Source organism: Bacteriovorax sp. Seq25_V (genome assembly GCF_000447795.1).
In the GTDB taxonomy this organism is placed as follows: domain Bacteria; phylum Bdellovibrionota; class Bacteriovoracia; order Bacteriovoracales; family Bacteriovoracaceae; genus Halobacteriovorax_A.
Genome location: NZ_AUNI01000020.1, coordinates 173015 through 230685, shown reverse-complemented (window position 1 = coordinate 230685; position 57671 = coordinate 173015). Strand labels below are relative to the sequence as shown.

Annotated in this window: 56 protein-coding genes (2 of these 56 running past the window's edge); 28 read left to right on the top strand and 28 right to left on the bottom strand. The window is 35.7% G+C overall.

Annotated features, from left to right (window positions below; all coding sequences use genetic code 11):
• Positions 1–313 carry the end of a lytic transglycosylase domain-containing protein gene (locus M900_RS13810; protein WP_034732800.1) on the top strand. Its footprint begins 818 nt before the window's first position, so 313 of the gene's 1131 nt are visible here — the last part of the coding sequence; the start codon falls outside the window, past its left edge; it ends in the stop codon at positions 311–313.
• A complete protein-coding gene (locus tag M900_RS13805) occupies positions 288–1013 on the top strand; it encodes a PilZ domain-containing protein (protein ID WP_034732798.1) in 726 nt (241 codons plus the stop codon). Before M900_RS13810 ends, M900_RS13805 begins: the two co-directional genes overlap by 26 nt.
• On the opposite strand, the gene M900_RS13800 is transcribed toward M900_RS13805, so the two are convergent.
• Entirely contained in the window at positions 988–1935 is a 948-nt protein-coding gene (locus tag M900_RS13800) for a DUF523 and DUF1722 domain-containing protein (RefSeq protein ID WP_021275403.1), read from the bottom strand. The genes M900_RS13805 and M900_RS13800 overlap by 26 nt on opposite strands.
• Positions 1936–2059: 124 nt before the next feature.
• Here M900_RS13800 and M900_RS17360 point away from each other — a divergent pair, with 124 nt between their 5' ends.
• Positions 2060–2968 (top strand): endonuclease I family protein, encoded by a 909-nt coding sequence (locus tag M900_RS17360; RefSeq protein WP_021275557.1) that lies wholly within the window; start codon positions 2060–2062, stop codon positions 2966–2968.
• Here M900_RS17360 and M900_RS13790 read toward each other — a convergent pair.
• Entirely contained in the window at positions 2965–4158 is a 1194-nt protein-coding gene (locus M900_RS13790) for a carbohydrate porin (protein ID WP_021275632.1), read from the bottom strand. The genes M900_RS17360 and M900_RS13790 overlap by 4 nt on opposite strands.
• Positions 4159–4255: 97 nt before the next feature.
• On the opposite strand from M900_RS13790, the gene M900_RS13785 reads away from it, so the two are divergent.
• The 7 genes from M900_RS13785 to M900_RS13755 are packed head-to-tail and all read left to right on the top strand — an operon-like array spanning position 4256 to position 15304.
• On the top strand, positions 4256–6232 hold the full coding sequence (locus M900_RS13785) for a 4-alpha-glucanotransferase (RefSeq protein ID WP_021275456.1): 1977 nt from the start codon (positions 4256–4258) through the stop codon (positions 6230–6232).
• 1 nt (position 6233) lies between these two features.
• Positions 6234–8873, top strand: a complete 2640-nt coding sequence (gene pulA, locus M900_RS13780) for a pullulanase-type alpha-1,6-glucosidase (protein ID WP_021275627.1) — start codon at positions 6234–6236, stop codon at positions 8871–8873.
• A complete protein-coding gene (locus M900_RS13775) occupies positions 8863–11079 on the top strand; it encodes an extracellular solute-binding protein (protein WP_021275618.1) in 2217 nt (738 codons plus the stop codon). Before pulA ends, M900_RS13775 begins: the two co-directional genes overlap by 11 nt.
• Positions 11079–11897, top strand: a complete 819-nt coding sequence (locus M900_RS13770) for a sugar ABC transporter permease (RefSeq protein WP_021275289.1) — start codon at positions 11079–11081, stop codon at positions 11895–11897. The genes M900_RS13775 and M900_RS13770 overlap by 1 nt, the downstream gene beginning before the upstream one ends.
• Positions 11898–11899: 2 nt before the next feature.
• Positions 11900–12946: an ABC transporter ATP-binding protein gene (locus M900_RS13765; protein ID WP_021275294.1), complete on the top strand. Its 1047-nt coding sequence runs from the start codon at positions 11900–11902 to the stop codon at positions 12944–12946.
• Positions 12939–14333: an alpha-amylase family protein gene (locus M900_RS13760; protein ID WP_021275600.1), complete on the top strand. Its 1395-nt coding sequence runs from the start codon at positions 12939–12941 to the stop codon at positions 14331–14333. Before M900_RS13765 ends, M900_RS13760 begins: the two co-directional genes overlap by 8 nt.
• A complete protein-coding gene (locus M900_RS13755) occupies positions 14333–15304 on the top strand; it encodes an ROK family protein (protein ID WP_021275431.1) in 972 nt (323 codons plus the stop codon). Before M900_RS13760 ends, M900_RS13755 begins: the two co-directional genes overlap by 1 nt.
• Positions 15305–15380: 76 nt before the next feature.
• Here M900_RS13755 and M900_RS13750 read toward each other — a convergent pair whose 3' ends face one another.
• The 3 genes from M900_RS13750 to M900_RS13740 all read right to left on the bottom strand — a co-directional run bounded on the left by M900_RS13750 (position 15381) and on the right by M900_RS13740 (position 18522).
• On the bottom strand, positions 15381–16169 hold the full coding sequence (locus tag M900_RS13750) for a thioredoxin domain-containing protein (RefSeq protein WP_021275318.1): 789 nt from the start codon (positions 16167–16169) through the stop codon (positions 15381–15383).
• Positions 16170–16268: 99 nt separating this feature from the next.
• Entirely contained in the window at positions 16269–16943 is a 675-nt protein-coding gene (locus tag M900_RS13745; protein ID WP_021275589.1) for a response regulator transcription factor, read from the bottom strand.
• Positions 16944–16950: 7 nt separating this feature from the next.
• Positions 16951–18522 carry an ATP-binding protein gene (locus M900_RS13740; RefSeq protein ID WP_021275488.1) on the bottom strand — a complete coding sequence of 524 codons (1572 nt, stop codon included), beginning with the start codon at positions 18520–18522 and terminating at the stop codon, positions 16951–16953.
• A gap of 175 nt (positions 18523–18697) precedes the next feature.
• Here M900_RS13740 and M900_RS13735 point away from each other — a divergent pair, with 175 nt between their 5' ends.
• The gene (locus M900_RS13735; RefSeq protein WP_021275594.1) at positions 18698–19471 is read left to right on the top strand and encodes a 3'-5' exonuclease; all 774 of its coding nucleotides are present in this window, start codon (positions 18698–18700) and stop codon (positions 19469–19471) included.
• Complete coding sequence (locus tag M900_RS17355) at positions 19471–19953, top strand: DUF309 domain-containing protein (protein WP_052600826.1); 483 nt, start codon at positions 19471–19473, stop codon at positions 19951–19953. Before M900_RS13735 ends, M900_RS17355 begins: the two co-directional genes overlap by 1 nt.
• Here the strand turns inward: M900_RS17355 and M900_RS13720 are convergent.
• The 6 genes from M900_RS13720 to M900_RS13695 are packed head-to-tail and all read right to left on the bottom strand — an operon-like array spanning position 19870 to position 26834.
• Positions 19870–20298, bottom strand: coding sequence for a group II truncated hemoglobin (locus M900_RS13720; RefSeq protein WP_021275301.1), 429 nt, complete (start codon positions 20296–20298; stop codon positions 19870–19872). The genes M900_RS17355 and M900_RS13720 overlap by 84 nt on opposite strands.
• Positions 20286–21170, bottom strand: coding sequence for a lysylphosphatidylglycerol synthase domain-containing protein (locus tag M900_RS13715; RefSeq protein WP_021275655.1), 885 nt, complete (start codon positions 21168–21170; stop codon positions 20286–20288). The genes M900_RS13720 and M900_RS13715 overlap by 13 nt, the downstream gene beginning before the upstream one ends.
• Complete coding sequence (locus tag M900_RS13710; RefSeq protein ID WP_021275442.1) at positions 21170–24208, bottom strand: efflux RND transporter permease subunit; 3039 nt, start codon at positions 24206–24208, stop codon at positions 21170–21172. The genes M900_RS13715 and M900_RS13710 overlap by 1 nt, the downstream gene beginning before the upstream one ends.
• A complete protein-coding gene (locus M900_RS13705; RefSeq protein WP_021275496.1) occupies positions 24205–25209 on the bottom strand; it encodes an NAD(P)-binding domain-containing protein in 1005 nt (334 codons plus the stop codon). Before M900_RS13705 ends, M900_RS13710 begins: the two co-directional genes overlap by 4 nt.
• Positions 25209–25874, bottom strand: coding sequence for a hypothetical protein (locus M900_RS13700; protein ID WP_021275641.1), 666 nt, complete (start codon positions 25872–25874; stop codon positions 25209–25211). The genes M900_RS13705 and M900_RS13700 overlap by 1 nt, the downstream gene beginning before the upstream one ends.
• A 3-nt stretch (positions 25875–25877) precedes the next feature.
• Positions 25878–26834 carry a hypothetical protein gene (locus M900_RS13695; RefSeq protein ID WP_021275319.1) on the bottom strand — a complete coding sequence of 319 codons (957 nt, stop codon included), beginning with the start codon at positions 26832–26834 and terminating at the stop codon, positions 25878–25880.
• A gap of 216 nt (positions 26835–27050) precedes the next feature.
• On the opposite strand from M900_RS13695, the gene M900_RS13690 reads away from it, so the two are divergent.
• Positions 27051–28484, top strand: coding sequence for a putative zinc-binding metallopeptidase (locus M900_RS13690; protein WP_021275287.1), 1434 nt, complete (start codon positions 27051–27053; stop codon positions 28482–28484).
• Positions 28485–28549: 65 nt separating this feature from the next.
• Positions 28550–28933 carry a hypothetical protein gene (locus M900_RS13685; protein ID WP_021275402.1) on the top strand — a complete coding sequence of 128 codons (384 nt, stop codon included), beginning with the start codon at positions 28550–28552 and terminating at the stop codon, positions 28931–28933.
• A 96-nt stretch (positions 28934–29029) separates the two neighbouring features.
• On the opposite strand, the gene M900_RS13680 is transcribed toward M900_RS13685, so the two are convergent.
• The gene (locus M900_RS13680; protein WP_021275320.1) at positions 29030–30307 is read right to left on the bottom strand and encodes a S8 family peptidase; all 1278 of its coding nucleotides are present in this window, start codon (positions 30305–30307) and stop codon (positions 29030–29032) included.
• Between the two features lie 165 nt (positions 30308–30472).
• Here M900_RS13680 and M900_RS13675 point away from each other — a divergent pair, with 165 nt between their 5' ends.
• From M900_RS13675 to M900_RS17350, 4 genes are all read left to right on the top strand, one after another.
• A complete protein-coding gene (locus M900_RS13675) occupies positions 30473–31162 on the top strand; it encodes a VC0807 family protein (protein ID WP_021275441.1) in 690 nt (229 codons plus the stop codon).
• Between the two features lie 12 nt (positions 31163–31174).
• The gene (locus M900_RS13670; RefSeq protein WP_021275383.1) at positions 31175–32215 is read left to right on the top strand and encodes an NADP(H)-dependent aldo-keto reductase; all 1041 of its coding nucleotides are present in this window, start codon (positions 31175–31177) and stop codon (positions 32213–32215) included.
• A 103-nt stretch (positions 32216–32318) separates the two neighbouring features.
• The gene (locus M900_RS13665) at positions 32319–32927 is read left to right on the top strand and encodes a hypothetical protein (RefSeq protein ID WP_021275493.1); all 609 of its coding nucleotides are present in this window, start codon (positions 32319–32321) and stop codon (positions 32925–32927) included.
• A 95-nt stretch (positions 32928–33022) separates the two neighbouring features.
• Complete coding sequence (locus M900_RS17350) at positions 33023–33571, top strand: hypothetical protein (RefSeq protein WP_021275313.1); 549 nt, start codon at positions 33023–33025, stop codon at positions 33569–33571.
• A 27-nt stretch (positions 33572–33598) separates the two neighbouring features.
• Here the strand turns inward: M900_RS17350 and M900_RS13655 are convergent, their stop codons facing one another.
• Positions 33599–35251 (bottom strand): hypothetical protein, encoded by a 1653-nt coding sequence (locus M900_RS13655; RefSeq protein WP_021275386.1) that lies wholly within the window; start codon positions 35249–35251, stop codon positions 33599–33601.
• Positions 35252–35301: 50 nt separating this feature from the next.
• The gene (locus M900_RS13650; RefSeq protein ID WP_021275416.1) at positions 35302–36318 is read right to left on the bottom strand and encodes a 3-oxoacyl-ACP synthase III family protein; all 1017 of its coding nucleotides are present in this window, start codon (positions 36316–36318) and stop codon (positions 35302–35304) included.
• 197 nt (positions 36319–36515) lie between these two features.
• Between M900_RS13650 and M900_RS17345 the strand changes: the two genes are divergently transcribed.
• The gene (locus tag M900_RS17345; RefSeq protein ID WP_021275603.1) at positions 36516–37304 is read left to right on the top strand and encodes an endonuclease I family protein; all 789 of its coding nucleotides are present in this window, start codon (positions 36516–36518) and stop codon (positions 37302–37304) included.
• Positions 37305–37307: 3 nt separating this feature from the next.
• On the top strand, positions 37308–37754 hold the full coding sequence (locus tag M900_RS13640) for a hypothetical protein (RefSeq protein WP_021275443.1): 447 nt from the start codon (positions 37308–37310) through the stop codon (positions 37752–37754).
• Here M900_RS13640 and M900_RS13635 read toward each other — a convergent pair whose 3' ends face one another.
• On the bottom strand, positions 37755–37937 hold the full coding sequence (locus M900_RS13635; RefSeq protein WP_021275573.1) for a hypothetical protein: 183 nt from the start codon (positions 37935–37937) through the stop codon (positions 37755–37757).
• Positions 37938–38103: 166 nt separating this feature from the next.
• Between M900_RS13635 and M900_RS13630 the strand changes: the two genes are divergently transcribed.
• Complete coding sequence (locus M900_RS13630) at positions 38104–38556, top strand: hypothetical protein (protein WP_034732793.1); 453 nt, start codon at positions 38104–38106, stop codon at positions 38554–38556.
• Entirely contained in the window at positions 38549–39139 is a 591-nt protein-coding gene (locus M900_RS13625) for a DTW domain-containing protein (protein ID WP_084703608.1), read from the top strand. The genes M900_RS13630 and M900_RS13625 overlap by 8 nt, the downstream gene beginning before the upstream one ends.
• Here M900_RS13625 and M900_RS13620 read toward each other — a convergent pair whose 3' ends face one another.
• Positions 39140–39460: a high-potential iron-sulfur protein gene (locus M900_RS13620; protein WP_021275356.1), complete on the bottom strand. Its 321-nt coding sequence runs from the start codon at positions 39458–39460 to the stop codon at positions 39140–39142.
• A 152-nt stretch (positions 39461–39612) separates the two neighbouring features.
• Here M900_RS13620 and M900_RS13615 point away from each other — a divergent pair, with 152 nt between their 5' ends.
• Positions 39613–40329 carry an arginyltransferase gene (locus M900_RS13615; protein WP_021275617.1) on the top strand — a complete coding sequence of 239 codons (717 nt, stop codon included), beginning with the start codon at positions 39613–39615 and terminating at the stop codon, positions 40327–40329.
• On the opposite strand, the gene M900_RS13610 is transcribed toward M900_RS13615, so the two are convergent.
• From M900_RS13610 to M900_RS13590, 5 genes are read right to left on the bottom strand one after another with little or no spacing between them, the layout of a single operon-like run.
• A complete protein-coding gene (locus tag M900_RS13610; protein WP_021275661.1) occupies positions 40306–40905 on the bottom strand; it encodes an alpha-ketoglutarate-dependent dioxygenase AlkB in 600 nt (199 codons plus the stop codon). The genes M900_RS13615 and M900_RS13610 overlap by 24 nt on opposite strands.
• Before the next feature lies 1 nt (position 40906).
• Positions 40907–41653 (bottom strand): amino acid ABC transporter ATP-binding protein, encoded by a 747-nt coding sequence (locus M900_RS13605; RefSeq protein WP_021275536.1) that lies wholly within the window; start codon positions 41651–41653, stop codon positions 40907–40909.
• Positions 41653–42714: an amino acid ABC transporter permease gene (locus M900_RS13600; RefSeq protein ID WP_021275291.1), complete on the bottom strand. Its 1062-nt coding sequence runs from the start codon at positions 42712–42714 to the stop codon at positions 41653–41655. Before M900_RS13600 ends, M900_RS13605 begins: the two co-directional genes overlap by 1 nt.
• On the bottom strand, positions 42715–43872 hold the full coding sequence (locus M900_RS13595) for an amino acid ABC transporter permease (protein WP_021275558.1): 1158 nt from the start codon (positions 43870–43872) through the stop codon (positions 42715–42717).
• A gap of 9 nt (positions 43873–43881) precedes the next feature.
• The gene (locus M900_RS13590) at positions 43882–44892 is read right to left on the bottom strand and encodes an amino acid ABC transporter substrate-binding protein (RefSeq protein ID WP_021275646.1); all 1011 of its coding nucleotides are present in this window, start codon (positions 44890–44892) and stop codon (positions 43882–43884) included.
• 199 nt (positions 44893–45091) lie between these two features.
• Here M900_RS13590 and M900_RS13585 point away from each other — a divergent pair, with 199 nt between their 5' ends.
• Positions 45092–46921, top strand: coding sequence for a hypothetical protein (locus tag M900_RS13585; RefSeq protein ID WP_021275412.1), 1830 nt, complete (start codon positions 45092–45094; stop codon positions 46919–46921).
• Here M900_RS13585 and M900_RS13580 read toward each other — a convergent pair.
• Genes M900_RS13580 through trmFO form a run of 4 tightly spaced genes read right to left on the bottom strand, consistent with a single transcriptional unit; the run spans position 46918 to position 51204 of the window.
• Complete coding sequence (locus M900_RS13580) at positions 46918–47958, bottom strand: hypothetical protein (protein WP_021275323.1); 1041 nt, start codon at positions 47956–47958, stop codon at positions 46918–46920. The genes M900_RS13585 and M900_RS13580 overlap by 4 nt on opposite strands.
• 15 nt (positions 47959–47973) lie before the next feature.
• Complete coding sequence (locus M900_RS13575; RefSeq protein ID WP_021275649.1) at positions 47974–48936, bottom strand: NAD-dependent epimerase/dehydratase family protein; 963 nt, start codon at positions 48934–48936, stop codon at positions 47974–47976.
• 10 nt (positions 48937–48946) lie between these two features.
• Positions 48947–49846, bottom strand: coding sequence for a DMT family transporter (locus M900_RS13570; protein ID WP_021275401.1), 900 nt, complete (start codon positions 49844–49846; stop codon positions 48947–48949).
• A complete protein-coding gene (trmFO, locus tag M900_RS13565) occupies positions 49846–51204 on the bottom strand; it encodes a methylenetetrahydrofolate--tRNA-(uracil(54)-C(5))-methyltransferase (FADH(2)-oxidizing) TrmFO (RefSeq protein WP_021275311.1) in 1359 nt (452 codons plus the stop codon). Before trmFO ends, M900_RS13570 begins: the two co-directional genes overlap by 1 nt.
• Positions 51205–51263: 59 nt before the next feature.
• On the opposite strand from trmFO, the gene nadE reads away from it, so the two are divergent.
• The 3 genes from nadE (at position 51264) to M900_RS13550 (ending at position 54190) form a co-directional block, all read left to right on the top strand.
• Positions 51264–53000 carry an NAD(+) synthase gene (gene nadE / locus M900_RS17340; RefSeq protein WP_021275484.1) on the top strand — a complete coding sequence of 579 codons (1737 nt, stop codon included), beginning with the start codon at positions 51264–51266 and terminating at the stop codon, positions 52998–53000.
• Between the two features lie 18 nt (positions 53001–53018).
• Entirely contained in the window at positions 53019–53579 is a 561-nt protein-coding gene (locus M900_RS17830) for a hypothetical protein (protein WP_021275343.1), read from the top strand.
• 221 nt (positions 53580–53800) lie between these two features.
• Positions 53801–54190 (top strand): response regulator, encoded by a 390-nt coding sequence (locus tag M900_RS13550; protein WP_021275423.1) that lies wholly within the window; start codon positions 53801–53803, stop codon positions 54188–54190.
• Here M900_RS13550 and M900_RS17335 read toward each other — a convergent pair.
• From M900_RS17335 to M900_RS13535, 3 genes are read right to left on the bottom strand one after another with little or no spacing between them, the layout of a single operon-like run.
• Complete coding sequence (locus tag M900_RS17335) at positions 54183–55355, bottom strand: response regulator (protein ID WP_021275639.1); 1173 nt, start codon at positions 55353–55355, stop codon at positions 54183–54185. The two genes, M900_RS13550 and M900_RS17335, sit on opposite strands and share 8 nt — an antisense overlap.
• An 8-nt stretch (positions 55356–55363) precedes the next feature.
• Entirely contained in the window at positions 55364–55720 is a 357-nt protein-coding gene (locus tag M900_RS13540; RefSeq protein WP_021275511.1) for a response regulator, read from the bottom strand.
• The gene (locus M900_RS13535; protein ID WP_021275613.1) at positions 55720–57204 is read right to left on the bottom strand and encodes a response regulator; all 1485 of its coding nucleotides are present in this window, start codon (positions 57202–57204) and stop codon (positions 55720–55722) included. Before M900_RS13535 ends, M900_RS13540 begins: the two co-directional genes overlap by 1 nt.
• A 130-nt stretch (positions 57205–57334) precedes the next feature.
• On the opposite strand from M900_RS13535, the gene M900_RS13530 reads away from it, so the two are divergent.
• Positions 57335–57671, top strand: partial view of a response regulator gene (locus M900_RS13530; RefSeq protein ID WP_021275427.1) — the 5' portion only. It continues 992 nt past the right edge of the window; the window shows 337 of its 1329 coding nt (coding positions 1–337); the start codon lies at positions 57335–57337; its stop codon lies beyond the right edge, outside the window.

Here is a 57671-nt window from a genome sequence, read left to right as displayed (position 1 = left end):
GAAGTCAGTCATCGGTGGAATTGAATATATTAAGTATCTTGAAAATTACTGGAAAGGAAATATCACTCTTATTGAAAGGGTTTATGGAACAAACTTTAATCAGGAACAAGTGTTAACGGATCTTATTCTTGCAAGTTACAACTCAGGTCCGTTCCGTATCAAGACACGACTTATAAAAGATGGTCGTGCTTGGAAACAATCAAAATCAATTTTAGAAGCTAGAAAATATGTTGGTAAGATTAAGAGTTACTGTAATCATTTTGCAAGTAATATCCAGGAGGATAAGTATGAAAATCAAGCCGCTAATCTTTAATATATATGCTGCACTATTCTTAATCATAGCGTGCAGTATTCCAGTACAAATTGGGATGTTATATAATCACGGGATCACGGAGTTAAATGCAATTTTTAACAAGATGACAATTTTCAATATTCTTGTCATTGCAACATGTGCTTATAACTTCTACTACTGTATGAAGGCTTCAGATAATGTAAAATGGTCTTTTCCTCTATCAATTGGTGTTGTATGTCTCAACAATTCAATTGTTCTTGTGTATGGAAATGACTTTGAAAGTTATAGTGTTATCTTAAGTACAATTATGTTCATTTCGACAACGGCATACTTTCTTCTAAGTCACGAAACAGATGTAATGAACCATCCAGAAAATCACTGGTGGCGAGTTCCTGAAAGAAAGAATATTCACCAACACATCGCTACGAAGATTAATGATGAAGTTCAGGATCTAGGTATGACTCATGACCTTTCAGTCGGAGGAGCGTTCATCCCAGTAAAACTTGAAGACCAGTATCATATGTTTAAAAGTGGTGAAATTATCGAAATTTTAATCGGTGATGAAAATCCTATTCAGTGTAAGGCTAAAATTGTAAGAAAAGTATCAGCAAGAGGTCAGTACCCAGATGGTATCGGAGTACAATTTATGGACCTCTCATTAACTGACAAAATTAAATTAAGACAAATTCTTTTTGCTAATCGATTAGCTTTAGCAGCTTAAGCTCTTTTGGATACAGTCCCAGGAGTACCTGTTCTTTAAGGTACTCCTTATTTTTCGATGAAACCAGAAAACTAAATAATTCGAGCAATGAGAGATAACTTGTCTCTCCTCTTGTATAGTCTTCAATTTTATTCAGCACATGATCTTTTTCATCCTTGTTTAAGTCTGTTTTGAAGTAGCCATAAATATGATAAAAAACATTCGCTCTTTTTTTAAGAGTTGGCTTTGAGCTCATAATTGTATTCATAAATTCGATTGCGTAATCATTTTTCACATCTTTAGACTTTAGACTATTGGCCGCTATTGTTCCAAGTTTAGCAACGCTTTTTGGGTCATGCTCCATCAGCATATATTTAAAGCGCTGATGAAACTTTTGAACCTCAGCAGTTGAAACACCAATTTTCTTCAGTTCAAAGTGACAATAAATATTTCGAACAAAGAGTTCTTTTAAAAGTGGATCATGTAAAAGTCCACTATCTATAATGGGAAAATTAGCAAACGAGTCCATTACAGATTGAGCAAAGAACCCATGGGCCTTTCGCAATTGTCTTCCCGATTTCTCATCATAAATTTTTGTTGTTCGATACCCACAGCTTGGGGACTTTTTCGCCAGAATTATTCCATCCGCTTCAGGAAAGGCCGCAATTATTTTTCTTGAGCTCTCCTCAATTTCCATCGTAAGATCTCGGCCAGATTTATTCTCTAGAAGTTTGAGCTGGCCATCACCACCTTCAACAACTCGCAAAGTCTCCCTTGGCGTACCAAGGCCCATTGTCATTTCAGGGCAAACTGGGTGAAAGTCCACGAACTTAGAGAGGATATCAGTAATCCAGACATCTCGTTGATGTCCTCCATCATGACGAATATTCTGTCCAAGTAAGCATCCACTAATAACAATTTTCGGTCTATTTTTAGTATTCATAGACTCATTATAGCTCATTTATAAACAAATAAATCCTAGGCAGATCTTAGACAAGATTATCTAAATTCCTATAAATATTACCCCCTCAAAGGATCATGGGACAAAGTATGGTAACTATTAAATCGTGAAAATATCAAAGAGAAATAAACTAAATCTGTCCCTTACGCTCTTAATTAGCTTCAATTGCTTCGGTTTTTACAGAAGTCAGCTACCTGTTGTTGATATCAGTTACTATGAGAAGGATCCGTCTCTCTATTACGGACAAGAACTTCTTGAAAAAAAATCCGGCGACATAAAAAGTATCCTTAGAACTATTTTAAATAGTGCCCATATTATTATTGAGAATGCTCCAGATCGTCTTTCTAATGAATGTGACGAAGGAACTTGCTACTCACACACGACATTAGGATATAAGAGGGCGCGCCAAATTCTTTTTGGACAGGTTTACCAACCAACAGAAGAACATACTGTGACTGAAATTTACTGTGGTAAGACCTATACTGATGGACAAATTGTTGATGGAGCGCAAATAAGACTTCAAGAAAATCAAATTCCAAATGGTAATATTTTAAATACAGAACACACTTGGCCTCGCTCAAGATTTGAAGTTGATGAGGATGAAAATCCAGATCAATACGAGCAAATGCTTTCAGATATACATCACCTCTACCCTACCGATACAATCGTTAATCGCGATCGCTATAATCATCAGTTTGGTGACGTTGATGAGGTTGTCACAAAACTTACCTGTGACGGTCCGAAGCTTGGACATAATAATGCTGAATCGATGACTATGTTTTTCGAACCACCAACTGAAGTAAAAGGAGATATTGCAAGATCTCTAATGTACTTCTCTGTTAAATATAATCTTCCATTAGGAGAAGTTGAAGAAACTTCACTTAGAAGATGGCACAAGTTAGATCCAGTTAGTGAATTTGAAGTAAGGAAAAATAATATCGTTCACGCCTACCAGGGAACTCGAAATCCTTTTATCGATTTCCCTGAGCTTGAAAGTAAAATTGCTGACTTTTAAAAATTTATAACTGCTATGGCTCCAAGATTCACACCGTGGCCCATGTCAGAATAATTAGGCTTACTCGCCGGATTCCACTGCGTATTACTTAAATAATAATGAAGGTAGCTTCCTGAAAAGATCGAATTATTATACGCAATCTCATATGCAATTGTTGTTCTCGCAAGATAATAATTAGAATGATTATAATTTACCAGAGAATAACCTAACTCAGTAAGAATCGCACGATCTTCACTAAGCGCATAACGAGGCCTAACTCCAGCACTATACCAATTAATATGCTTCTGCCCATCATTTTTATTTTCGTAAACAAGCGCAACGGCCATGCTGATTTTATCAGTAATTCCTGTCACTAAATGCTCAACAAATCTCAGGTTATACTTATCTGAATTATTTGTTCCAGACTGAAGCTTATTACTACCGTAGATATTTAAGTCGCCCATTAACTTCTCACCATAGATTATAGTGAAATCGTTAAAACCTTTTGGAAGATTACTTCTAAGTCTAAATCCAAAAAGACCACCAGTCAGATTCTCATATTCACTAGTTCCAAACTTTTCATCCGGTGCACGTGAATATACTGCCCATAAATTTATCGAATGATTTTTAGTCAGAGCAATATCAAATAGTCTTAAATCGAAATAAGATTTTACTTTCTTTGTATCATTGCCTTGATCTAAGGTTTGTTGAAGATAAGCTAGAGAAAGTTTACCAGAGAACATCGGAATATCTTTAACTCCAGCACCAACACCGTTCATTTGAGCAAAGTAATAGAAGTCATTGATCATAACATCAGCATCGCGATAAAATCTCTTTCCGACCCAGTAGGACCATGCTGTATTTTCATCCTTAACACTTAAGTAAGTTTCGATAGTATCAATGTCATTGTTTTCATCACCGTATTGCGCATCACCTTTTGGAGAAATTGCAAAAGTAAGAACGCCTGTAAACTCTGTGTTTGCAGAATTCTTTCCTGTCACTTCCATACGTGGTTCGATGTAATATCCACACTCATTACCAAGACGAAACTCATTCCCTGAAGAATATCGATTATTAAAGCATTGTTGCTTCTCTCCTGAGAGTGAATTACCTACTCCTCCGCGAATATAAGCATGCGGAGCAACAGAAAAATCCGCATAAACAGTTAATGACGCTGCCTGTAACAATAAAAATGATAAGAAAGTCTTCATATGCATCCAAGTTAATTGATTTGTTGTTATATGTTCATTAATATATTTCTAATACAAAACTAATTTAATCAACTAAAAACTGACCAAAAAAAATTTTATGGAATTAAAATCAAATTTATTAAGAAAAGCAGCCTTGGCCCTCAACATTCAAACAGGATATATTGACGTCAATGGTGATTATATTCGTGCAGCAATGAAGTCACTTCATCGTATTATTGAGGATCTTTGTGGATTAAAAATTTCCAAAGATCAAGATTTGATCGATTTATTTGAAAATCTAAAAAAGAAAAAATACCAAGACAAAGTTGATAGTCATATTGTGCTTTGGGAAAATGAAGAATCAAAACTTCTAATCTATACTGAATCTCCCCTGACAAACGAACTCTCAGGAATTTTAAAATTAGAAGATGGAACTTCAAAAAATATTACTCTTTCAATTAAAGACAAGTATAAAACAGAACTTGGAACTAAAAGTGTAGCAATTATTCCAAAAAATATTGCACCTATTGGCTATCACCGCCTCCAATTAAATCTTGAAGGAGAAAACCAGGCCGTAAATATTATTTTTGCTCCTAAACATATTGAGATTAAAGATCAAAAACAATGGGGACCATTTGTTCCAATTTACGCTTTAAAATCTGAGTCCGATATTGGAATTGGAAGCTTCAAAGAACTTAGAGATCTTGCTCCCCTTCTAAAAGAGAATGGGGCATCGTGGATTTCACTTCTACCTATTTTAGCTGCAAACTTTGATACTCCAGACTGTGATCCAAGCCCTTACTCATCTTTAACAAGACTATTTTGGAATGAACTCTATCTTGATTTAGACAGACTTGTAGCAAAGTACGAAAGCAAGGAAGCAAAATCGCTAATGGATTCAGATGTTTTTAAAGCAGAAAAAGAGAAACTAAGAGCAAATAAGTTTGTACAATACTATGAATGCTATCAGCTCAAAAAGAAGGTACTTTCAATTCTAAGTGAAGAGTTCTTTTCATCTAAAAAAGATCAGTCGCCGGAATACCAACAATTTAAATCAGAAAATCCAAAGATAGATGAATATGCAAGATTTAGAAGTTCAGATGTCAAAGAACAAAACTTTCATCGTTTTTGCCAGTTTGAAATGTGCAATGAATTAAAAGAATTCAAAAAGGATACTGGTCTTGGCCTCTACATGGATTACCCTGTTGGTGTTAATGACTCAGGTTTCGATTTTCAAAATAATGGTGATGTCTTCTTTAAAGCCGTCTCTGTAGGTGCGCCTCCTGAACCAATTTTCTCACTTGGTCAAGATTGGGGCTTCCCCTCATTCCACCCATTTGGGATTAGAAAAGACAATTATACATATTTCAAGAAGTCACTACAAAGCCACCTACGCTACTCAAATATTTTAAGACTTGATCATATTATGGGACTCTATCGCATTTACTGTGTGCCTAAAGGATACACAGGAAAAGAAGGCGTCTACTTAAAATTCCCCAAAGATGAGTTAATGGCCATTACAGTGCTTGAATCATCTCGCATGGGAGTAAGTCTCATCGGTGAAAACCTTGGAACTGTACCAAAGCAAGTTGATAAACTGATGAAAGAAAGAAACGTTAAAGGCATGTGGGTATGGCAATTTGAAGCACACCAAGACCAGGCCCCAGCTCTTAAATCAATTCAACAGAACCAACTTCTATGTTTTGATACACATGATATGCCAATGCTTGAAAGCTACCTTGATGGCTCAGACTTATCTCTCGTTTCTTCACTAGGTATTCTTTCTGAAAGTAATGCTCATCGAATAAAAGATGAAAGAATAAATTTCTTAAAAAGGTGGGAAGTTGATTCGAAAGAGTTTCAATTTGAGCTAACAAAGAAGCTTGCAAACTCACAAGCAGAACAAATGGTTATCAACCTCGAAAATATCTGGGGAGAAAGAGAACCACAAAATATTCCAGGAACATGGAAAGAATATCCAAACTGGAGGAGAAAGTTTGCACTTGATCTAAATGAGATTACACACTCAGAGAAAGTGAAAAAGACACTTGCGATTTTAAAAGAAGCAAGAAACTCAAGCACAACGGGGAATTAAAATGAAAAGGATACTTGTCACTATTTCACTACTTCTTTACGCAGTAACGACGCTTGCCAAAGCTAATCTCATTATTACATCAAGAGGTATTTGGCAGGAGAATACAATAACAGTTACGCTTGAAAATGGAACAAGTATCCACGAAATCACGAGTGCAAAAATTGTAAACCCTTTGAAAAAACTAAGTTATCCGATTACAACAAATCTTTCTTTCAACAATAAAATTAGCTTCAATACTCCAAATTTAACAAAGGACCAGGCACTCGAATTGGTTAAAGGTCCCTTAAAAATCGAACTCTTAAACTTTGCAGGACAGCAAGTTGATATTACCTCTGTGCAAATTGCAAAACTTCTCGACAAGTATTTTTTCTATGCTGGAAATGATCTTGGTGTCAAATACTCAAGAAATAACATCCAACTAAAACTCTGGGCCCCAACAGCTCTCGATGTAACAGTTAAGATATATAAAGAAGCAAATAACCTTAACTCACTTATAGAATCAGTTAAACTTCAAGAAGATGGAGGAGTTTGGAAAACAAATCTTTCAACTGAATATAATAAGTATTTCTACTTATACGAAATTACTGTATTTGACCCAGCTCAAGACTCAATCGTTAAGAATATAGTAACTGATCCATACAGCACCAACCTGACAACAAACTCTGTAATGTCTCAACTAGTAGACATCAATGACCAAGAAACAATACCGGCGAATTGGACAGATAAAAAGCAAGACCCTAACAAAGACATAGTTATATACGAAACTCACATTAGAGATCTTACAGCTAATGACAAGGGCGTTCCAAAAGAACTAAGAGGAACATTTAAGGCCTTAACGCTTGAGACATCAGAAGCAAGGAAGCATCTAGCAGCACTTGCTCAAAGTGGAATTACACATATTCACTTTCTTCCTCTAAATGATTTTGCAAGCGTCGAAGAGGATAAGTCAAAAATCCAAAACCTAGACGTGAGTGATGAAATTGTTGGGGCTTCAAAAGACCCACAAGAAAAAATTAATGAAACACGTTTTAACGATAGTTATAACTGGGGTTACGATCCATTTCATTACCTTGTACCAGAAGGAAGTTATTCAACTGCGCCAACTGGCACATCAAGAATGCTTGAACTTCGAGAGATGGTTCTATCCCTTAAAAAGATTGGCCTGAAAGTTATTATCGATGTTGTTTTTAATCATACATTCTCTGGTGGGAATGATCGTTTCTCTGTACTTAATAAAGTTGTGCCTAACTACTACTATCGCTTAAATGAGTATGGATATATCTACAATTCATCATGCTGTTCGGATACTGCGAGTGAGAACAAAATGATGGAAAAGCTGATGATTGATACTTCCATTTACTGGATTAAAAATTATAAAGTCGACGGTCTTCGTTTTGATCTTATGTCTTTCCACACAAGAGAGAATATGGAAAAGGTTAAATCTGAGATTGAAAAACTAACATTAGAAAACGATGGAGTAGACGGAAAAAATATTTATCTCTATGGAGAAGGATGGACTTACGGCTCACTAGTATCGACTAACTATCAAAAGTCTTTTGTTCAACTAAACTCATACGGTGCAGGCATAGGTCAATTCAATGATAGAATTAGAGATGCAATCCGCGGGGGAACAACTAGTCCAACAGAGAAGTCAGATCAAGGTTTTGCGACAGGACTCTTCTACGACTTTAATAGTGAGATCGCCAACAGAAATACTTCTCCAGATCTATGGCAACAAAGAGGAAAACTCCTCCATCTAGGTGATGTTATCAAGATCGCTCTTGCTGGAAACTTAAGAGATTATAAAATTAAAGATCATAATGGATATATTATGCCGGCAAAAGATCTGCATTTTAGAGGAACACCAACAGCATACTCGAAAACAACGATTGAAACTGTAAACTATGTTTCAGCTCATGACGGATATTCTTTATTTGATGCTATTAATGCAAAAGTTCCTTTTCATACACCAAATAGACACCCATCTGTAACAACGGCCCAGACGAAACAAAGAATAGCGGCCTTAAGTCTTGGACTCGTAATATTCTCACAAGGAGTACCATTTATCGAAGGTGGAAGTGAGCTACTTAGATCAAAATCTGGAGATGCAGACAGCTACGATTCAGGAGACTGGTTCAATGTAATTGATTGGTCACTTGAGTGGAATAACTGGGCAAAGGGTCTTCCAGTTAGCTTTAAAAACTACGATGACTGGAGCTTTTGGCTTCCACGCTTGAATGACCCCGCGACCTATGTCGAAAAAGTTAATATTCAAGACAATTTGAAAATGGTGAAAGCATACTTAAAAATCAGAAAGCACTCTTCTCTTTTCGATATAAAAGATCTAAAGCGAGCACAGGACGAAGTAACTTTTCTATCAAATAAAGACGGTGAAATCCCTGGCTTCATCTCGATGTATCTCAACAATAAAAAAGAAGAAATGATTATTCTTTTTAATGCAAGCAACAAAGAAACTACTCTACACAATGAGATAATTAATCCTCAGTGGACACTGCATAAGTATCTTACTCCAGGAGTAGATGAAGTTTTGAGCAACACTTCAATCGAAGACGGAAAGACTACAGTTCCACCGCGCTCAATTGTTGTCTTAGTTAGAAAGGATAGCCATTTTGCAAACTAATAAATTTTTAAAACTCATACTTTCAATCATCATTAGTACTTGTGCCATTGCTTCGAATAAAACACAAATTCAGCTATGGCACCAGATGATCTACTCTCATCGTTCAGTTTTAGCTGAGGTAATAAAAGACTTTGAACGAGAAAACCCGGATATTGAAGTCGTATCAATCTACCGCGAAACAGAAGAACTCCGATCTGCATTTCAATCAGCGGCCATGGGAGGAAGTGGTCCAGAAATTATTTTTGGACCAAGTGATCAAGTCGGGCCATTCGTAACCATGGGTCTTCTCCAAAACCTTGATGATGTCTACAAACAAGATGAGCTTGAGGACTTTGATCCGCTAGCGCGAGTTAAGTTCAATGACGAACTATATATGCTAGGAAACTCAGTTGGAAATTTCCTAATGTTAATCTATAACAAGGCCCTTATAAAAACTCCTCCAAAAACTCTTGAGGAGTTCATTCAAGTCGCTAAAGAAAATACCTCTCCTGCTAATGGTAAGGATTCTAGTGCCAGATATGGCCTGGCCTTTAACTATACTGAGCCATTCTTCTTTGTCCCATGGGTGACTGGTTTTGGAGAGCACTTCATCAAAGATGACAATATTCCAAATCTTGCAACAACATCAATGATTGATGCTTTTAAACTGATGCACGACTTTAAAGAAGTCTACAAAATTGTGCCACTTGAGTGTGACTACGAAGCGGCCAATGCCCTATTTAAAGAAGGTCGTGCGGCCATGATCATCAACGGAGACTGGTCATGGGGAGACTACAAGGCTGCAGGTGTAGACTTTGGAGTTGCAAGCTTTCCATTAATTGAAAAATCTGGTAAACATCCAGCTCCTCTTGTTGGGACAACAGGATATTCTCTCAATAAGAATATTCACTCACAGGCTAAGAAAGACGCTTCCATCAAACTTCTTCGCTACCTCACAAGTGAAGAAATTCAGATGTATTTTACAAAGGAAATTTCGACATTTCCATCTCGCTATAAAATTAGAGAAACAGAACTGGTTACAGGGAATCCTATTTTAAACGAAGCTTCAAAGATTATGAAAACAGGACAACCAATGCCGATTGTGCCTGAAGTCCGTGCTATCTGGGACTCTCTAAGAGGACTTTATCAATCTGTATTAGCAGGAAATATGGCGCCTGAAGAGGCTGCTTCACTTGCCCAAGAAAAAGCAGAAAAACAAATCTCTCAAATGAATGAGATCTTAAAACCTGATGCTTCACTTAACGTTATCTATGCGCTTTTTGCTGTTGTTATTATTATCATTCTTTTCTATTTCGCGAAAAGTCTAAAGAAAATAGTAACTGACATTATGGAAAGAAATCACTTTCCTTATGTCATGATTCTTCCTGCATACCTTGGGATTTTATCTGTAGTTCTTTTTCCATTTGTGTATAATATTCTACTCTCTTTCTCTAACTTCAGCCTTCATACTTTTGAAAGTTGGAGCTTAATAGGTATACATCACTACATTGAAGTTTTAACAGACCCAAAGTTCTATGAAATACTTCTAAAGACTATCATCTGGACTTTAACGAATGTGTTCTTTCACGTTTCTATCGGTGTAATTCTTGCCGTCATTATTGAGCAAGTGATGCCAAAGAAAAATATCTGGAGGACAATTTTAATTATTCCTTGGGCCATTCCTCAATACATTACAGCTCTTACTTGGAGAGGAATGTTTAATCAAGAGTACGGACCAATTAACTTATTTCTACAAGAATATCTCCAACTCTCTCCTATTCAATGGTTATCTCAACCGATGACAACTTTTGCGGCATGCTTACTCACAAATGTGTGGCTAGGTTTTCCATTTATGATGATCGTCGCACTAGGTGGGCTTCAATCTATTCCAAAAAGTATTTATGAGTCAGCAGAGCTTGATGGTGCTAACCCATTACAAAAGTTCTTCCATATTACATGGCCAATGATTACACCAGTAATTAAGCCTGCAGCACTTCTTGGCTGTATTTGGACATTTAATACATTAAACGTTATCTGGCTTGTCAGTAACTCAGGGGAACCAGCTGACCAGACACATATTCTAGTAAGTTATGTTTACAAGGCAGCATTTAACCTTTATCGCTATGGCTACTCGGCAGCATTATCTGTGATTATTTTTGTTATCCTCGTACTTGCAAGTCTGGGCGCTAACTACATCAACAAAAAATCAGCAAAGGCAGAATTATAATGGTTAAAAAAATTACATCATATATTGTTATTCTACTCGGATGTTTATTCTCAATTGTTCCAGTACTATACGTACTTTCCGTTTCGCTACGTGGGGATAATGCTTTTGGCGCAAAAACATTAAAAATCATTTCTTCGACATCAAACTTCGACAATTATGTGAAGCTTTTCACAGAGACAGCGTTTTTGACGTGGCTGTACAACTCACTACTAGTTAGCTTTGTTGTAACACTGCTTGGAGTAACTTTAGCGGCGACTTCCGGTTACTCACTATCAAGACATAAATTTAAAGGGAAACAATTTTTACTTTTCTCTATCTTAACAACACAAATGTTTCCAGCAACAATGCTGATGCTGCCATTTTTTATTATTCTTTCAAAGCTTCATCTTATTAATAACTTCCTAGGACTTGTGATCATCTATTCTTCAACGGCCCTCCCTTTCTGTATTTGGCAGATGAAGGGCTACTTCGACACAATCCCGAAAGAACTTGAAGAGGCCGCGAAGGTTGATGGCTGTTCCAACTTTCAAACATTCTACAAAATCATTCTTCCAATGTCGCTACCGGCCCTAGTTATCACTGGCCTATTTAGTTTTATGAGTAGTTGGAGTGAATATCTTGTTGCTGCCATCACGTTACAAGACCCGGCGCTTTACACATTACCATTGGGCCTCAAATCATTTCAATCATCTCTTTCAACACAATGGGGTTTATATGCTGCAGGAGCATTAATCGTTAGTATTCCAGTTGTGGTTTTATTTATTATTATTTCCAAATTCTTAGTATCCGGACTTACTGTCGGAAGCGTAAAAGGTTAAAAATGAAAAATTTAGAATTAAAAAATATTGTTAAATCTTATGACAAGCACAACGTTTTAAATGGTATTTCATTAAATATTAACGCTGGTGAATTTCTTGTTCTGGTTGGACCATCTGGCTGTGGAAAATCAACATTACTAAGATCAATAGCGGGTCTTGATATGCCGACTTCTGGTGATATCATCATTGATGAAAAAAATGTAACGAAGACTCCTGTCGCAGACAGAGATATTGCTATGGTTTTCCAAAACTATGCCCTTTATCCCCATATGACAGTTTATGAAAACATGGCCTTCTCTTTAAAAATCAAATCAAAACCAAAATCAGAAATCGATGAGAGAATTAAAGAAATTGCAAGTCTTCTACAAATAAATGAGTTACTGGATCGTAAGCCAAAAGAACTCTCTGGTGGTCAAAGACAAAGAGTCTCGCTTGGCCGTGCTCTCGCAAAGAGATCACCGATTATTCTATTTGATGAACCACTTTCAAACCTTGATGCTCATTTAAGACAACAAATGAGAATCGAAATCAAAAAGATTCATGAAATATACAAAAGTACCATTGTCTATGTAACACACGATCAAACTGAAGCAATGACAATGGGTGATAGAATTGCAATATTGAACAAAGGTAATATCATTCAAATTGATACACCTAGTGAAATTTACCGCTCTCCAAAAAGTGAGTTTGTTGCGCGCTTTATTGGAAGTCCAGAAATCAATCTAATCGAAGGCCACTTTAGTGATAATATTTTTAATGCGAAAAACACGAAGTTTAGCTTTCCTATGGGAGCTTACACGGACAAAATTTCAACGATAGGAATAAGACCAGAAGATATTAGTATTGATGATAATGGATCAGAAGCAACGATCCGCTTTATTGAAAACTTAGGTTCGACTCTGCTACTGTATATTGATTATCAAGATGTACAAATTAGATTAATCACAGGAACTGCAAATTATAAAATTGGTCAAAAAATAAAATTCACATTAAATTTTAAAAATATCATTTTCTTTGATAAGTCAGGACAAAGGATAGTAAATGACTAAGTTTCTTACCCTCCTACTTCTCACAGTTAATGTTTTTGCAATCAAAACAGTTCCACGCACTGTAATGGTTCAATTATTTGAATGGAAGTGGTCAGATATAGAAACCGAATGCCGAGAGAACCTTGGCCCAAATGGGTTTTCAGCAGTTCAAATTTCACCACCACATGAACACCTCAACTGGCCAAAGAATCCATGGTGGGAACGATACCAAGTTGTAAGCTATGACTTAACATCACGATCTGGAACAGAAGCTGAATTTGTAGAAATGATAAAGACCTGCCAGGAGCATGGGGTTGATATTTATGCTGATGTTATTCTAAATCACATGACAGGGATGCTGTCAGGCACTGGTTATAATGGCACTAAGTTTGATCATTACAACTATGAAGGTATCTATGAATACAAAGATTTCCATCACTGTGGTAAAAATGACAATGATGACATCTTAAACTTCAACGACCTCTATGAGCTACAAAATTGTGAGCTATTAAACTTAGCAGACCTCAATACAGGCTCTCCTACAGTTCAAGATAAACTTGCTAGCTATCTCAATAAATTAATCTCGCTCGGTGTAAAAGGTTTTAGAATCGATGCGGCCAAACACATCAAGGCCGAAGAGATTGGGATGATTGTTAGAAAGCTCAAGAAAAAAGTTTATATTTACCAGGAAGTTGTAAACACTGGAAATGATCCATTCAAAGTTTCAGATTACATTAAAAATGGGGATGTTCTCGCCTACTCATATCCATATATAATCGGAAATGCTTTTAAAAACTTTGACCTTGGTTCATTACAAAATAAGATAAACTCTCTTCCTTCATCTATGGATGCAGTTGTCATGGTAGATAATCACGACCTACAAAGGCATAAAGATCGCAATGAGCTACTTAGTGCGAATTATGAGCAGAAAGAGTTTGATATAGCACAAATTTTTATGCTGACTTATCCGTATGGTTATCCAAAACTTTACACTGGTTACAAATTCAACACTTTTGACGAGGGACCTCCTTTAGATGAATTAAGACAGACAAGAACTGTATTTAATGAAAAACGTGAATGTCAGGCACCTTTTATTTGTGAGCATAAAAGAAGTTATATCAATCCACTGGTTGGATTTAGAAATAGAACATCTGACTCTTTCTATGTTAGTAACTGGTGGACAAATGGAAAAGACATTCTTGCATTCGGAAGAGGAACAAAAGGTTTTGTTGTACTCAACAATTCTGCCAAAGATCTTCAGATGCAGTTTCAAACTTCCCTTCCGGCCGGAAGTTATTGCAACATTCTAGATGTATCTTGTGCAACAAAATACGTTATTGATGACAGTAAAAAAGTAGCACTTAAAATTAAAAGTAAGACAGCAGTTGTTTTAGAGAGAGCAGAATAATGAGTAGTTCAAAGAAATCATATACTATCGGAATTGACCTAGGTGGAACAAAACTAGCGGCAGGACTAATTGATGGTAATGGCACAATAATCGAATATATAAAAGTACCAACAGATATCAAGCAAGATAAAAGCCCAAAGGTTTCTCAAAAAAGACTTATCGCTCTTATGACTGATATTGCTATTGATATCAAAAAAAGATTCCCCAAAGAGTGCAATGGGAAAAACTTTAAAGGGATAGGTCTTGCAAGTGCTGGTCCACTAAATGTTGAAACTGGCTCCCTTATAAATCCAGTAAATTTCAAAGGGTGGAAAACAGTAGCAATTAGGGAGCTCTTAAAAGATTCTCTTGCCGAGGCCGGATTTAAAACACCAATTGTGTTTCAAAATGATGCTATCGCATCAGCATATGCAGAAGGTTGGCACGGCTTAGCAAAGGATAAGAAAAGCTATGCTGTGATTACTGTTGGAACAGGAATCGGAACAGGGATAATCCTAAATGATCGTCCCTGCCAAACCAATGGAATGGGATCAGAATTCGGACATATGCTAGTAGATATAAAGCGCCTAAGAGACACAAAAGACAATTACTCACTTATGACTGTCGAGGGAATAGCTTCAGGAACCGGACTAATTAAAAGATCAATGGCACAAGGATTTAACTATAACTCTGTGGAAGAACTCGTCCTTGCACATAAGCAAAATGGAAATAAACACGAAGACCTTTTTGATGATATGTCGGCTGCTCTTGCAATGCTTTGCTTCAATTTATCAATCGGCTTTAATCTCGAAGGAATATATATTTCAGGTGGTTTAATCAAAATCAAAGATTTATTTCTAAAGAATCTGAAAGCTGAATATGCGAGACTTATTAAAGAGTTTAACCCGTCTTACAAATGCTCAATTGATATCGCAGGAACAAAGAACTTTGCTGGCGTTATCGGGGCGGCTTACCTACCTTATACAAAATGAAAAAGGGAGGGCCAGACTTGCGTCTGGCCCAGGAAGAGACAACATAAACCTGAAGGATATCAATATCCTTCAGAACCTATAATTTTAAAATTTTTGATATTATTTTATCGAAGTGCTCAACAGGATAAGCTCCTCTAACAGGAATTCCATTGACTAGAAATCCTGGAGTTCCGCTAAATCCAAGCGTTGCGGCTTCTTTTTCATCGGCTTCAATTCTTTTTGAAACTTCTTCACTTTTTACAAGTTTCTTAACTTTCGAAAGATTTAATCCTAACTCTTTAACAACAGACTCAAGATACTTTTCACCTAATCTAATCTTCTGTTGATTTTGTAATAAAATATCATGAAACTTAAATGCTTTTTGCCCATCTAAAATTCTTACTGCTTCATAGTATTTAGAAGCAAGTCTTGCAGTAGGATGGATAGAATCAATTGGAAGATGCTTATAAATAAACGCGACCTTTCCGTCGTATTTTTTCAAAATTTCATCAACTATTTCTGCACCTTTTGCGCAGAAAGGACATTGAAAATCTGAATACTCTACGATAGTTATCGGAGCGTCTTTTGTTCCACGAATCAACTCATCTTTTCTGACTTCAAACTTCATTGGTTTTTTAAGATAAGTTTCAATTTCTTGAGTTTCCTGTTCAGCTCTATTTTTTTCAGCATTTCGACGTGCATCCTTGGCCATATCTTGGAATGCGCTTAGAAACTTCTCTGGATTTTTTTTGATTAGATCAGTAATTATCTCAGGGTTTTCAGAAAGTGTTTTTTCTAGATTACTTTTGAAATTTGTATCTGATGTACATGATGTGAATGCCATCAGGGCAATAAGTGGACTTAACTTAATCAATTTTAAACTCATACTAATCTCCAAAGAAGGTTTCTATTACCTAACTCATCGAAGATTAGTATGGCATACTAAATACTTAGAGGTGTGAACTCTCTGTCAAATCTTTGTCAATTAAACCTTAAGTTTATAACCAATTCCACGAACAGTTTCAATTAAAGCATCATCAAGCTTCTGACGCAGCTGTAGAACATGAGTATCAACTGTTCTCGTTGATGGATAACTTTCATATCCCCAAACCTTATTGAGAATTTCATCACGAGATAGTGCTCGATTTGGATTATCGACAAGTAACTTTAAAAAATCGAATTCCATTTTCGTAAGCTCCACCGCAGCTCCACTCCAAAACACTTCTCTTGTATCAAGGTCTAGCTTTAAGTTACCAAGCTCAACAATACCTTTGACGACGCTCTTATGAGATAATTCTGTTGCTTTTTGGCGCATTTGAACACGAACACGAGCAAGAAGCTCTCTTGGTTCGAATGGTTTTGTAATATAATCGTTAGCACCGCTTTCAAGGCCTATAACTTTATCAATAAGATCAGTTTTTGCGGTCAACATAATCACTGGAATCTGAACAGCGTCATTTCTAAGCTTTTTTAAATAATCAATTCCCTGCCCATCTGGAAGCATCCAATCCTGAACAACAAGATTATAATTTTTTACATCTGTAGCAAATGCTTCAGCGAGAGAAGTTACCCAAGTAACATCGAAGCCTTCCATCTTCAAAAACTCTTGAATACTTTTTCCTAAACCTTGATCATCTTCAACTAGTAGAATTTTCTCCATCGTCCCCTCACTTCTTTTTTAGCGGTAATACCAAAGTAAATGTCGTAGGTTTTTGAATGAGCTTCAAAGTACCGCCCCATTCTTTAATAACTTTACTTACAATACTTAAGCCGAGCCCACTTCCCTGGCTCTTATTTCCTTTAATAAATTCTTTCGTTAATTCATCTAAAGTTCTACTTGACTCGCCTTCATCAGATACAACAATTTGGATTGTATCTTTGATTGTATCGACAGAAAGAGATACTTCACCTTGCCCATGAGCAAAGGCGTTTTCGACAAGATTTTTTATAATAATTTGAAACCAGTATAAATCAAGACAAGCCTCTTTAGGAACTTTCTTAAAAGATGTATTTACTCTCTTGTCATAATTCATTTCAATCGGTGCAATAACGTCGTAAATAACATCTTCAACATAGTCACAAACTTCGAAATTAAAGTTTACAAGACCATCAACCCCCTGCCCCTGAAGGTAATGCTTACTCTTCTCTGTAAGTCTTTGAAGACGATATATTTCTGCTGAAAGCCTCAGGAGATCTTCCTGTGTTTCTTCATTATACTCATTCATCTTGCGATTAAGCTTTTCAAAAATAAGAATGAGACTTGCGACAGGTGTTCTAAACTCATGGGTAAGAACCTGCAGGGCCATTTTTCTTCTATTCTCTTCATTCTTATCCTGTCGTATCTTAGAAAAAAGAAGCCACAGAATTAAAAATAAAATTACAACAATTCCTACAAATGAAAAGACAGTAGAGAAACTTATCATTTGGAAAAGGTGTTTTACATTATATCGCCAGCAAATCGGTCCATCGACATACAAGCATGTCTTACCATGGTAGGCCTTAGAAGCTTGAAAAGGTGTCGTTTCTAAAAAGTTGTTCAAATCATCTCTAAGATAGAAACGATATTCGAGAATATTTAGAGCTCGAGGGTAGTTAATTCTCGCAAGTAAGAACTCCTTCGTTAGGATCGTACCTTCCCTATTGATTAGGTTATAAATTGATTGCTCATCAAGCCCAGCAAGAATTCCATAAATTCCACCAAGAGGACCTACTTCTCTTTGAACAGTCGCGAGTTCCTTAAGATGGAAAAAACTTAAAAGCTCTTTAAGTTCATCCCATTTAATATTATTTCCACTAAGCCGTTTATGACGAAAATATAGATAAGCATAACTACTCCCGCTTGGATGCATAAACGGAGCACGTTTAAAAAACCAAAATGGAAGATCCTTAATATTTTGACAGCGAAATTGTTCCCATACATTTTCTTTTGAAACTTCCATATATGTTCTAAGTTGTTTTACTGTCGAACAATTCTTAGTGGAAGTCAGAACATCCTCGTTCTGATTATCAATTACCAATGCAGGATTTAAGAGATCAAGTTGGTCATCATTATAATAAAGTGATGAGAAGTTAACGATCGCATAAGGAGTTACACTTTTTTGAAACTCAAGCTTAGTTTTAGTAATTTCAACCAAGTCTGAACTCGATGCTGAACCAGGTCCTTGGAACTTTAAAATATACTTTCCCGAGTAGAAAGCTAAGATAACTGCAGTGAATATAAGTAGAAGGTATGGCCTCACTCTAAGATCCTAAAACTAAAAAAATCAATTAATGTCACTAATAGGTTAAATTATTGTCAAAATAGCACCTAATGTCCAAAAAATACTCGTGCGCCGTGCGTGATACGCAAAGCATCATGTTTACAATAAGATTCTAAATTTGCTAGAGTAAGGGAAAAGAAACGAAGGAAATAATATGCTAATTTTAGGAATCGACCTTGAAGGAATGAATGAAAATCTAGTTGAGGCCGGTGTCAATTTACAAGTTGATCGCGTTACTGAGATCGGAGCTGTTCTTTGGGATACAAGAATCAACTCACCAATTAGAATCTTCAGTGAACTTATTGACGAACGCGACCGTATACCAATGACTGAAGAAGTTATTGAGCTTACAGGAATTGATGACAAACTCCTAAAAGATCATGGGCTGAAATCAGATGAAATCAAAATGGCACTTGAAAGATTAGCTCTTCTTATTAAGAAAGCTGATTACCTCATGGCCCATAATGGTGAGAAGTATGATCGTCCAATGCTAACAGCAATGTTTAAAAGATATGGTCTAGAAATTCCAACAAAGACTTGGATCGACACTCAAAATGACATCGAATACCCAAGAAAAATTACTCATAAGAGCATGGCCGCACTTGAGCATGCCCACGGTTTTATCAATCCTTTCCCTCATCGTGCAGTAACTGATGTTCTATCAATGCTAAAGATAGCTTCTCACTACGATTATGCTCGTATGGCAACAATTGCTTCGGGACCAAAGATTAAGATTGTTGCAAGTCTTAAAGCACCTAATTGGAAAGATAAAAATCAAGTAGATGAATTCAACAGAATCAAAAATAAAGTTGCTCGAGCAAGATTCCAATGGGATCCTGAAAGTAAGCAGTGGTACAAAATTGTTCCAAAACTTCATATTGATGAAGGTATCTTAAATTTTGATTTTGATTGGTCCACAAGAGTCTAGTGCGTTACTCAACTATTCCCTTTCCAAGCTATCGCTTTATTCCTGGTCGCTTTCCTCACCCGTTGAAAGAAGGTGGCCATATGGAATTTTCAGGAGAACCAGAGTCAAAACCGTTAACAGAAACTAATTATAAAGTTCATGAATACTACCTCTTCAGCATAGATCTTCTAAATGAAGAATATTTCTGGGAGGCCCATGCATATCTTGAAGCTATTTGGAATGCAAATGGTCGCCAAGGAGATATGGCAAAGCTTTGTCAGGCACTTATAAAAATTGGTGCAGCAGGGGTAAAATTTAAACTACAGAGTATACCGGCGAGTATCGGGCATCTACAAAGAGCAATTGAAATACTTAAACAAATTGAGTTAGAAAGTCTTTGTGGATTCGAAATTAAAGAATTAATCCTCGTGATTTCTCATATGCTCAGCGAACTTTCTAAACCCCTCCCAGAGTTGACTATCAAGCTTGGCCTCAAGATTTAACTCAGAAAGACTTAGCCTCATACATAATAACCACTGATCTCTTTCCTTAGGACCAATTTTAAATGGGAAATGGCGACGTCTCATCATCGGATGACCGTAGGCCTCAATATACAGAGAAGGCCCACCAAGCCAACCAGAGAGAAACATAAATAGTTTTTTGTTGGCACTTTCTAGACTTTTGGCATGAAGATCACGACACTCCTTTGCCTGGAGATTAGTATCCATATGGAAGTAGAAGCGATCAACTAGTTTTTGTAGGACCTCTTCCCCTCCAATTTGATCATAGGGAAGAATTGGTTTTGTTTCTTTACTTAGCATCGATTTAATTTTATTTAGTAATTCCATTCAAATCCTGTCACTGATTCTTGCTTATACTTTTTTATCGCTAAAGATACAAGGCTGTAGCCACCAAGGAATAAAATCTGTATCAAGCGATCAAGAAAAGCAATAAGAACAGCTCTGTCTCCATCAACTTGAAACATTGAAAGCACGCCTATTAAACTCAATTCTCTCAAACCGATATTACCGGGAAGCACCGAAATAAAACCTGCTGCCAAAATCAAGTAGGTCATGACACTAACTTCATAAAGCGAAGAATTAAGGCCAAAAGCATAGATATAAATAAGAAATTTTATTATATATGTCACTGAACTAAAGAAATAAAAAGTCATGATTTTAATCAGAGATACTCGATCAAGACTTTGAATCTTTTTCGAAATGACCACAATAACGATTGAAAGGATTGAGACGATTGCTGTGATTACAAAGTAGAAATAACGATCAATATAAACACTGTGAACTGCACCGCTTTGCCAAAAGCATAAAAGGATGGCCAAGGCCAAAAAGACAATAAGCAAACTAATAAGAGAAAGAGACAACATCTTTATACTAAATTCACGATATGAGATACCATGATTATTCTTGATAACAGAAGCTTTATAAATAATCCCTGCTTTAAGCGGAAGAATAAGATTTAAGAAATTAGACAGGATATTAACATCCAATAACTTTAAAACACCTATACCATTTTTAAAAACAGACCTCTGCCCGAAAGAGAGAAATAAATAAAAAAGAAAATAATTAAAAATAAGACCAAAGTATACTAGAAAACCAAAGCTAGGAATCTTACGACTATTTATAATCAAGAAATGGCAAATAAAGACAAAACCTGCGAAGAAGATTACATTTTGAATATAACCTAGAACCTTTGCTCTCATTACGAAATTCCAAATCTTTTAGCAAAAATAAAGCGATAAATAAGTGGGATCAGATATAGATCAGAGATCGTACCAAATAACAAACCACTTCCCATCGCGAGAACCATTGGAGAAACAAAAGCATCTGTCCCCCCAAGAAAACCATAAACACTTGGGGCGAGGCCTGCAATTGTTGTAACAGTTGTCAAAAAAATGGGAGTAAAACGTTTCCTTGCCTCAATAATGAGATCGTCAACAACTAGACAACCTTCTTTATTTTTTAACACACTAATTACTTCAATCATTAAAAGAGCATCGTTGATAACAACTCCTGAAAACCCTACAAGACCCAATAGCGCCATCATCGAAATGGGCATTCCATGTAAATAAAAAGTAAAAACGACTCCAATCATTCCCACAGGAATTGATGATGAAATAATAAATGGCACCCACAAAGACGAAAACTGAATAACAAGGAAGAAGTAAATAAGTAGTAGAGCAAGCAAGAAAATTAGCACTACTTCATAATTTGCATTCAAAGAGTCTATCTTTTTTCCTGAAATAATAACATCAATATCTTTACCATCTTTAACCATTTCTTTTGTAATCGTTCTTAAATAATCAACGTCCACATCTTTAACAGTCTTTGCAACAAAGAGAGTATTCGCAACATCACCATTATAGTGATAAACACTATTTAAGGCCCGCTGACTTCTCATCTTCACGACTTTTGAGATATCAATATTTCTTCCATTCGCATTCAAAACCTTGATCCCAAGGAGTGGATTTTCCAGCGCATTCGCATCCTTTTTCGCCATCACTCGATAATATGTTCTCTCCAAACCTTGGTTAAAAAAACCAACAACTTCCCCACCATATACAACAATTAAGGCATTGGTTACATCAACGAGATTAACTTTCAAGCGAGACAATTCCGCATAATCAGGTTCAAGAACAAAAGAGTTTTCTAGAAACTCAACATCATCTGTAACGACAACATTCTTACTTTTAAGAAGGGTTTTCACTTCTTCAAGTGCAGACAGACGCTTTTGCATATCTTTGGAGAGAAAACTAATCTCGAAGTCATTCTTCTCTGGTGGTGCACCGGAATCAATCTTTATTCCAAAACTTTTCAAGTCACTTACAACTTTAAGCTTTTCTCTTATCTCACTATCAATATCAAGAGCAGTCTTATCCCTTTGAGTAAAGTGAGTTAACTCAACTTTCACATAAAAGCACTGTTCACAGTGATATTGGCCTTCGAAATTCCTTCCAACTCTTGAACGGTAAGATGTAACCTCTTTTCCCACATAAGGAGATAGTATCTTTTCAACCTCAGCAACCACAGAGTTAGTGTAGTTTAAGGTTTTACCTCTTTTAACATCGCCATATAAATATATCCGCTGAGATTGATTCTCTGGGAACATTACCACTTTAAAAGTTTTTATACTTAAAAACGTCCCGCTCAAAATAAATGCTAATACCGCCAGAGCAGACATCTTATAATTTTCAAGGAATATACCTAATGACCTAGAATAGATATTTTGAAATTTTAAAAGAATCTTTTTCCCTAAAGAGCTTTGTGATTCGGTCTTTCCTACATGACGTAAATGTACAGGTAAAAATAGCAACGACTCAATAAAGCTACCTACTAATGTGATAATTACAACAGAGGGAATTTCTTTTACAAACTGTCCAATCATACCAGGCATGAAGTAAATTGGTAAAAAAGCAATAATTGTAGTAAAAATAGTACTAAAAATCGGTCGAGAGACTTGCAAGACAGCTTGAATTAGACTTTCATCATTAATAATTTCTCGTTCATAAATAGATTCTGAAACAATAATTGCATCATCCACAATCATACCAAGAACAATAATAATTCCACACAAAGATATAGAGTTAAGCGTAATACCCAGTATAGGCATTAATATCCATAGAAATGCTAAACTAAACGGAATTCCCATTGCTACCCAGAATGCCATTTTCGCATTAAAGAAAATAAAGAGAACAACGAGCACAAGAATAAGACCTAAGAAGATGTTGCCATAAACCATATTTAAGCGAGATTTCGTCTCAAGTGAAAGATCATGTGTTGTTACAAATTTTACTTTGTCATTTGCAAGTCCATTTTGGAACTCAGAAACAGTCTTTTTTATTTTCTCGACTGTATTTAGAATATCGCCACTTTTACTCTTATATAGCCAAAGCCCGACTCCTTCTTTTCCATTATATCTCGTAATAATATTCTTTTGACTAAATCCATCCGCAATACTAGCAATATCCTTTAATTGAACACTCTTGCCTGAATCGTTAGATCTCACAATTAACTCGCCAAGCTTTTCAGGAGAATCAAAACGAGAAATTGTTAAAATTTGTCTCTCATCAATAAATGATTCAACCTTTGTTCCAAAAGAACGAATATTATTGCTTTTTAGCACATGGATAATTTCACTAAAAGAAAGATTAAGCTGATTAATTTTTTCGAGGTCAAGCTGAACAATTAACTCTCTGTCTCTCTCTCCACTGATATCTACGGCCACGATATCCTTTAACTGAAGAAGTTTTCTTTCAAGACGCTTGGCAAGCTCAAGTGTTTTTGCTTCACTTTGTCCTTCCCAGATAATAGCAACATCATAAATCGGGAAGTTTTCAACCTTTATTTCTGTTATAATTGGCCTTCCCTTCACTCGAGAAGGAAGATTTGTTACGTTGTCAACAGCTCTTTGAATATTATCTTTTACAGTATCAAGTCGAGAATAATCTTGGTCTAAGATAATCATAATGGAAGATTGTCCCTCAAGAGATCGAGACGAATGATACTTAATTCCAGATACTCTTTTCAACTCTCTTTCAATAAGGGAGGTCACATTATTTTCAACATCTTGTGGAGAAGCACCTGGATAAAATGTTTGAATTGATACTTTATGAAGATCAACTTGAGGATAACTTGTACGCTGAACCTTCAAAACACCTAAAAGAGAGGCACAAAAGATAAAGATAAAGACAAACTTAGTTACAAGAGGTCTATCAAGTAAGTACTGGAGTACATGTCTCATCGTACTTCTCCTTTTACTTTTTTCTCGATGATTGATGCTAAGGCAATCGCATCCTCTCTTATTCCCCTTAAAAATCGACTTTTAAAGTTTCTTAGTCCTTCAAGGCCTAAATAAAAAACTCCTTCATTTTTTTGAGACTCAAAATTTATAATCTTGTCCTCACCAAGAATTTTACTGGCAACTGATCTAAAGCCAGTACAGTAAATAATGAGATCAAAATCCCTCGAATCACCATTGCTAAAGAAGACTCTCTTCTCAGATATTTTTGCGATATTAGGAAATCGATTCTTAACATATTTCTTTGCCCCATATCCCATTGGAACAATCATCTTTTTATTACTGACTAGACCATAAAGAAGATCAAAAAGAGGAAGTAGAAACAGAGTCATCTTTGAAAGAAAATCATTCGCTCCAAATTTTATATCACCACGGGTTGATATCGAAATATCAAGATCTTCATGAGGACAAAGTTCCTCAATAATTTGACCGGCCGATAAACCTTTTCCAACGACAAGTATGTTTTTAGCCTCACCAACACTCGCTCTATTCTTATATTCAGCAAAGTGAATTTCTTTAAGCGAAACATTTTCTTTTTTAAAATCTGGAATAAAGGGATTGTAAAAGTATCCTGTAGCAAGAACGACTCTCTTTGCTTCAATCTCACCAGAACTAGTCATCACAATATAGTGACTTTCTCTCTTAGTGATCGACTCCACTTTCGTGGAGAAACGAATATCTAATCCTTTTGCCATGTATTGTAAATATTGAACAATCTCACTTGCTTTCGAAATTTTATTTTGTTTATTCATGGTCAAGTCTTTTGGACGCAGACAATTAGACTTCCAAAAGGTAATTGTCCCAAGATGATCTGGCATATTGGCCCATGAATTACCGCACTCCCCCATTTCAAGAATAATACTTGAAATACACTTTTCTTTAAGTGCTTGGGCCAAGCTGATTCCACTTGGGCCAGCTCCTATTATCGCAACTTCATGAATCACTAAATATACCTATGAAGAATTGTTTGAATATACTGAATAGAATTTGTAAAATACAGCTTATAGAAATTTCTAATATCTTTTCTCCAAATGCCAATACTCATTTTCTCCAAAACTCGACTCAGCATCAAAAGATTTAAAAATCTTTTTTCTATTTTATCAAAATGAGTATAGATCTCATACATTGACCAGTCTTTAGTTTTAAACACTTCAACTTCTGTACTTTGACTATGAATCTTCACATCTCCAAATAGACAACCATCAAGACAGTCTCTAAGCTTTAAAATCAGACTACGCTTATCATGATTAATAACTATCCCAAGGGATGTGAACAATGTAATCAAAACATAATTAATACAGCTTGAATGTCTTACACCTTCATTACTTTCAATATAGCGCTCAATTTTTTCGATACTTTTATTACTAAGATTTTTAAACCTTATATAGACAATCGGCTGAGGTGAACGTGGAGTAAAAAGCTTTTTAAATGTTCGCATGTAAATGAAATGACCATGCATTTCATACTGCCCTGCAATTAAATACATGTGTCCGTTTTTTTCAGAAAAAGCGATTAAAACTTCTTTATGAAGCTTAAAGTCCTTTGGAAGAAGCCACCTTCCGTACTGAACTGCATTTTTGTTAATATCGAGAAGTTCAGGATGCCTCATTCTCTAAATCTCTCCCATGATTTTTTCATAAATTCTTTCTTTCAAAGTAATGAGATTTGACGGGTCATAGAGAAAACCTTTATCGATTTTTCTCTTATCTGTGAAATACATACCACCACGATCACCACGCAGCTTAATTCTAAAATATGTGAAGCGTGACCATAACTTTTCTGGAAACATATAAGAACTACGCCCCAGTTTTCCATAGTCACTTCTTTGGAGATAAACACCTTGAACAAATGGAGCTCTAAGAACTAAAGAATGATTTTTCACATCTCTCAGTTTCTTTGTTGGCTCAATCCACCATCCAGCGATAAGGTTAAATGCAGGCCATGGAGATGGTGTTCCCCAGTGAAGTCTTTTCTTGTTTCCATTTGGATTTCCAAAGAATGGAAACCTGGTCTTCATGAAACATGAAAAGATTGCAAATTCTTCTGGGTCATAATCCTTATCACGGAAGATAATCGTCGGTTCACGCTTTTCTTTCATTATCATTTTAAAAAAATCTTTATAAAAAACGGGGTCAGTAAAATGCTCCAAAGCATCTTGAAAGTCATCAAAGATTAGCGATACACCATTATAATGAACTGTTCCATGTATATAGTTTACAGCTGGTGGCATTCTGTTCTTTCTCCCTCTTGGGTAGAAATGACTTGAACTCGATGTTTCAACCATTCGTGCGAGATAGGTCATAATCTTAGCAACAATCTCTTCATCAGAATGCTTAAACTCTCTCTTTCTCTTCGATTGATAAGCGATATTCTTGTACCAAATGACTTCACCGTCCTCAGGATTAATTCCTGTGGCAAATGGATGATCCTCTTTTAAAAGTCCTCCAGGTAAAGGTCTTAACCACATAATGTCGAAGACATTAACAATACCGTACATATTGTGAATATTGTGTCCAATCCAGTTAAAGATAGCAAAAAGACAATATTTGATGTCTCTAAGAATATGCATAAAAATCTCCTAATTATGTTTAATATATCGATCTTTAGCTCAAAATTATCCTCTTCATGGAAAACTTATAGAGCTGTACAAACTATTGACACTTATACTTGGAGATTCTCTAAATTTAAATTGATTACACTGACGCAAAGGATACATTTATGTCAGTAAAACTGGCATGGAATATGCTTAATAAAAGCTACACACATTATAAAAACAAGGGTTTTCATGAAAAAGCTTAGATTTATCTGTCTTATTTTTCTACAACTTACATCTTCTTGGGCACTAGAATCTTATGACCAACCAGATTTAACAAATTCTAAGGCAGCTCAGTGCCTTCCAAAGAATGAAGATCTCCAAACTTATTTAACTTCAAAACACAAAAGAACATATGAACCTATCGAATGGAAAGGTATAAAAATTCAAGCACCTCGCACGGGGCTTGTTCAACTACTTAATCGCTTCTTTTATTCAGACACTTATAAAGAGTCTTTTTACTCTAATATCGATATCATTAAGGGCTACCCTGGAATTGAAACTTGTAAGCATGAAGTATGTATTGCAGATAAGATTTTTGGTAAAGGACTTGGCGTTTATTACTTTTACTTTTTAGATAAATTTAATTTCAACCTTTCACCATATGCGACAAAGTTCTACGGAAAGGATGATCATTATGAAAATAGGAACTTCTTTAACAAAGAAGAACTTGAATCAATCAGAGCAGCTCTTCATATGCTTCCAAGTACAGTTTTCAAACACTATAAGTTTGGTACACACTTTAAGAAAATCGCAAAGTACGATGGCAACGTAATTGCGGACAGTGCTCTTCGCTTTTATAACCTATTTAGTGACATACCTCGAAACGAGAAGATAACGACGATTCTTCACGAAATTGGTCATAATATCTCCGACATGACCGCAATCGATGAACATGACTATACACACTACTGGGTAAGCTTATCTTCATGGCAAAGTGAAACAACAGACCCGAGAGATTTGAAAATTCTCGATGACTCCAAGAACTTTGTTAGTAATTATTCAACATCATCACCAGCAGAAGACTTTGCAGAATCATTTTCTGCATATATTGTTAATCCAAAATTTCTTGAACAAAACGCACCTGAAAAATATAGATTTCTTAAAGACGAAGTTTTCAAATCAATTGAGTATAAAACTTCAAACTGTATGACAAGATCGTCAACAAGCCTTAAGGATATACTAAAAGGAGCTGATCCTAAACAAGTCACATTGGCATGTATGGACACATTCGTTGACAGTATTCCAACTGGAGATAAGCTGGCAATTGATAAGTGTATCTTATTAAATGCATCAAGAACTCAAAGTATCCCACTCGACTTTGATCTTGTTGCTGATATGTCACACTCGAAAGAAGTTAAAGAGTACCAAGATATCATAGATAATCTTATTTCAACATTCGTTACAGAGATTTTCAAAAAACCATCATACTGCAAGGATTATCCAAACCTGGCCTTTGAATACAAGAGTAATCTTTTTGAATCAGGATCAAATTACACAACACATGACCAAGCAGAGAATTATTGCCGCTGGGCAACTCGTCCACTTGAAAGAGAAAATAAAGAATTGAGTGATGAGAATATTCGCTCGAATTTTTCAAAGATTTTAAAGCAAAGAATCTTTTAGTCTCTAGACTAAAATAGAAAATACATTTAAAATGAGCTTCATTGAATCAAAAACAAGGATTGTTAATGAAGCTCTCTCTTCTACTTTTATCTACTATCTCTACTTTAAATACATATGCAGCACCACTCGCAAAAAAAGAGTTACTATTTGAATGCCCACATAAGAAAACAAGCTCTCCAGTTGATCGTTTATTCATTTACAAGAAAACTCTAGGGAGTAAAGAGACATATGAAGTAGAAGTTCAAGCTTATCAAAACGGTATTGATAAAACCTACTCTAAGAAAGTTAATCTTATTTCAAAGTATGATGGAAGAATTCTTGAGTTTACGACGGGGAATTTCAGAGTAAAAATCGATAAAGTTAGAGAGAATGAAGATAAATTCTGGGCCTTTGCTAGAATTCCAGAATATGATATTCACTCATTTGACTGGAGCTGCAAAGAGCAATAGCTAGAAAAGAATCAGTTTTAAACTGCTTATTAAGAAATAAAAAAAGGACTCATTACTGAGTCCTTTTTCCATTCACACACTTGAATTATCTTAAAATTAGTTTCTCTCACCTCTAAGCATTCTAAATGCATCAACTCTACCGTCGATAGAGAATTTAGAAAGTGATGAGTTTCTAACAGTAGATTCCATTAATCTAGTCTTAGCATCAGAAAAATTAATTCCCTCTTCTTGAGAAAGTAGAAGACCAAGTACACCTGAAACCATTGGAGTTGCCATCGAAGTTCCTGACATTTTTTGGTATCCACCATTCTTAACAGTTGAAAGAATATTTACACCTGGAGCGAAAACGTGAACAGACTCTTTTCCATAGTTAGAAAAACTTGCCTTATTCCCTTTACCATCCATTGCACCAACAGTAATAACGTTTTCTACATCATAGCTGGCTGGGTAAGTTGGTCTTGAATCATTATTATTTGACTCATTTCCAGCAGCAGCTACAAAAAGGATTCCAGCGTCTTTCGCCGCAACAATTGCTTCTTTAAGTGCTTCAGATCTTTCTCCTCCACCCCAAGAATTAGACATAATATTTGCACCATTTTTAATTGCGTATTCAATAGACTTGATTGCGCCAATAGTTTCTCCACTTCCACTATCAGAAAGAAACTTGATCCCCATTAGCTTAACTTTACTCATCACACCCATTACACCTTGGCCATTATGAGCAGCGCCAATAACACCAGCACAGTGAGTACCATGTGAATGACCATCGATTGGGTCTGCGTCATTATTAGCAAAGTCGTATCCATAAACATCGTCAACAAATCCGTTCCCATCATCATCAACTCCCGGCTCCCCATTCTTCTCAGCTTCATTCACCCATAGGTTTGCCTGAAGATCCGGATGTCTATAATCGATACCAGTATCGATAACTGCTACAACGATATCTTTATTACCTTTTTGAATTTCCCAAGCTCTTTCAGCGTTAACATCTTCCCCGGCCTTACCAGAAGAGAACCAACCACCGCTATTTGTTCCTGTGTTCTTTAAACCCCACTGCTTAGAATACATTGAATCTGTTGATGTCATAACTTCAGAAGTTACTTCATTATCAAGTGTGACAATCCAGTTTTTTTCAACGTATTCGATATTTGAATCATTCTTAAGCATTTCTACAGATTCTTGTTCAAGACCTTCAGCAGGTTGAACAACAGCATAAGTACCAAAACTTGTACTAAGTGTCTCTACTGCACTCATTGACTTTGGAAGAGAAAAACTTTCTGCGTTATTTTTTAATTTAACAATGTAACCATTAAAGTTCTGAGCAAGCACAGGAGTCGCGAATACCAGAGCGGCAGCAACAAAAATTCTTTTCATAATCATCATCCTTGATTGATATATTTTTAATAGTTTTTAGAATTACGTAGTTGATATGGATCGTAAATATAAAAAAACAGGTGTAAGAATTTGAAACAATAACCGAGCAGAACGCGCGGACATTTTACTCTTTAATTATAGTGAATAGAAATCTACACTAGCTGCATGGAAAATACAGAAAATAAAAAGAAAGACAGTGGATTTTTAAATCTTATTATCAACGTTGTTATCCCAAGTGTTATCTTGACCAAATTTAGCTCTGAAGAGCATCTTGGACAAGTTTATTCGCTGGTTCTCGCCCTCTCGTTCCCAATCATCTATGGAGCATATGACTTCTTTACGAAGAAAAAGTTTAACTTCATCTCAGCTTTAGGACTTATCAGTGTTTTATTAACAGGTGGTATTGGACTTTTCAAATTAAATAAAACCTGGATGGTTGTTAAGGAGACTTCTATTCCTCTTATTATTGGTATTGCGGTTCTTATTTCTCAACGAACAAAGTATCCTTTAGTCAGAACAATACTCGCACAGATTTTTAATCTTGAAAAAATTGATGAAGAATTCAAAAATTCTGGTCATGAAAATCTTTTTGAGAAAAAGATAGCGTCTGCCGGTATTTGGCTGAGTTGTACATTTTTTCTATCTGCAGTGCTTAATTATGTCTTGGCCGTAATGATTCTCCAAGGCGAGCCTGGTTCTGTCGAGTTCAATGAAAGCCTTGGAAAAATGACAGCACTAAGCTTTCCAGTGATCTCTGTTCCAACCCTAATCTTTCTTGGCTTCATTATCTACGGGTTAATTAACAGTATAAAGAAACACACAACTTTAGAAATTGAAGAGTTTCTAAATCAGTAATTGGAGTTTTAAATGTTATACAGAAAACTTGGTAATACAAATATTGATGTATCAGTCATTTGCCTTGGAACGATGACTTGGGGAGAACAAAACACTCAAGCAGAAGCACATGAACAACTTGACTATGCCTTATCACAAGGCGTGAACTTTATAGACACTGCTGAAATGTATCCTGTACCGCCAATGGCAGAAACATATAGCGCAACTGAAACTATTATTGGAAACTGGGAAGGTTTGCACAAGAACAGAGATAAAATCGTTCTTGCTTCAAAAGTCGCAGGGCCAAATAACTCAATGCCATATATAAGAGATGGAGTTCATCGTCTGAACGAGAAGAATATTGTCTCTGCATGCGATGCAAGTTTATCTCGTTTGAAAACTGACTATATCGACCTATACCAACTTCACTGGCCAGATAGAACAACAAACTACTTTGGAGTACGTGGTTATCAGCATAACTATGACGAGGAAGCTATTGAGATCGAAGAAACTCTTCATGCTCTTCAGGTGCTTATAAAGGCAGGAAAAATACGTCATATTGGTGTTTCAAATGAAACTCCGTGGGGTTTAATGAAGTTTCTAGAACATAGTAAACATCTTAACCTCCCAAGAGTAATGAGTGTTCAAAATCCTTACAGTCTTCTTAATCGCTCTTATGAAGTTGGGATGTCTGAAATCTCAATCAGAGAGAATGCTGGACTGCTAGCATACTCTCCACTTGGATTTGGAGTCCTATCCGGGAAGTATCTTGGAGGACAAAGACCAGAAGGTGCAAGATTAACAAAATGGACTCGCTTCTCACGATATAATGGAGAAATTGCAACTCAAGCAACTGAGCTATATGTTAACCTTGCCCGTAAGCATGGGCTCGATCCAGCGCAAATGGCACTGGCCTATGTAAACTCGCGAGATTTTGTAACTTCAAATATTATCGGGGCAACAAAAATGGATCAGTTAGAGAGCAATATTGATTCAATTAATATTGAACTATCTGATGAAGTTATCTCAGATATTGAAGCAATTCATTCAATCATGCCTAATCCATGCCCATAACCAGGGCATGGCATATTTTGCCTCTTCCCAAAATTATCACTACTTAGAAGTCTTTGCTAAAATAGAATGTAGAGTATTTTATCTCTCCACTAAGGAAGCTCTTATGATGAATAAAATTTTCAAAAAGAATGACCCAGAGAAAGTTGTAAACCCTCTTGCGAAAATCTTTTATGATCTTGAAAGTAGCGAGGCATCTCCATTTAATCTTGCTCTTGCCTCTTACGATGCGATTAAACAGGATGCAGGAAGTTCACATGACTTTTTTAATTTTTTAATTGAAGACTCAATGTTCACCTCACTATATGCAACATTTTATGAGCAACTATTAATTGGAATTAATCAAAATCCTCTATTCGCTTTAAAACTAATTGAAAAGTTCAGCGAGCAAACCGAGGAAAGGGAAAGAATAATTGCTTCTCAGGCACAAGATCACTTTAACTTCATTGAAAACTACGGAATGTGTGATGGTTGTGCGAGCTGTGAAAACCACACTGATGTAGCAAGTCTTATTTCTCACTACCAAAAAGGTGATATCGACTTTTTTACAGAACTGTACCTTGGAATGCAAACGATTCAGTTTACAATGGAGTCTCTTGTATATGACATCCTTCCAAGTGACCCAACACTAGCGTCTCATCTAACGCATAAGAATATTTTAAACTGGCGTCAAATAATGTACAAATACAGTCAAGTTAGAATAAGTGAGCTTTAGTAGCTCACTTTCTCATTTCATCTTACATCTATTGTTGTTACCAGAGATAGGCCTTATCATAAGTTATAAATTATTTAAAAGATAAGGAGTTTCAAATGTTGAAAGTACTATTGCTATCTACTCTATTAAGTGCATCTGTTTTCAGTGCTGGCCTTGAGAAAGGAGATGAATTCCAAGCTCACTATGTTTCTGGAAATGTTTCTGTTACTTGTTTTACAGCTGAAGGGACAAAACATGCAAATTTTAGATGTACAGATTCTTACCTCACACCAAGCATGGGGTCAAAGTTTGTAACTGATGAAGTAGTTGATGCAGATAAAGTAACTCTTACTTATGTTGATAGTAGAGGAAAGAAAAAGTCTAAGTCTTCTTCTTTCAAAGGAACATCTAGTAAATCTAACTTCAATCTTTGGATCTGGACTTTAACTCAGAGACCAATGCTCCAGGTTGGGGAAAATGAAATTGAATACAAGCTAACTAAGAAGAAATCTGAGGTCATGTCTGGTGCATTCAATGTTGTAGTTAATGCTCAACAACCAAGAACTTGTTCTTATAGAAGTTATACTTCAAGCCTTGCATCTGATTGTGAAGCAGGAAGTAACATTTGTAGCAGATACTTTAGAGATCAAAACGACTGCTTATAAAATAAAAAAGCACCGAAAGGTGCTTTTTTATTTTGAGAAAGATTTGATAATATAGAGGCAATTATTTTTTGTATCAATTTTTTCTTGAGTCCCCTCAATAACTTCTTCAACTGGAGCCGGCTTCTTTAAAAGCTTTCTAAAAAATCTTTTAAAAAATCCTTCCTTTACTTTATATTCAACAACAACTGGCGACACTTCTGGAACGAGATTTGACTTGTAAAAGTCAGCAAAGTCTTTTGAACGAGACACAATCTTATCGTATACATTAGAAGAGTTCTCTCCAAATTGTATTTCTAATTTAGCTTTGATTTTTTCCTCAAACATAGAAGAAATTGAATTAATATCCATTACTCCATGAACACTCTCATCATAATAAGCAACCATCTCATCAGGAAATGTAATAAGTGTTTTCAAATATTCCATCTCACTTCCAAACTTAGACATTTGATTAAAAAGCAATACTTCTGGATCAACAAGAAATGCCCCCATCGACGTCTCACCTGCAGCATGAGCAGTTTCAAAACTCGATGTAAATGACAAAAATGGACTCCCTACGGGATCAATTGAGTGATTTTTCATCCAAGTAGTAATTCTCGCACCACCCACTTTTGAAGACTCCCCATCTGGATTTTTTGAAAAATCCTTCCCATAGATGGCCTGAAGCGAGCGTAGTCTTCTATTCCAAGAACCCTGATTCTTAGTCATCATTGTTGACATGGCAACAAGCTCAGACTTTTCAATTGCCTCTTCTTTTGAAAGTGCTGTCCCCGCCTTTATTGCAGGATAAAGAGGATCTCCGTCAGTACCTCGATACATGATAACTCTATTCTCAATTGGTGCCGGATTTCTCATCTTATATAGTAAGTGATCCCAAAAGCGATTTTCCATCGGAGTCATTTGCTCTCGAGGAATATACTTTTCAATAAGATCAGCGGCACCATGACGATCACCTTTTTGAATTAATGTTCTAAGTTGCCCATCTTCATTTGCCTTATCTAATGCAGCAATAGACGCCTTTCTTTGTGCTTCTAAAGTTTTTCTACTCTTCGCTTCTGATTTTATATCTTTTGTTAGCTCTTCAATCTCTGCTTCAACACGAGAAATATAAGCCTGAATAACCTCTCCATCAATCTCTTCAGCAATTTGACTTAAACTATCTAAGTAAAGTTGCTTAATGATTTTCTTTGAGCCCAGGTCCCCTAGTTTGGCATTTAAAGATATTTCAAAGAAACTGAGGACATTTGGCATTTCTTTAGAATTATTTATTAGTTCTAAAAAATTTTGTACACTCTCAAGTGAAAGGTTTGAAAGATTCTTCTTAACTTTTGAATCGTAATAGATTTTAATTCGGTGAAAACTATCCTCGTCTACTTCTGCATCAATGGCCAAGACTTGCGAATCAGAGATGAGACGCTTCTCTGTTATATCTACAAGTTCAACTCTTACGTGCTGGAGATTATATCCATTAAAATCACCACTGCCATATTTAACATTGTAATCATCAACAAGATTTTGTAGCTGTTTAAAATTATCCTCTCCACCAAACTCACCTTGGAAGTCATCGACAACTGTAACAGATGAAATTGATTGAGAATCAATAGAGGCAATATAACGAGAATTGAAATTTGTTGAGCAACTAAGAAGTGATAAAATTAAAAATAAAGATATAAACTTTAGCATGGCAATTCCTTTTTAAATCGCCATACTAATCGGTTTGTGAATATAAAATATTAGAATCTATAAAGAGCAGAAGCCCAAGTAAACCCAGAACCAAAAGCAGCAGAAGCAACAAGCATCCCAGGCTTTAATTTACCTTCCTTGATTGCATCATTCATTCCTAGAGGAATGGTTGCAGCAGTTGTATTCCCGTACTTTTGAATAGTATTAAATACTTTTTCTTCTGGAATATTCATCATTTCTGCAATCTTAGAATTAATTCTTAAGTTTGCTTGGTGAAATAAGAAAAGATCAATATCATCAATAGTCACACCTTGCTCTGCACATAGGCGACTAAGAGACTCAGACATTCTCTTAACAGCATGAACGAAAACTGTTTTCCCATTCATATACGGATAATGTAACTTTTCATCTAACATCTTTTGATTCATTCTATCAGGCTCATCAAATCCAGTACCAGGAGCTGGTAACCACAACTCTTTAGCATATGATCCGTCACAATGAAGGTGTGCATTGATAAAGTGAGAATCTTTAGAAGAGTCAGAAACACTACACTGGCTCATTACCACTGCACCTGCACCATCTCCAAAAAGAACTCCAACATTTCTTCCCTCAGGTGTTCTATCTAAACCTTTAGAATGAACCTCGGCTCCTACGACAAGAATATTTTTATGTGATCCACTCTTAATGAATTTATCAGCAATACTCATCGCATAGATAAAGCCCGTACACTGCTGTCTTATATCAATCGCAGGAATTTCAGGAATACCAAGTTTTGCTTGTAAGAAACATCCACTTCCTGGAAAGTCATGGTCTGGAGATAGTGTAGCAAATACAATCATATCAATTTCTGACTTATCGATACCTGCATTCTTAATTGCCTCAATACTTGCTTCAACAGCAAGATCGGAAGTAGATGTCCCCTGATCTACCCAACGTCTTTCAACAATTCCAGTTCTCTGCTGAATCCATTCATCAGAAGTATCCATCATTTTTTCGAGATCATGATTTGTGAAAATATTTTTTGGTACAAAAGAACCAACACCAGTAATACGACTTGAAAAATTCATAACATCACCTTAGATAAATTTTGTATATAATATTATAACATCATTAAATGAATTTCTTTAAATGAAGAAAAATATTTATCAGTTAAAAATAATTCTGACAATTTTAGACTCCTTAAATATCTAATTTTTTTAACTTTTTTATTGGCCTTCTTAAATTTTCTTGTTAAACTTATAATATTCCAAGGAAGGAATTAAAAATGTCTAAGCTTAGACACCTTTGTGTGTACTTTACATTCATCATTGCAAGCAGTGCTTTTGGAGATTTATCAAAAAATAATTTCTACTCAAAAGATCTTGTTGAAAAACTTGAACAGTATTCTCAAGACGGCTCGCTTAAATCCCATCTCTTTGAGGCAATCTCAAAGGATCAAGAAGTTAATTTCGATTACAAAAGAGCAAGACAGTACCTCTTCGGTGAAATTGATCTTAAAAGAGATTCATCTGGAAATTATTATTTCGAAGATCGCTATTGCGATATGAGATACGGACAAGAAGTAGGTATCGGAAAGGACAAGATTCCAAATCCTAATATTTTAAATTGTGAACACACTTGGCCACAAAGTAAATTCAATCCTAAATTTTCAAAGAATACTCAAAAAAATGATCTTCATCACTTATTCGGAGTTTGGTCAAATGCAAATTCTTCAAGAAGTAATTTAATCTTTGCAGAAGTTGATGGAAGAGTTGTATCAGATAAATGCATAATATCTAAAAGAGGTACTGCTAAAAATTCAACTGAAGAAATCAAAGCTTTCGAGCCACCAGTTAATCACCGAGGGAATGTTGCGAGAGCACTATTTTATTTTTCTACAAGGTATCAGTTGGAAATTTCAAATGCAGAAGAATATTACTTGAGAAAATGGGACAAAGAAGATCCTGTTGATGAAGAAGAGATCGCTCGAAACGAAAAGATATATAAAATTCAAAAAAATAGAAATCCATATATTGATGATCCATACTTGGTAGACCTCGTAAAAGATTTTTAAAAAATGAAAAACTTGATTACTATATTCACCCTACTAGTACTTACTTCATGTGCTGGTATCAAAACTATTGAAACTGTCGAAAAACAGCAATACCGACCTCGTACACAAAAAGAACTTCTCCTAGAGAAGTATAGACTTATGCGAGCGAGGAATTGGGATAAATTACAAGAAGACGAAAAATCTCATAAGAGCTACAAAAAAATTACTATCGTTCCAAAACATACTGCTGAACCAAAAAAACCAAAGGTGGTTCGCGTCGATGAGAAAGAACAGGAAATTGAAATTTCCCAAAATCTCACCTACTTCTGTATGGATCGCAGAAAAGAATCTCGCTTTAGCGAAGATGGCTCGTGCGCAATTTTCACAGAAAATATTTACAGTGATTGTCTTGATCAATTTGAAATTGGAGATGCGAGACTCACACGTTGTGTAAAGTCCCGCTTAAGATAATTAACTATTTGAAGTAGAAGTTGGTTCTTCTAATTCAACGTTGTCAGAAATCAATTTTGAGGACTCACATTTAATGGCCTTATCCAATTTTTTTGGACTATCCTTGTGTGGGATAAAGACCTGATTCAATGAAAACCTTTCCATCTCTTGGTCCTCTAGCTTAAATCTTTCAAGTAAGCTCATGCAACCTCCTATGGCACTGGGATATTTATCTACAGAGTGTAAACAAATAATAATTACTAAATTCTACAGGAAAAAATCTAAAGGTCAAGTTTTAGCCACTTATGTATAGGAAGCGTCTACCTTTCAGGACTTTAACTAACTAATTAATATATGATAGAATAAGAGTATGAAACGAGTAAATATTAGAACAAATGTATTTGGTAGGCCTAGAGATATCTTGAGTCAATTCAAGAAGGAGTTTCTCATCAAGTTGACTCCACCATTTGTTAAAATTGAAATTACTCAGTTTGATGGTTGTACTAAGAATGGAGAAGTCCACATTATTTCATCTGTTCTTGGAAACTACCAATCATGGGTGAATATTATTGTCGATTCTTTTGAGTCAGATGAAGAGTGCTTCTTTGTTGATCAAGCACGTGAGATGCCATTTCCTTTCACTCTCTGGAAACATACTCATAAGATTAGACAGATTTCTGATGAAAAATCATACATTCAAGATCATATTGTTTACGAATGCTCTCACCCTATTTTAGAGCTCGCTGTTTACCCTGTAGTTTACTTTCTCATGTACTATCGCAAACCAATATACCTCGACACTTTTAACGACAGTCATGACTAGTAAACGCCTCAGCTGTACCGAATGCTTAAGACCTGTTTCAAATTGTTATTGTGACCAGCTAAGGCCAACAATGATCGAGAACCATGTTCTCATTATTAGACACGTTAAAGAGCGCGAGCATCCTTTTAATACAGCTTTAATGGCCAAGCTTCAAATTAATAACCTGATCCTTCTTGATAGCGATAATCCACATTTTAAAAGTATAATTATAGACTTTATCGAAAAATATAAACCAATACTAATTTTTAAAAACAATCATTCAAAAGAAATAGAAGAGCTAGAAAAAAACAGAAAACAAAATCTCATTCTACTCGATGGAACATGGGATAAGGCAAGAAGCTTGCTCCTTGGTAATCAAGAACTTCTTGGAAGTCTACCAACTTATCATTTTAGCGAGGGGGACACTCCTAAAACAATTTATAAAAGCGTCCGCAAAGCTTGCGCTGAAGAAGCATTGTCCACGCTTGAGGCTTTAGTATATAGTCTTGAGTATCTTAATGGAGAGAGTTATGAAAGTTTATTGGCACCACTCTCCAAAGTCGTTGAAGAGCAAAAAAAATGGGCCTCTAAGGACCCATCATAATTACTTTGCAGCTGCGTAAGACTTACACCATCCACAATTTGAAACATATTTATTAGCAAGCATTGGACATGGAGCGTATCCACCTTCTTCTTTTGCTTTTTTATAAAACTTACAGTTCGCACAAGTTGAACCAGCTTTGTATTTTGCATGTGATTTCGCATCAGCAGCATTTACTACATAATCAAGTCTTTCTTTATTCTTTGCGACTTTCTTACCTGCAGGCTCTGCACCGACTTTACACTCATTTGCTAAGACAGAACGAGCACCAACAAGAGAAGCTAAACCTAAAGCTCCAGACATAAAAAATTTTCTTCTATCCATATATATCTCCTAATTCTAGTATGTATGAAATTACATTATCATAATGATATATTCCCGTACATTGACATAAGTCATATTTTGGTAAAATTTTCCAATAATTTCAGTGACTTTTGTTTGACCCATCAAACATTTCTACGTGATAATATAGACATATGAAGCTACTGACGACTCCAAGAATTTCGGCCCCAGACAAGTGTCCTTACCTCCAAGGCCAGCTCGAACAGCACCAGTTCTTCTTTGCTTCGGAAATAGAAAAAGAAGAAATGGATTTTTTATTAAGTGAAGGTTGGAGAAAATTTGGACAGTTTCAATTTCGGCCAAAATGTCATGGTTGTCAGAAGTGTCTCCCCATAAGATTGAAAGTTGATAAATTTCACCCATCAAAATCACAGAGAAAAATATTAAAGAAAAACTCTGATATTAAAGTTTATTTTTCACCACTTATTTTTAGAAAAGAACACTTTGCACTCTATCTAAAGCATTCATCTGCACGTTTTGAAAGTAAGCATGTCGATAATGAAGAAGATTTCAGACAAACATTTTATCAGTATACTGGAACACAATTAGTGAGTGAATTTTTTCTTAATGATAAAATGATTGCTTTTGGTATTTTAGAAAAAGGCCTGACTTCTTTGAGTAGTGTCTATTTTGTTTTTGATCCTGATTACTCCAAGCGAAATCTAGGAACTTTTGGAGCACTCAAAGAAATTGAATATGCCATGGATGATAATCTTTCTCATTATTATTTGGGTTATTGGATTGAGGAGAATAAATCAATGGCATACAAGTCACAATTTAAACCAAATCAAATTTATGAATGGGATACTAAGACTTGGAATGATCTTCTACTTGATAGTCCTAAAGGTTAGATTAATTCTCTGTCCAACCTTTTTTGCAGTTTTTGAAATCTGATGTTTCCAGCAGTGTTGAAGCTTTCCTTTCATAATAATGAGGGATTTGTCTTCGACATTCAATTCAACTTTTTCAACACCTTTATTAGTCTTATGTTTGAAGATAAATTTTCTCGTTTCTCCAAAACTTGCAGAGGCAATAATGGGATTCACTCCCAACTCTTTCTCATCATCACTATGCCAAGCAGCATAGTCTCTACCATCACGATAGAGATTACAAAGACAAGAGTTAAATTCAAGTCCAACGCCTGTTGAAATTTTCTCACGGATAATATTTAAAACTTGATTAAAATTATTATTTTGAAGCTTTACACCAGAATAACTATAGTCCTTTTCACCGTCCCCATACCAGGCCTGGAGTCGCGGGATGTCGTGAGTTTTACCATAGAGAGTAATTTTATCTTGGCGCCAATTAATTTCTTTTCTTAATTCTTCGAAAAAATCATCAGTAAAGAAATTTGGATAGTAAATGACTTCACCATCCAAATTAATTACTTCAATCGATTCTGGTTCCCCAAAAAGTCCAAATTGCATATTAGTGAATTACTTGAGATAAAAACTCTCTTGTTCTTTCATGTTGTGGGTTATTAAAAAATTCTTGTGGAGTATTCTCTTCAAGAATTGTTCCTTGATCCATAAAAATGACTCTGTCAGCGACTTCACGGGCAAACCCCATTTCGTGAGTTACACATAACATTGTCATCCCTTCTTTTGCAAGGTCAACCATAACATCAAGAACTTCCTTAACCATCTCTGGATCGAGTGCAGATGTTGGTTCATCAAATAAAAGAACCTTTGGTTTCATACAAAGACTTCTTGCTATCGCGACACGTTGTTTTTGTCCACCAGATATTTGCCCTGGATATTTATTCGCCTGATCCGCAATCTTTACCATTTCGAGGTAACTCATCGCCATTTCAATGGCCTCTTTTTTGGGAATATGCTTAACACGAATTGGAGCGAGTGTTAAATTTTCAAGAATTGACAAATGTGGAAATAAATTAAAATGTTGAAAAACCATTCCTACATCTTTTCGAATGGCATCGATATTTTTCAAATCATGATTGAGCGGAATATTATTAACGGTCAACGACCCTTTTTGAAATTCCTCAAGACGATTTATACATCTAATCATTGTCGATTTACCAGAGCCAGATGGACCACAAACAACAATTTTTTCACCATGTTTTACATTTAGATTCACATCTTTTAACACGTGGAATTGATCATACCATTTATTTAAATTTTTCATTTCAATCATTAATTCATTTTGAGATGACATTACCTCTCCTTAACTACAAATTCGGTTTCAAGCCTTTTTGAATATTTAGACATTAAGCTACAAAATACATAATAAATAACTCCAACAAAAACATAACCTTCCAGAGAAAAACCAAGCCACTCTGCGTCTCTCATTGCCGTTTTTGTTGTATTTAACAAATCAAAGAGAGCAATAATTAAAACGAGAGATGTATCTTTAAACATCCCAATCGCAGTATTCACTGTTGGTGGTATGACAATTCTAATCGCTTGAGGAATAATAATATAAATCATTGTCTGAGCATAACTAAGTCCTAGAGACTGAGCTGCTTCATACTGCCCCTTATCTATAGAAGCAAGACCACCTCGAATAACCTCCGCCATATAAGCAGAAACGAACATGATAATCGCAATTTGAGCACGAAGAAGCTTATCAAAATTCACTCCATCGGGGAGAAAGAGAGGAAACATAACTGAACTCATAAAGAGAACTGAAATGAGAGGAACTCCACGGATAAGCTCAATATAACAAACCGAAAGCATCTTTAATATTTTAAGTTCAGAACGTCGTGCAAGGGCGAGGAGTATTCCAAAAGGGTATGAAAATAGAATCCCAATAAAAGCAAGCATTACGGTTAAAGGTAGACCTCCCCACTTGTCATTTGTGACAGGAGAAAGTCCTACTCCACCACCAATAAGCCAAAAGAAAATCACAAAAGAGATAGTCAAATAAATAAAGGTCTTTACACCAAAACGACTAGGCTCCTTAATATAAAATATTGTTCCAAATAGTTGTACCATCGCAAGTGTAGGACGCCACAGAAGCTCACTAGGATAGAATCCATAAATAATAAAACGCGCCTTTTCAAATAGAAACGGATAACAAAACCCACCCACTTCACGACATGTCTTGGCCGTTCCACCCCAGACGGCTCCAACAAGCATGTAGTCAAAAACATAAACGATAAACTTCCACAGAAAGGCTATCGCAAATATTGATATTACAGAGTTTATAGGAGTGTTAAAAAGATTCTTTTTTAACCAAATAGGAAATCTATATACAAATTTATTAACCATATTCATCTATGATCTCTCAAATTTATTAAATCTATTATTGAAAATATTCATAATAAATGAAGTTAATAATGAAAAACTTAGGTAAACAACCATAATTAAGAAAACACACTCAATCGCTTGCCCTGTCTGATTCATCGTTGTATTTGTTACTGAAACAAAGTCAGGGTAACCAATAGCAACAGCGAGTGAACTATTCTTTGTTAAGTTTAGAATTTGTGAAGTTAGAGGTGGAACCATAACTCTTAAGGCCTGTGGTAAAATAATTTTTCCCATCGTATCTTTTTTAGAAAGACCAAGCGAAGAAGCGGCTTCCCACTGCCCTCTGCTAATTGAGTTTATACCTGCACGCGCAATCTCTGCATTAAATGCGGCAGTATAAATAATTAGTCCAACAAGTAATGCCGTAAACTCTGGAGTAAAAGTATAGCCGCCTTGGAAGTTAAAACCAACAAGCTCTGGCATCGAAAGCTCTGTAGGTTTCCCTAAAACCATCCATGTCACGACAGGTAAAAGATAAATTAGATAATTCAATCTTTGCCATACTGGAGACTCAAGACCTGTCTCTTCAGTTTTAATATCTCTTCTTCTTTCAAGAAAAAAGTAACCAAGTACTGAGACAACCAATGCTACAAAAATATAAGCATACTTAATTGACTCGACAGGAAAAGGAATAAAGAGACCTCTATTTGTTAAAAAGAAGTGAGGAAGAAACTCAATCGCATCTTTAACATCTGGAAGGTTTTCAGTTAAGATCGCATACCAGAAAAAAAGCTGAAGAAGTAACGGGATATTTCTCACGATTTCAACGTATGTCGTTGAGATTTTTTTAATGATCCAATTTGTCGATAAGCTACCAACTCCGATAATAACTCCAAGCCCAATAGCAAAGATATTCCCGATTAGCGCAACTTTCGCTGTATTTAAAATACCTGCATAAAGGGCCTTAAGATAAGTATCATCAGACCAATATTCAATCATACTCTCTGAAATATCAAAACCTGCTTCAAGCTCAAAAAAGCCGAAACCAGTTTGGATATTTTGCTTTGTTAAGTTGGCTTGAGTGTTAACAAAGAAATAGTAGATAATCGAACAAATAAATAAAAGCCCTACACCTTGAAAAAGTGTAGAGCGAATTTTTTCATCATTTAAAATTTTCTTTAACAAAATAAATCCTTATCTAAAAGGAGGTGAAAACATTAATCCACCCTTATTCCATAGAGCATTTAGCCCTCTTTCAAGCTTAAGCGTACTTCCTTTTCCAACATTCTTTTCAAAAACTTCACCGTAGTTTCCAATTTTTGAAATAATATTAAATGCCCACTTCTCATCAAGCCCAATAGCTTGACCATTTCCAGGTGTTATTCCAAGAAATCTTTTTACTCGTGGATCTTTTGACTTAAGAAATGTACTAATATTTTCTTTTGTAATTCCAATTTCTTCAGCTTCAACTAATGCAAACATTGTCCACTTAACGATATCAAACCATTCATCATCACCATGCCTAACAGCTGGAGACAGAGGCTCTTTTGAAATAACTTCAGGTAAAATCACGAACTCATCAGGATTTTTAAACTTACTTCTTTCCGCTGCAAGTCCAGAAGCATCAGTTGTTAAAGCATCGCAACGACCTTTCACAAAAGATTGGACTACCTCATCATTACTTTCAAAAACAACTGGCTTTAACTTTAGTCTATTAGCACGAAAAAAATCTGACATATTAAGCTCTGTTGTGGTTCCTTGCTGAGTACAAACACTTGCCCCACTTAATTGCATAGCACTTGTAATTTTCGAGGACTTTCTCACCATGAAACCTTGCCCATCATAATAAATTGGAGTCGTAAAATTAAGTCCCGTTGAAGTGTCTCGAGTCAGCGTATTGGTAGTATTTCTTGAAAGAACATCAATCTCTCCAGATTGAAGAGCTGTGAATCTTTGTTGAGCGTTAAGTGATACGTACTGTACTTTTGTATCATCTCCTAAAACAGCAACAGCGAGTGCGCGACAAAAATCAACATCAAGTCCTTGCCAATTACCTTTTGAATCTGGTGTTGAAAATCCAGGAAGCCCAGTCGAAACACCACACTTAAGAGTTCCTCTCTTCTTAATGCCATCAAGAGTTTTTCCTGCCAAAACCGAAGAGGCCATTACAGCTAGTATCGTTATCTTCTTAAATGAAAGACTCATCTTTATACTCCTTAAAATTTCTTTTTTATTTATTATAGATATATTCCATGATTTTAAGAACTTAAGGAATATTGTTCCGATGACTTGCCACCCATAGTTGGCGGCATAAAATCGTTTTCAAATGACATAAAACACTGAAATCACTTTAAACCTTAATGTATTAATCAACTAATGCCGATAAACATTTAAAATTAAGAAAATGAACGAAGGTTTTGATATGAACTACTCAAACTGGTTAAGAAAATTACTTATCTCAATAATCAGCTGGACACTGTGCCTCGCTCCTCTTGCACAAGAGGCTGCGACACAGAAAAGTGAAGGAGAGCCAGTTGAAGTCTTAGTTAGCGCAGAAGTAGAATCTCAAGACTCCGCAAATTATTGTATCGATAAACCTGAGTACTCAGCAAAGGTTCAAGAATGTAAGTCTCAAAATCTCGAAATTAACTGTCACCTCAATGTTTGTGCTAGTGCAGCTGACAATAGAGATTACAACAAAGAATATAATGACTGTAATGCAAAACCTACTGAGATGCAGGAAGCATGTAAAAAGAACTTAAGAGACTTTGGAGCAGAACTAGCTGCACATAATGAAAAGACATCAAAAAGTAATCCTGGCGCAATGGATACAACTCTACCTTCCGTTGTAGGACTTGGTTGTGCCGCATACTTTGGTTTCACTTGCCCAGACGGGATAGGGGCGATGCTCGCCGGAGGTGTTGCTCTTGCCGCAGCTTTCATGGCCTTTCAAAATAAAGAATCAAAGAAACAATTTAAGGCCGCAGCCGATATGTTAAAAGAAGAGGACAGCAAAGATCAAAAAGGCTGGAATGCCCACACTCAAAGTGCTTCACTTCAAAAACAAATCACTGCAATGGATATGGTAATTTCAGCAGCAAAGAAAAAGGCTAAAAATCATACAATGGTAGCGGCCTTAGCTGGAATCTCAGCGACAATAGCTCTTATCTGTATAGCAACTTCATGGTTTACAGGTTGTGTTGCGGAAAACCCATGCTCTCCATACGTTTCAGTAGCGGGTTATATTGTTATGGCCCTTGAGCTTACGGCCGCACAAGATTCTAAGAAAGTAGCAAGCGAATGGTCAAAGAATAAAACAAAGGCCGAAAAGCTAAAAAAGAAACTAGATTCTATGTATAACAAAGATATGCCGAGTATGGCCCTTATGCAAAAACCCAATGTGGCATCGAATCTAAGTGGAGCAAGAACAGCTATTAACTTAGGAACAGGAATGGCGGCATCAATAGCTGACAGCTCTAGAGCATCAGTATCTGAATTTGCTCAATGTGTTTCAAGTTCAAATGAGGTAGTTAGTTGTCCATGTAAAGATTCATCATGTAAGAAAGTCTCATACTCCGTTCCAAATAAAGGAATTGGCGCCCAAGTCGCACAGAAGCTCAACCTTTCAGATTGGGAGAAGGCACAAAATAATGCTTATAATGGTGACTACTCAGGCCTAGACGCTCTCTCAACAGATAAGAACCTTGCCCTAATTAATGGAGTAAATAAGAAACTAGCTAAACATATTCTGGATAAGAAACTAGTAAAAGGTGAAGCTGCTGAACAAGTTGGAGACATTCTTGATGAAGGAAAATTCAACAAGAGACTGGCCGCATTTAAAAACTCAAACCTAAATCCTGTAAGAGCTGCAGTTCTTAACCACCGTTATGGTAGTTCAGCAGTCACTGCACCAACTTCAGATAAGCCATTAGAAAATCTTCTCGCATCAAATGATTATTATAAGATGCCGAAGTATGACGACAGTACTTTAAAGAATAATCTCAATAAGCTCGAATCAAGTCTAAATTTTGACGGACTTGAAGGAAATATTGAAGGAGCAACAAATGGTTTCAATGTTGATAGTGCATTTACTGACTCAGGAGAAGATAGTAGTACAGAAGGAGATGTGAGTAAGAGTATCAACTCGATCAATCCAGAAAGAAAGCTATCAATTTTTAAAATTATTAGTAATCGTTATAATCTTGTACGAGTGAATAAGAGATTTGGTAACTAACAGCAGTTATCAGACTCTTGTTCCACTTTTGTGAGTGGCGACAGACTCATCAACTCTCTATTAATCATATGCTTAAATTTTAACTCTTCAAAGGCCAGTGCTAAACCTCTGGCCTTATTCTTATCAAATTCAGGGATCGATACATCATCTGATAAATTAAAGTCAGCGAGATTATAATAGCCCTCACCATATGAAATGAATTGATTTGGCATCCCAAGTACAGGACGTCCAGATGCAAGCGTTTTTAATGTATTAACAGGTACTTCATTTTGCTCGTGATCGATCAGGAACATTGCCCCAGCAAGTAAAGGAGCTAACTCTCCCCCACAACGATCACCAAAGAAGCATTCTTCATGACCAACTTTAAGGGATTCCAGGTGATCATCACTGCCAATAAATTTAAATTTCTTTCCAAGCCCAATATATGCCTTTGCTTCCTCAACAGTTAAAGATTCAGCATTAACAACAAAGTAATCTCTTACAAAGAGTGCATCCGGTAGAATTTTATAATCCATAAGCTTCACTGGAGGAGCAACAACAGTGGCCTTATCCCTAAGGCTTGCAGGTATAAGATTGAGATTTGAAACCCAAAGTTTATCAACTTGCGAAAGACTCTTAGCTTGGAAGCTTTTTACAAATGAAGAGAAAATCTTTTGTTTAAATGTCTTCTTCTTTATCTGAGAATCAATATCCTCCACGATAAAAGTAATCTGCTTTGTCTTTTCGCACTTTAAAATACCATGGGAATAGCCACGAGAGATATTTATAATAAGATCAACTGAGCAAGGAATAAAAAGATTTTTCGCCGCTCCAGGAATGAGAAAGTTATGTTGAGTTAGTTCTGAAAAAGAATCAACTTTATGGCTTAGAAATGATGAGTGAATCTTCCTCTGCTCAACAGGACCAACAATCTTTCCTTCACGGTGAACAAGAGCATAAAGCTCACACTGCTCGCCAACAACATCAAGAACTGACTCAATAATTTCTAAATAGTAATCTCTTTTTAAAACAGCATCACAACTAACAACAACTTTCACTATTTTCTTCCCAATCTATTTTAAACTTTTAAAGTAACTTGCAGTTTTCTCTAACCCTTCAGCAAAAGTAACCTTTGGCAGGTAACCAAGCTTCATTACACGAGAGATATCTGGTCTTCTTCTTTTTGGATCATCTTTTGGAAGTTCCTTAAAAGAGAGTACAGACTTACTATCAAGAGCTGAGATAATTAATTCCGCACACTCTTTAATTGTATATTCGTCTGGATTTCCAATATTATATGGCATGTGATCACCAAGCATTAATACGTGATCAATTGCATTTACAAGATCTGTGACATAACAGAATGATCTCGTCTGTGATCCGTCACCGTATACTGTGAGTTCTTCATTATCCATTGCTTGATTAACAAAGTTTGGAATAACACGGCCATCATTTGGTCTCATTCTTGGACCGTACGTATTAAAAATTCTGATAATTCTTGTATCAACATTATAACGTGTATGAAATGACATCGTTAAGGCTTCAGCAAATCTCTTTGCTTCATCATAACAACTACGAGGCCCGATTGGATTAACGTGACCAACATAGCTTTCAACTTGAGGATGAATCTCAGGATCTCCATACACTTCTGAAGTTGAAGCTTCTAAGAAAGTTGCACCATGGGCCTTAGCTAATTCAAGAAGCTTAAGTGTCCCTTCACTATTTACTCTCATAATCTCAAGAGGAATAATTTTGAAATCAATTGGAGAAGCTGGAGAAGCAAGAGAGAGGATATAGTCAAACTTAACGTCCTTATACTCTGGAATCGATTCAAAAATATTTCTCTCTTCAAAATGAAATTTTTCAAACTTTGATAAAAGTTCGATATTTGATTTTGAACCAGTAATAAAATTATCTAGTCCGTAAACAGTCGCCCCTTTTTCAAGGTATAGCTGACAAACATGTGATGGAACAAAACCAGCAGCTCCAGCAACTAATATATTTTTACCTGTTAAATCCATTGGTAACTTTTGCATTAATATCTCCTTAATAATGCTTTAATTGTATCACGGTGGAACTCAGAAGCAAAAGACTTGCTCCTGTAATTTGTAACATACTGAGCTCTTTTCCTAAAAAAATCCAGTTTACAATAACTGCAAAGAAAGGAAAGAACATTTCTGCCAAAGTGCACAAATGAGCTGGAATTAATTTTAGTCCACGATAGTAGAAGTACATTCCAACGGCACCAGAGATGAAGGCCAAAAAGAATACTTTCCCCCAAAAAATTGCAGAAAAATTGAGATCAATATTAAATGTTAGTAAAAATGGAAGAAGACAAATAAGCCCCATTAAAAATCTTCCACTCATAATTTCTTTCTCATCAAAACCTTGTTTCGAAAGCACTTTTCCAAATACTGTTGCGGCCCCCCAACTGATAACTGCAATCAAGGCCAGTGAATAACCTTTCAAACTATTACTAGTGAAGTCGGCTTGCCCTTCAACAATGAGCTTCACACCAGGAGCAAGATCCTGATAGCTGATCATAACTCCGCCAATGAGAGCGACGATGGCCCAAAGAAAGAATTTTGGTTTCATACGCTCTTTTAGAATCAATGCAGATAAAGCAATAGCGATAACGGGCTGCAGTTTTTGTAGAAGAATCACAAGAGAAGGATTTACTAAGAAAAACGCCTTTGTAAAAGTTAGCGTTCCAATTGCAGAGCCAAGTCCACCGATGACAAAGAAGTAAAAAATATTTGAGACTTTTGTGCTAAGAAATTTCTTTCTACTTTTTAAAATAATTGGGAGGAGAAATAGCACCAAAAATAAATGCTCTCCAAAAACAATAAGCTCTGCCGAATGTCCTTTAAATAACAAAGGATAGCGAACCAAGGTGTCAATGGCCCAAAGTAAACTAGCAATAAGAATAAATATAATTCCTTTCATTACTTTAAGTATTCCTCATAAAAGCTATCGAAAACTTCTCTCGCTCTTGCAGCGGCAAGTTCTTTTTTTAGGGCCTTTCTTCCCTTTCTAAATCGTCTCTGCTCCTTATTAAGTGGCACAGGAGGTATAAGTCCAAAGTTGATATTAGAAGGTGCTGGCTTATCAATTGTCATAATATAATTTACGAGTGCACCCATTCCTGTTTCAATTGGATATGGTCTCACTTCTTTATTCTCTAGTTTCTTCATTAATTGAGATGCAACGTATAATCCCATTGAAGCACTTTCAGTATAACCCTCAACTCCAGAAATTTGCCCAGCAAAATAAATATTTGGGAATTTCTTAGAACTTAAATCATTATTAAGAAGCTTCTTAGAGTTGATAAACGAGTTTCTATGAACAGATCCCAAGTGAAGAAAACTTGCTTCCTCAAAACCTGGAATCATTCTAAACACTCTTACTTGCTCTTTATATGTAAGTCTCGTTTGAAATCCAACGAGATTAAATGCTGAACCAAGTAGGTTTTCTTTTCTAAGCTGAACACAGGCGTATGGAAGTGTTCCATCTTCCATTTCTAGTCCAATTGGCTTCATACAAGAAAATCTCGCTGTATCTATTCCTCTTTCGGCCATAATATCAACCGGAAGGCAGCTTTCAAAAAATTTATAATCTTCAAAGTTTTGAGCAGGAACTTTAACTGCATTTTGAAGCTCTGTAATAAATGCTTCATATTGTTCTTGATTCATTGGGGCATTTAAATAATCTGCATTCTCCCCTTCTTCTTCACTCACGGCCTTATGACGATCTTTGTAATATAGCTTTGAGTAATCAAGTGAATCAGCATCAACCACAGGTGCAATAGCGTCGTAGAAATAGAAGTCATCATCAGAAATATTTTCTCTTAACCAATTTGAGAGACCTTCTGAAGTCAAAGGTCCCGTAGCAATGATACAAGCCTCGGCCTCACATCTCTCAATGATCTCAAGAGGATTAGAAATATGCTCATTAATAATTTCTATCTTTGGATGTGCCTGAAGATGTTTTGTAATAGCCAGTGAAAATGCATCACGATCCACAGCAAGAGCATCTCCAGCAGGAACAGCAGTCTCTCTTCCTTTTTCAAGAACGATTGAGCCTAATTTATCCATTTCATATTTAAGTAGTCCATGACCTGAATCAGGCTTCATTGACTTTAGGGAGTTTGTACAAACAAGCTCGGCATAAGTATCAATTTTTTGCGACGGATTTCTTTCGATGGCCTTCCCTTCAACAAGAACAACATCGATACCTTTATTCGCTAAAAAATTAGCGGCTTCACTTCCCGCAAGCCCTGCTCCAATAACAACAACTTTTGTCATAATTCTACCTTTATGCTATATAATATATTATAAATCTATCTACCCCGAGTGTGACGTTCATGCAAATTTATATACACCAAACCCACCACCAAATAGCTAATTTTAGTGAAATATTTTCATATCTTAAGGAACTTTCGACCAGTGAAAACTTTCAGGGAAATATTCATCTTTTCCCGGAGCTTTTTCTTTGTGGCTACCCGCTCCAAGACCTTTGTTTTCAAAGAGATTTTATTCAGGGCTACCATGAGTTTTTTGAAGAGCTAAAAGTCTGGTGGCAGGGCTTAGATCGTACAGAAAATACCTCTCTCCTATTAGGAGGCTTAGACTACACATTCGACGACCTCGGCAACCCTAAGTATATCGAAAATTCAATTTTTGAGCTTTCGTCGCAAGCAGAAATGAGAAAGCTCTACTCAAAGAGACTTCTTCCAAACTACGACATTTTTGACGAAGCAAAGTATTTTAAGCCTGGCCAAGAGGCAGCTTTATATCAATTTAACGGAAAAACCTTTGGTCTTCTTATCTGTGAGGACATGTGGGCATCAGATCACTACGATGTTGACCCTGTCTCTGACCTACTCAAATTGTGTTCAGGTAAAGAGATCAATGGAGTATTCAATCTCTCGGCAAGCCCATTCCATATTGGCAAGGAATCTTCAAGAATTGCTCGTGTAAAGCAGATCTATGAAAGCTTCAACGTGCCTTATTACTATGCAAATCGCGTAGGAAGTGAAGACGAGATTGTTTTTGATGGTGGTAGTTTTATTTTCTCAGAAGGAACTGTTTCCAAAAAAGCACTTAGTTTCAAGCAAGATATCATCTCTGCCGAAGTTCAGGCCGCAAAAGTAGTTGATGGCTCGAGACCACCTGTAAAACTAGATCATTCTTGGGAGTCGTTATTCACGCCAAGACTTGAAGTCAAAGAAGAACACCTGAGAATAAAAGAACTCTCTGATCAGGAATGTGAGGAAATTCTCCATGCTCTCAATCTAGGAATTCAGGATTACGCAAGAAAATGTGGAATGAAGAACTTCCTCGTCGCCCTTTCAGGAGGGATGGACTCAGCACTAGTTATAGCAATGCTTGGTCTTTTCAAACAACCTGATCAAACAATTGAAGCGGTCTATATGCCAGGTCAGTTTTCAGCAACACTTAGTTGGGAGATATCTCAAAAAATCTGTAAAAATCTTAACATTAAGCTCACGAGTCTCCCGATCAAGTTTCTCCATAGCACAGTGAGAAACCAATTTCGCGACACATTCACTGAAATGGAAGGCCTTGCTGACGAGAATATTCAAAGTAGACTCCGTGGGGCATTAATTTATGCCAGATCAAACCAGACTGGTGCAATGGTTCTTAACACATCAAATAAGTCGGAGTTATCAGTGGGATACTCAACTCTTTACGGGGACAGTGTTGGGGCAATAAGCCCACTTGGAGACCTATTTAAAACCGAAGTTTTCACATTGGCAAAGTATATCAACAAGAAGTTTGGAGATATTATTCCAATTGAAGTAATCGAGCGCCCACCAAGTGCCGAACTTCGAGAAAACCAAGAAGATTCTCACTCTCTGCCACCATATGAAATTTTAGACACGATACTTGAAGGACACCTTTCATACAGCTATAGTCAACAAGACCTCATCGATGCTTCACTTCCTGCGGCGGACGTGACAAAAGTTTATAGACTTTGTAAAATTTCAGAGTATAAGAGATTTCAGTTTTGCCCAATTATTAAACTAAAGGCAAAAAGTTTTGGTTTTGGAAGAAGAATGCCGATAACAAAATATATATAATCAAATTAGGAGAATTCAATGAAAAATTTAGAGAAAGTTTTAAATTCATTTAAAGAAGTTAAAGGACACGTAGAAAAAGTTATTCAAAAGAACTCTCTTCAAGATGTTCAAAAGACAGTAAAAGACCTTGTAAAGAACGCTGAGCAAGAAGTTAAAAATGTTGTAGAAAAAGATCTAAAAGTAGTAGTTAACAGAATTCAAAAAGAAAAGGAAGCTGTTGAAAAATTAATTGATAAAACAATTCAAGAAGAAGTAAAGAAAGCGAAGAAATTTCTTGATGAACAAGTAAAAGAACTAAACAAGCTTCAGAAAACTCTTGAGGGTCACGTTAAGAAAGAAATTTCAAAAGCAAAGAAAGTAAATCCTTTAAAAAAGAAAACAACTGCTACGAAGAAAAAAGCTCCTGCTAAAAAAACAACAGCAAAAAAAGTAGTTGCAAAAAAAGCTCCTGCAAAAAAAGCGACAGCTAAGAAAGCTCCAGCAAAAAAAGCGACAGCTAAGAAGGCTCCAGTAACTCCAAAAAAGAAAATTTCTACTAAGAAAGAGGTTACTCCAAAGTCGCCAGCAAAAAAGAAATAATTTTACGGCCCCGAGCGTCTAGGTTCGGGGCATACTTAAGAAATATTTACCAATCTTAACTAACCATCTAAATTTATTGATCTATAATCATATAAAAAAACACTTCGAAAATTAATTGTTTGAAAATTAAGAGTGTGGTAAAATTTCTTAACCACAAGGTAAAGTTTTTTAACCTATGTTTAATTTCAAGAACATAACATGTTCATAAAGAAGCTTGAGTAATGAATAGCCTAGAAAAGAAAATATTAATTGTTGATGATGAGAAATCGGTGCAATTTCTATACGAGAAAGTATTTAAAAAAGAAGTGCAAGCGAACCAATTCAAAATTGTGTTTTGTATTTCAGGAGAAGAAGCGATTGCTCAACTCAAGTCAGAAGCGGCAAATGATTTCAAACTCATTATTTCTGATATTAATATGCCAGGTATCTCCGGGTTTGAATTATTAAGGGAAGTAAAATCACTGATGCCAGATCTTCCTGTCTTCATGTCCTCAGCTTATACTGACACAGAAAGACAGTCATTAGCCAAAGACCTTGGGGCCGATGACTATATCACTAAGCCTGTTGACTTTACTGCTCTCAAAGAAAAAATATCACAGCTACTTAGCTAGCACTTAGACCTTTTTTATTCTGTTTGAAAAGAGTCAGAACTTCCTTCGCCATTGCTTTCGGAGTAAAAGGTTTAGATAAGCTACCTACAATAAATGGAATTTCTGAAACTAACTCACTTCTCAGTTGCCCTTCGAGACTCGTAAGAACAATTACAGGAACGTCAAAAGAAGTAACTTTCTTCTTAAGTCGCCTTATAACATCAACCCCACTCTCCTTCTCTAAAATGAGATCCAGAAGGACAATATCAGGCTTATTGCTCGTAAATTTTTGTATGAACGAATCTCCATCCATTGCGAAGTCGTATTCAATATTATGAGAACGAAAAGAGATATTTAAAAGGTCATGAATATTCTTATCATCATCTAAACTCAAAATTTTAACAACCTCTGTATTTTCTACGCTATCAGGCCGTAAGAATTTATCAATCGCTTTTTCAAAAGAGGAGAGAATATTCTCATTCTTTGAAATAAAGAAATCAGGCATCGATATTGATGGAAGAAGATCAAAATATGAAACACTTAACATCAAAGTTTTAATCGATTGATTAACACTGCTTGATACACGTGTAGAAGCAATTAGACTTGGCCCATCAAGTTTACCAACATGAAGATCTGTAATCAGTAAATCAAATCGTTCATCAAGTAGGCGACTAAAGGCCTCAATCCCTGAGGATACAATTGAATACGTTATATCTTTTTTATTGAAGATGTTTTTAAAGTGTTCAATAAGTCTCTCATCCTTTTCTACTAGCAAAACTCTCTTCTTCGTAAGCTTTTCCGTCAAAAGATTATCAAGTTCAACAGAATAATTTGATCGAGACGATTTTTGAAGACTTTTGATGTAATCTTCCATTAAGTCAAAAATTTTAAGAGACAGTTCAAAATCTACAATTGAATCCTTCTCAAGATTTAAATAATAAGAAGTATGATCAAGAATATTGCGTGAAGCACTCACAATAAAGTCTAGTCCATAGGACCCGGCTACCGATTTAATGTTATGAATACTTCGAATAAAGCTAGATATATCTTTTTCAGAAATATCTGACTTTTTAATATCCTTATTTTTGACGATGACATTCTTTAGAGCTTCAATCTCGCTAGGAAGAGATTCAATAAACTCCTCTCTAGCTAAACTTAATGCATCTTGAAAATTATTACTCTTCATCATGTATCCTATTTTTTATACTTTTCTACTAATTCAACTAAGTCTTTTTTTAAAATTGGCTTTTTTATAATCTCAGAAAAATTGTGTGACTCAATTTTTTCGAGTGTGCTCTCATCAGTAAAGCCAGTTAGAGCGCATATTGTTGCTACTATTTTAGATTCATCAAGTTTTGCCTTAAACTCAAACCCATCGATCTCAGGCATCTGTATATCTAGAAAAATAAGATCATACTTATCGTTTAGAGCATGGGTTAAACCTTCTCGAGGATCAGCAAAGTAATCAATCTCAATTTCTGTCATTTTTTTAAAATATAATTTATACAAAGTTAGATTATCTATACTGTCGTCAACAAATAATACTCTCATTATGTTCCTTTCTCATTTGAAGACATCTGAAATCGAAATGTAAAAGTTGTTCCAACTCCTTCAATAGAAGTTACATTCGTTTCAGCACCATGCTTTTCCATGATATTTTTAACAATTTTGGTACCTAATCCAGTACTCTTCTCGCCCTTTAGGCCTTCTCTTCCAGTCGTAGGAACAGTATCAAAAAGATGTGATAATTCTTCTGATGACATTCCTATTCCACTATCCGAAACAATAACATTTACAAAATCATTATCTTTTAAAACAGTGCACTTTATTTCACCACCTTCTGCGGTAAATTTATACGAATTACTCATAACATTTGAAAAAGCACGTTGAAGCATTCCTTTATTACCATTAATTAAAACTTCATCAAAATCTGACACGATCGATAACCTAAGGTGCTTTGTATTGATTGAGCTGATATTACGAAGTGCGTTCTTTAAGATTTCAACAACATTTACAGAAGTTAGTTTGACCGTAGATTTTTTAAGTTCAATATCACTGAAATCAAGAAGCTCATTAACCATTTCAAGAAGTTCTCGAGCTGATTTTTCAATTTGATCTCCATATTCTTTAATATCTTTTATATCCTCTTCCTCACCAATAATATTGGAAAGTCCTAAGATAGTATTCAAAGGAGTTCTTAAGTCATGGGAACAAACGGCTAAGAACTGATCTTTTAAACGACTTAACTTTTCTAGTTCTTCAATTTGTTTCTTAAGGATTGATGTCTTGATCGTATTTTCTAAAAGTTGATTAACTTTGACATAGAGCTCTTCTTTAATAAGTGGCTTGCCAATATAGTCATTACCTCCGGCCTTATAAAACTCCAAAATTTCAACTTTATCCTGTTCGCTACTAATGAAAACAATTGGAACTGCACGGATCCCTAACTCTTTTCGAATTTTCTTAACAAATGAAACCCCCGTGAGGTTTGGCATCATATGGTCAGTTAGTATAAGATCAACGACATTTCCTGCTTTTAAGTATTCAAAAGCCTCAACAGAGTCCAAAAATAGAGTTACATTTGCACCTTTTGAAGTAAGAACGTGAGAAATAAACTTAGCAGAGATTCTATCATCTTCAACGAGTAAGGTATTAAGACCTTTCCAAATAAGATCTGGTCTTAAAAAAGAGTTGATTTTTAACTTCAATGACTTTAATTCATACTTATCAACATATTCATCTGCTCCCATATGGAATGCACGTAGTTTCTCATCAAAATTATCTTTATTACTGATATAAATAAGGGGAATATTCTTTCCCGCGCGCTTCATTTCAATGTCCTTGATCTTCTCAACAGCCTTCTCAATTATTTCCTTTTCATGGTCATAATCAATTAAAACAAGAGCGCAGCTATTCATCTCTTTTTCCAATTCTTCAAGATTTGAAACAGAGTATAGCAAGAAGCCAGAATCTAAAAGCTCTAGATCAAGAGATTTTATAAATGTGTTATCAATTCCAAAGTACAGTATCTTCATATAATTTCAGTATACAAGATGTATGCTCCTAAAATGTGTGATTTTATTAACTTTTTATTTAGCATATATTCCTTATCGTACTCTCAAGCAATTATCTTTACCTGCCGATAATAAATAAGAGGTAAAATTAATGAATATATTAATCGTCGATGATGATAACGCAATTCTCGAGCTTATATGTATAATAGTTGAAAATGCGTTTGAAAGTGCCACGATAGTCAGGGCATCGTGCCCAAATACGGCTATCGCAGAACTAGATCGTTATAGTTTCGATTTAATTATTTGTGATTATGAAATGCCTCCATTTGGTACTGGCGAAGACGTTTATATACATCTAAGAACTCATAATAGCGAAACGCAGTTTTTACTTTTCACAAGTAGAAACCTTGAAGAAGTAGATTTCCTAACAGATTCAAATGATCAGAGACTATCTTCACTTCAAAAACCTGCCCGACCAAAAGACATCA

Coding starts and splice junctions, on each gene's coding strand:
- M900_RS13805 (WP_034732798.1), top strand. CDS start 288: ATGAAAATCAAGCCGCTAATCTTTAATATATATGCTGCACTATTCTTA.
- M900_RS13800 (WP_021275403.1), bottom strand. CDS start 1,935: ATGAATACTAAAAATAGACCGAAAATTGTTATTAGTGGATGCTTACTT.
- M900_RS13790 (WP_021275632.1), bottom strand. CDS start 4,158: ATGAAGACTTTCTTATCATTTTTATTGTTACAGGCAGCGTCATTAACT.
- M900_RS13785 (WP_021275456.1), top strand. CDS start 4,256: ATGGAATTAAAATCAAATTTATTAAGAAAAGCAGCCTTGGCCCTCAAC.
- pulA (WP_021275627.1), top strand. CDS start 6,234: ATGAAAAGGATACTTGTCACTATTTCACTACTTCTTTACGCAGTAACG.
- M900_RS13770 (WP_021275289.1), top strand. CDS start 11,079: ATGGTTAAAAAAATTACATCATATATTGTTATTCTACTCGGATGTTTA.
- M900_RS13765 (WP_021275294.1), top strand. CDS start 11,900: ATGAAAAATTTAGAATTAAAAAATATTGTTAAATCTTATGACAAGCAC.
- M900_RS13760 (WP_021275600.1), top strand. CDS start 12,939: ATGACTAAGTTTCTTACCCTCCTACTTCTCACAGTTAATGTTTTTGCA.
- M900_RS13755 (WP_021275431.1), top strand. CDS start 14,333: ATGAGTAGTTCAAAGAAATCATATACTATCGGAATTGACCTAGGTGGA.
- M900_RS13750 (WP_021275318.1), bottom strand. CDS start 16,169: ATGAGTTTAAAATTGATTAAGTTAAGTCCACTTATTGCCCTGATGGCA.
- M900_RS13745 (WP_021275589.1), bottom strand. CDS start 16,943: ATGGAGAAAATTCTACTAGTTGAAGATGATCAAGGTTTAGGAAAAAGT.
- M900_RS13735 (WP_021275594.1), top strand. CDS start 18,698: ATGCTAATTTTAGGAATCGACCTTGAAGGAATGAATGAAAATCTAGTT.
- M900_RS13720 (WP_021275301.1), bottom strand. CDS start 20,298: ATGGAATTACTAAATAAAATTAAATCGATGCTAAGTAAAGAAACAAAA.
- M900_RS13715 (WP_021275655.1), bottom strand. CDS start 21,170: ATGAGAGCAAAGGTTCTAGGTTATATTCAAAATGTAATCTTCTTCGCA.
- M900_RS13710 (WP_021275442.1), bottom strand. CDS start 24,208: ATGAGACATGTACTCCAGTACTTACTTGATAGACCTCTTGTAACTAAG.
- M900_RS13700 (WP_021275641.1), bottom strand. CDS start 25,874: ATGAGGCATCCTGAACTTCTCGATATTAACAAAAATGCAGTTCAGTAC.
- M900_RS13695 (WP_021275319.1), bottom strand. CDS start 26,834: ATGCATATTCTTAGAGACATCAAATATTGTCTTTTTGCTATCTTTAAC.
- M900_RS13690 (WP_021275287.1), top strand. CDS start 27,051: ATGAAAAAGCTTAGATTTATCTGTCTTATTTTTCTACAACTTACATCT.
- M900_RS13685 (WP_021275402.1), top strand. CDS start 28,550: ATGAAGCTCTCTCTTCTACTTTTATCTACTATCTCTACTTTAAATACA.
- M900_RS13680 (WP_021275320.1), bottom strand. CDS start 30,307: ATGAAAAGAATTTTTGTTGCTGCCGCTCTGGTATTCGCGACTCCTGTG.
- M900_RS13675 (WP_021275441.1), top strand. CDS start 30,473: ATGGAAAATACAGAAAATAAAAAGAAAGACAGTGGATTTTTAAATCTT.
- M900_RS13670 (WP_021275383.1), top strand. CDS start 31,175: ATGTTATACAGAAAACTTGGTAATACAAATATTGATGTATCAGTCATT.
- M900_RS13665 (WP_021275493.1), top strand. CDS start 32,319: ATGATGAATAAAATTTTCAAAAAGAATGACCCAGAGAAAGTTGTAAAC.
- M900_RS17350 (WP_021275313.1), top strand. CDS start 33,023: ATGTTGAAAGTACTATTGCTATCTACTCTATTAAGTGCATCTGTTTTC.
- M900_RS13655 (WP_021275386.1), bottom strand. CDS start 35,251: ATGCTAAAGTTTATATCTTTATTTTTAATTTTATCACTTCTTAGTTGC.
- M900_RS13650 (WP_021275416.1), bottom strand. CDS start 36,318: ATGAATTTTTCAAGTCGTATTACTGGTGTTGGTTCTTTTGTACCAAAA.
- M900_RS17345 (WP_021275603.1), top strand. CDS start 36,516: ATGTCTAAGCTTAGACACCTTTGTGTGTACTTTACATTCATCATTGCA.
- M900_RS13640 (WP_021275443.1), top strand. CDS start 37,308: ATGAAAAACTTGATTACTATATTCACCCTACTAGTACTTACTTCATGT.
- M900_RS13635 (WP_021275573.1), bottom strand. CDS start 37,937: ATGAGCTTACTTGAAAGATTTAAGCTAGAGGACCAAGAGATGGAAAGG.
- M900_RS13630 (WP_034732793.1), top strand. CDS start 38,104: ATGAAACGAGTAAATATTAGAACAAATGTATTTGGTAGGCCTAGAGAT.
- M900_RS13625 (WP_084703608.1), top strand. CDS start 38,549: ATGACTAGTAAACGCCTCAGCTGTACCGAATGCTTAAGACCTGTTTCA.
- M900_RS13620 (WP_021275356.1), bottom strand. CDS start 39,460: ATGGATAGAAGAAAATTTTTTATGTCTGGAGCTTTAGGTTTAGCTTCT.
- M900_RS13615 (WP_021275617.1), top strand. CDS start 39,613: ATGAAGCTACTGACGACTCCAAGAATTTCGGCCCCAGACAAGTGTCCT.
- M900_RS13610 (WP_021275661.1), bottom strand. CDS start 40,905: ATGCAATTTGGACTTTTTGGGGAACCAGAATCGATTGAAGTAATTAAT.
- M900_RS13605 (WP_021275536.1), bottom strand. CDS start 41,653: ATGTCATCTCAAAATGAATTAATGATTGAAATGAAAAATTTAAATAAA.
- M900_RS13600 (WP_021275291.1), bottom strand. CDS start 42,714: ATGAATATGGTTAATAAATTTGTATATAGATTTCCTATTTGGTTAAAA.
- M900_RS13590 (WP_021275646.1), bottom strand. CDS start 44,892: ATGAGTCTTTCATTTAAGAAGATAACGATACTAGCTGTAATGGCCTCT.
- M900_RS13585 (WP_021275412.1), top strand. CDS start 45,092: ATGAACGAAGGTTTTGATATGAACTACTCAAACTGGTTAAGAAAATTA.
- M900_RS13575 (WP_021275649.1), bottom strand. CDS start 48,936: ATGCAAAAGTTACCAATGGATTTAACAGGTAAAAATATATTAGTTGCT.
- M900_RS13570 (WP_021275401.1), bottom strand. CDS start 49,846: ATGAAAGGAATTATATTTATTCTTATTGCTAGTTTACTTTGGGCCATT.
- trmFO (WP_021275311.1), bottom strand. CDS start 51,204: ATGACAAAAGTTGTTGTTATTGGAGCAGGGCTTGCGGGAAGTGAAGCC.
- nadE (WP_021275484.1), top strand. CDS start 51,264: ATGCAAATTTATATACACCAAACCCACCACCAAATAGCTAATTTTAGT.
- M900_RS17830 (WP_021275343.1), top strand. CDS start 53,019: ATGAAAAATTTAGAGAAAGTTTTAAATTCATTTAAAGAAGTTAAAGGA.
- M900_RS13550 (WP_021275423.1), top strand. CDS start 53,801: ATGAATAGCCTAGAAAAGAAAATATTAATTGTTGATGATGAGAAATCG.
- M900_RS17335 (WP_021275639.1), bottom strand. CDS start 55,355: ATGAAGAGTAATAATTTTCAAGATGCATTAAGTTTAGCTAGAGAGGAG.
- M900_RS13540 (WP_021275511.1), bottom strand. CDS start 55,720: ATGAGAGTATTATTTGTTGACGACAGTATAGATAATCTAACTTTGTAT.
- M900_RS13535 (WP_021275613.1), bottom strand. CDS start 57,204: ATGAAGATACTGTACTTTGGAATTGATAACACATTTATAAAATCTCTT.